This window comes from Micromonospora sp. NPDC047521 (assembly GCF_055587305.1).
In genome coordinates, this window is the sequence record NZ_JBVJGN010000012.1 from 111,217 (window position 1) to 166,356 (window position 55,140).

General features: G+C 73.0%; 56 protein-coding genes and 1 pseudogene (2 of these 57 cut by a window edge). 25 read left to right on the forward strand and 32 right to left on the reverse strand.

Annotated elements, in window-relative coordinates; all coding sequences use genetic code 11:
• Window positions 1–1,932 carry the 5' portion of an ATP-dependent Clp protease ATP-binding subunit gene (locus tag ACZ6N8_RS24325; RefSeq protein WP_387122422.1) on the reverse strand. The gene continues 624 nt to the left of window position 1, outside the view, so the window shows 1,932 of its 2,556 coding nt (coding positions 1–1,932); its start codon is at window positions 1,930–1,932; its stop codon lies off the left edge, out of view.
• A 137-nt stretch (window positions 1,933–2,069) separates the two neighbouring features.
• On the opposite strand from ACZ6N8_RS24325, the gene ACZ6N8_RS24330 reads away from it, so the two are divergent.
• The 7 genes from ACZ6N8_RS24330 (at window position 2,070) to ACZ6N8_RS24360 (ending at window position 10,337) form a co-directional block, all read left to right on the forward strand.
• A complete protein-coding gene (locus tag ACZ6N8_RS24330) occupies window positions 2,070–2,450 on the forward strand; it encodes a PIN domain-containing protein (RefSeq protein WP_466012830.1) in 381 nt (126 codons plus the stop codon).
• Between the two features lie 152 nt (window positions 2,451–2,602).
• Window positions 2,603–2,863, forward strand: coding sequence for a hypothetical protein (locus ACZ6N8_RS24335; RefSeq protein WP_139587705.1), 261 nt, complete (start codon window positions 2,603–2,605; stop codon window positions 2,861–2,863).
• Between the two features lie 6 nt (window positions 2,864–2,869).
• Window positions 2,870–3,916 carry a hypothetical protein gene (locus tag ACZ6N8_RS24340; RefSeq protein WP_466012831.1) on the forward strand — a complete coding sequence of 349 codons (1,047 nt, stop codon included), beginning with the start codon at window positions 2,870–2,872 and terminating at the stop codon, window positions 3,914–3,916.
• Entirely contained in the window at window positions 3,909–6,584 is a 2,676-nt protein-coding gene (locus ACZ6N8_RS24345; protein ID WP_466012832.1) for an FtsK/SpoIIIE domain-containing protein, read from the forward strand. Before ACZ6N8_RS24340 ends, ACZ6N8_RS24345 begins: the two co-directional genes overlap by 8 nt.
• Window positions 6,581–7,249 carry a hypothetical protein gene (locus ACZ6N8_RS24350; RefSeq protein ID WP_466012833.1) on the forward strand — a complete coding sequence of 223 codons (669 nt, stop codon included), beginning with the start codon at window positions 6,581–6,583 and terminating at the stop codon, window positions 7,247–7,249. The genes ACZ6N8_RS24345 and ACZ6N8_RS24350 overlap by 4 nt, the downstream gene beginning before the upstream one ends.
• A gap of 73 nt (window positions 7,250–7,322) precedes the next feature.
• Complete coding sequence (locus ACZ6N8_RS24355) at window positions 7,323–9,782, forward strand: CHAT domain-containing protein (RefSeq protein WP_466012834.1); 2,460 nt, start codon at window positions 7,323–7,325, stop codon at window positions 9,780–9,782.
• A 39-nt stretch (window positions 9,783–9,821) separates the two neighbouring features.
• The gene (locus tag ACZ6N8_RS24360) at window positions 9,822–10,337 is read left to right on the forward strand and encodes a trypco2 family protein (protein ID WP_466012835.1); all 516 of its coding nucleotides are present in this window, start codon (window positions 9,822–9,824) and stop codon (window positions 10,335–10,337) included.
• A 1-nt stretch (window position 10,338) separates the two neighbouring features.
• Here ACZ6N8_RS24360 and ACZ6N8_RS24365 read toward each other — a convergent pair whose 3' ends face one another.
• Window positions 10,339–11,607 (reverse strand): cupin domain-containing protein, encoded by a 1,269-nt coding sequence (locus tag ACZ6N8_RS24365; RefSeq protein WP_466012836.1) that lies wholly within the window; start codon window positions 11,605–11,607, stop codon window positions 10,339–10,341.
• A 15-nt stretch (window positions 11,608–11,622) separates the two neighbouring features.
• A pseudogene (locus ACZ6N8_RS24370) lies at window positions 11,623–11,859 on the reverse strand (hypothetical protein); the annotation flags it as partial.
• Window positions 11,860–12,015: 156 nt separating this feature from the next.
• Here ACZ6N8_RS24370 and ACZ6N8_RS24375 point away from each other — a divergent pair.
• Complete coding sequence (locus ACZ6N8_RS24375) at window positions 12,016–12,795, forward strand: DUF72 domain-containing protein (RefSeq protein WP_466012837.1); 780 nt, start codon at window positions 12,016–12,018, stop codon at window positions 12,793–12,795.
• A gap of 31 nt (window positions 12,796–12,826) precedes the next feature.
• On the opposite strand, the gene ACZ6N8_RS24380 is transcribed toward ACZ6N8_RS24375, so the two are convergent.
• From ACZ6N8_RS24380 to ACZ6N8_RS24425, 10 genes are all read right to left on the reverse strand, one after another.
• Complete coding sequence (locus tag ACZ6N8_RS24380; RefSeq protein WP_466012838.1) at window positions 12,827–13,255, reverse strand: DUF2267 domain-containing protein; 429 nt, start codon at window positions 13,253–13,255, stop codon at window positions 12,827–12,829.
• Window positions 13,248–13,433, reverse strand: a complete 186-nt coding sequence (locus ACZ6N8_RS24385; protein WP_466012839.1) for a hypothetical protein — start codon at window positions 13,431–13,433, stop codon at window positions 13,248–13,250. Before ACZ6N8_RS24385 ends, ACZ6N8_RS24380 begins: the two co-directional genes overlap by 8 nt.
• A gap of 121 nt (window positions 13,434–13,554) precedes the next feature.
• On the reverse strand, window positions 13,555–14,427 hold the full coding sequence (locus tag ACZ6N8_RS24390) for a DUF72 domain-containing protein (protein WP_466012840.1): 873 nt from the start codon (window positions 14,425–14,427) through the stop codon (window positions 13,555–13,557).
• A 48-nt stretch (window positions 14,428–14,475) separates the two neighbouring features.
• On the reverse strand, window positions 14,476–14,874 hold the full coding sequence (locus tag ACZ6N8_RS24395; protein WP_364365578.1) for a TraR/DksA family transcriptional regulator: 399 nt from the start codon (window positions 14,872–14,874) through the stop codon (window positions 14,476–14,478).
• Window positions 14,875–15,038: 164 nt separating this feature from the next.
• Window positions 15,039–15,686 (reverse strand): nucleoside/nucleotide kinase family protein, encoded by a 648-nt coding sequence (locus ACZ6N8_RS24400; RefSeq protein ID WP_466012841.1) that lies wholly within the window; start codon window positions 15,684–15,686, stop codon window positions 15,039–15,041.
• 41 nt (window positions 15,687–15,727) lie between these two features.
• Window positions 15,728–16,333, reverse strand: coding sequence for a winged helix-turn-helix domain-containing protein (locus tag ACZ6N8_RS24405; RefSeq protein ID WP_466012842.1), 606 nt, complete (start codon window positions 16,331–16,333; stop codon window positions 15,728–15,730).
• A gap of 259 nt (window positions 16,334–16,592) precedes the next feature.
• A complete protein-coding gene (locus ACZ6N8_RS24410; protein WP_466012900.1) occupies window positions 16,593–17,060 on the reverse strand; it encodes a winged helix-turn-helix domain-containing protein in 468 nt (155 codons plus the stop codon).
• 126 nt (window positions 17,061–17,186) lie between these two features.
• Window positions 17,187–17,675 (reverse strand): rhodanese-like domain-containing protein, encoded by a 489-nt coding sequence (locus ACZ6N8_RS24415; RefSeq protein ID WP_364365588.1) that lies wholly within the window; start codon window positions 17,673–17,675, stop codon window positions 17,187–17,189.
• A gap of 49 nt (window positions 17,676–17,724) precedes the next feature.
• The gene (locus ACZ6N8_RS24420) at window positions 17,725–18,180 is read right to left on the reverse strand and encodes a cysteine dioxygenase (RefSeq protein WP_364365591.1); all 456 of its coding nucleotides are present in this window, start codon (window positions 18,178–18,180) and stop codon (window positions 17,725–17,727) included.
• 104 nt (window positions 18,181–18,284) lie between these two features.
• Window positions 18,285–18,662, reverse strand: a complete 378-nt coding sequence (locus ACZ6N8_RS24425) for a signal peptidase I (protein ID WP_466012843.1) — start codon at window positions 18,660–18,662, stop codon at window positions 18,285–18,287.
• A gap of 64 nt (window positions 18,663–18,726) precedes the next feature.
• Here ACZ6N8_RS24425 and ACZ6N8_RS24430 point away from each other — a divergent pair, with 64 nt between their 5' ends.
• Both ACZ6N8_RS24430 and ACZ6N8_RS24435 read left to right on the forward strand, forming a co-directional pair.
• Window positions 18,727–19,119 carry an ankyrin repeat domain-containing protein gene (locus ACZ6N8_RS24430; RefSeq protein ID WP_364365596.1) on the forward strand — a complete coding sequence of 131 codons (393 nt, stop codon included), beginning with the start codon at window positions 18,727–18,729 and terminating at the stop codon, window positions 19,117–19,119.
• A gap of 32 nt (window positions 19,120–19,151) precedes the next feature.
• Entirely contained in the window at window positions 19,152–20,102 is a 951-nt protein-coding gene (locus ACZ6N8_RS24435; RefSeq protein ID WP_466012844.1) for a DUF3500 domain-containing protein, read from the forward strand.
• 19 nt (window positions 20,103–20,121) lie between these two features.
• Here ACZ6N8_RS24435 and ACZ6N8_RS24440 read toward each other — a convergent pair whose 3' ends face one another.
• The 7 genes from ACZ6N8_RS24440 to ACZ6N8_RS24470 all read right to left on the reverse strand — a co-directional run bounded on the left by ACZ6N8_RS24440 (window position 20,122) and on the right by ACZ6N8_RS24470 (window position 28,123).
• Complete coding sequence (locus ACZ6N8_RS24440) at window positions 20,122–20,256, reverse strand: hypothetical protein (protein WP_466012845.1); 135 nt, start codon at window positions 20,254–20,256, stop codon at window positions 20,122–20,124.
• A gap of 58 nt (window positions 20,257–20,314) precedes the next feature.
• The gene (locus tag ACZ6N8_RS24445; RefSeq protein WP_466012846.1) at window positions 20,315–20,806 is read right to left on the reverse strand and encodes a DUF2231 domain-containing protein; all 492 of its coding nucleotides are present in this window, start codon (window positions 20,804–20,806) and stop codon (window positions 20,315–20,317) included.
• Window positions 20,807–20,952: 146 nt separating this feature from the next.
• Window positions 20,953–21,693, reverse strand: coding sequence for a GAF and ANTAR domain-containing protein (locus tag ACZ6N8_RS24450; protein ID WP_466012847.1), 741 nt, complete (start codon window positions 21,691–21,693; stop codon window positions 20,953–20,955).
• Window positions 21,694–21,873: 180 nt separating this feature from the next.
• A complete protein-coding gene (gene secA2, locus ACZ6N8_RS24455) occupies window positions 21,874–24,165 on the reverse strand; it encodes an accessory Sec system translocase SecA2 (protein WP_466012848.1) in 2,292 nt (763 codons plus the stop codon).
• A 73-nt stretch (window positions 24,166–24,238) separates the two neighbouring features.
• Window positions 24,239–25,990, reverse strand: coding sequence for an ABC transporter ATP-binding protein (locus tag ACZ6N8_RS24460; protein WP_466012849.1), 1,752 nt, complete (start codon window positions 25,988–25,990; stop codon window positions 24,239–24,241).
• Between the two features lie 41 nt (window positions 25,991–26,031).
• A complete protein-coding gene (locus ACZ6N8_RS24465; protein ID WP_466012850.1) occupies window positions 26,032–27,120 on the reverse strand; it encodes a zinc-binding dehydrogenase in 1,089 nt (362 codons plus the stop codon).
• Complete coding sequence (locus ACZ6N8_RS24470) at window positions 27,113–28,123, reverse strand: Gfo/Idh/MocA family protein (protein ID WP_466012851.1); 1,011 nt, start codon at window positions 28,121–28,123, stop codon at window positions 27,113–27,115. The genes ACZ6N8_RS24465 and ACZ6N8_RS24470 overlap by 8 nt, the downstream gene beginning before the upstream one ends.
• Before the next feature lie 230 nt (window positions 28,124–28,353).
• On the opposite strand from ACZ6N8_RS24470, the gene ACZ6N8_RS24475 reads away from it, so the two are divergent.
• From ACZ6N8_RS24475 to ctaD, 5 genes are all read left to right on the forward strand, one after another.
• Window positions 28,354–29,337 carry a glucosyl-3-phosphoglycerate synthase gene (locus tag ACZ6N8_RS24475; RefSeq protein WP_387122640.1) on the forward strand — a complete coding sequence of 328 codons (984 nt, stop codon included), beginning with the start codon at window positions 28,354–28,356 and terminating at the stop codon, window positions 29,335–29,337.
• A 19-nt stretch (window positions 29,338–29,356) separates the two neighbouring features.
• On the forward strand, window positions 29,357–30,514 hold the full coding sequence (locus ACZ6N8_RS24480; RefSeq protein WP_466012852.1) for a glycosyltransferase: 1,158 nt from the start codon (window positions 29,357–29,359) through the stop codon (window positions 30,512–30,514).
• A gap of 85 nt (window positions 30,515–30,599) precedes the next feature.
• On the forward strand, window positions 30,600–31,058 hold the full coding sequence (locus ACZ6N8_RS24485) for a DUF4383 domain-containing protein (protein ID WP_466012853.1): 459 nt from the start codon (window positions 30,600–30,602) through the stop codon (window positions 31,056–31,058).
• Between the two features lie 93 nt (window positions 31,059–31,151).
• Complete coding sequence (locus ACZ6N8_RS24490; RefSeq protein WP_466012854.1) at window positions 31,152–31,880, forward strand: STAS domain-containing protein; 729 nt, start codon at window positions 31,152–31,154, stop codon at window positions 31,878–31,880.
• A 123-nt stretch (window positions 31,881–32,003) separates the two neighbouring features.
• A complete protein-coding gene (ctaD, locus tag ACZ6N8_RS24495; protein ID WP_466012855.1) occupies window positions 32,004–33,995 on the forward strand; it encodes an aa3-type cytochrome oxidase subunit I in 1,992 nt (663 codons plus the stop codon).
• A gap of 67 nt (window positions 33,996–34,062) precedes the next feature.
• Here the strand turns inward: ctaD and ACZ6N8_RS24500 are convergent, their stop codons facing one another.
• Entirely contained in the window at window positions 34,063–35,205 is a 1,143-nt protein-coding gene (locus tag ACZ6N8_RS24500; protein WP_466012856.1) for a SigB/SigF/SigG family RNA polymerase sigma factor, read from the reverse strand.
• A 223-nt stretch (window positions 35,206–35,428) separates the two neighbouring features.
• Window positions 35,429–36,832: a hypothetical protein gene (locus tag ACZ6N8_RS24505; RefSeq protein WP_466012901.1), complete on the reverse strand. Its 1,404-nt coding sequence runs from the start codon at window positions 36,830–36,832 to the stop codon at window positions 35,429–35,431.
• A 184-nt stretch (window positions 36,833–37,016) separates the two neighbouring features.
• Here ACZ6N8_RS24505 and ACZ6N8_RS24510 point away from each other — a divergent pair, with 184 nt between their 5' ends.
• Entirely contained in the window at window positions 37,017–37,247 is a 231-nt protein-coding gene (locus ACZ6N8_RS24510; RefSeq protein ID WP_112587484.1) for a CDGSH iron-sulfur domain-containing protein, read from the forward strand.
• An 89-nt stretch (window positions 37,248–37,336) separates the two neighbouring features.
• Here ACZ6N8_RS24510 and ACZ6N8_RS24515 read toward each other — a convergent pair whose 3' ends face one another.
• The 3 genes from ACZ6N8_RS24515 to ACZ6N8_RS24525 are packed head-to-tail and all read right to left on the reverse strand — an operon-like array spanning window position 37,337 to window position 41,364.
• On the reverse strand, window positions 37,337–38,443 hold the full coding sequence (locus ACZ6N8_RS24515; RefSeq protein ID WP_466012857.1) for an iron-containing redox enzyme family protein: 1,107 nt from the start codon (window positions 38,441–38,443) through the stop codon (window positions 37,337–37,339).
• A gap of 49 nt (window positions 38,444–38,492) precedes the next feature.
• On the reverse strand, window positions 38,493–40,247 hold the full coding sequence (locus tag ACZ6N8_RS24520) for a thiamine pyrophosphate-binding protein (RefSeq protein ID WP_466012858.1): 1,755 nt from the start codon (window positions 40,245–40,247) through the stop codon (window positions 38,493–38,495).
• Complete coding sequence (locus ACZ6N8_RS24525) at window positions 40,240–41,364, reverse strand: baeRF2 domain-containing protein (protein ID WP_466012859.1); 1,125 nt, start codon at window positions 41,362–41,364, stop codon at window positions 40,240–40,242. Before ACZ6N8_RS24525 ends, ACZ6N8_RS24520 begins: the two co-directional genes overlap by 8 nt.
• A gap of 142 nt (window positions 41,365–41,506) precedes the next feature.
• On the opposite strand from ACZ6N8_RS24525, the gene ACZ6N8_RS24530 reads away from it, so the two are divergent.
• Window positions 41,507–42,055 (forward strand): hypothetical protein, encoded by a 549-nt coding sequence (locus ACZ6N8_RS24530; protein ID WP_357986956.1) that lies wholly within the window; start codon window positions 41,507–41,509, stop codon window positions 42,053–42,055.
• A gap of 48 nt (window positions 42,056–42,103) precedes the next feature.
• Window positions 42,104–42,964, forward strand: coding sequence for an alpha/beta fold hydrolase (locus tag ACZ6N8_RS24535; RefSeq protein WP_466012860.1), 861 nt, complete (start codon window positions 42,104–42,106; stop codon window positions 42,962–42,964).
• Between the two features lie 39 nt (window positions 42,965–43,003).
• On the opposite strand, the gene ACZ6N8_RS24540 is transcribed toward ACZ6N8_RS24535, so the two are convergent.
• Window positions 43,004–43,342 (reverse strand): DUF3817 domain-containing protein, encoded by a 339-nt coding sequence (locus tag ACZ6N8_RS24540; RefSeq protein WP_466012902.1) that lies wholly within the window; start codon window positions 43,340–43,342, stop codon window positions 43,004–43,006.
• A 153-nt stretch (window positions 43,343–43,495) separates the two neighbouring features.
• Here ACZ6N8_RS24540 and ACZ6N8_RS24545 point away from each other — a divergent pair, with 153 nt between their 5' ends.
• A complete protein-coding gene (locus tag ACZ6N8_RS24545; RefSeq protein ID WP_466012861.1) occupies window positions 43,496–44,974 on the forward strand; it encodes a glutamate-cysteine ligase family protein in 1,479 nt (492 codons plus the stop codon).
• Window positions 44,975–45,280: 306 nt separating this feature from the next.
• On the forward strand, window positions 45,281–46,159 hold the full coding sequence (locus ACZ6N8_RS24550; RefSeq protein WP_466012903.1) for a S66 peptidase family protein: 879 nt from the start codon (window positions 45,281–45,283) through the stop codon (window positions 46,157–46,159).
• 69 nt (window positions 46,160–46,228) lie between these two features.
• On the opposite strand, the gene ACZ6N8_RS24555 is transcribed toward ACZ6N8_RS24550, so the two are convergent.
• The 5 genes from ACZ6N8_RS24555 to ACZ6N8_RS24575 form a co-directional block, all read right to left on the reverse strand.
• On the reverse strand, window positions 46,229–46,615 hold the full coding sequence (locus ACZ6N8_RS24555; protein ID WP_357986947.1) for a DUF2267 domain-containing protein: 387 nt from the start codon (window positions 46,613–46,615) through the stop codon (window positions 46,229–46,231).
• Between the two features lie 132 nt (window positions 46,616–46,747).
• Window positions 46,748–48,007, reverse strand: a complete 1,260-nt coding sequence (locus ACZ6N8_RS24560) for an alpha/beta fold hydrolase (RefSeq protein ID WP_466012862.1) — start codon at window positions 48,005–48,007, stop codon at window positions 46,748–46,750.
• Between the two features lie 70 nt (window positions 48,008–48,077).
• Window positions 48,078–48,677, reverse strand: coding sequence for a GNAT family N-acetyltransferase (locus ACZ6N8_RS24565; RefSeq protein WP_466012863.1), 600 nt, complete (start codon window positions 48,675–48,677; stop codon window positions 48,078–48,080).
• Between the two features lie 117 nt (window positions 48,678–48,794).
• Window positions 48,795–49,967: a zinc-dependent alcohol dehydrogenase gene (locus tag ACZ6N8_RS24570; RefSeq protein ID WP_466012864.1), complete on the reverse strand. Its 1,173-nt coding sequence runs from the start codon at window positions 49,965–49,967 to the stop codon at window positions 48,795–48,797.
• A gap of 28 nt (window positions 49,968–49,995) precedes the next feature.
• Window positions 49,996–50,946, reverse strand: a complete 951-nt coding sequence (locus tag ACZ6N8_RS24575) for an SRPBCC family protein (protein WP_466012865.1) — start codon at window positions 50,944–50,946, stop codon at window positions 49,996–49,998.
• A 249-nt stretch (window positions 50,947–51,195) separates the two neighbouring features.
• On the opposite strand from ACZ6N8_RS24575, the gene ACZ6N8_RS24580 reads away from it, so the two are divergent.
• Both ACZ6N8_RS24580 and ACZ6N8_RS24585 read left to right on the forward strand, forming a co-directional pair.
• Window positions 51,196–51,564, forward strand: coding sequence for an SCP2 sterol-binding domain-containing protein (locus ACZ6N8_RS24580; RefSeq protein WP_466012866.1), 369 nt, complete (start codon window positions 51,196–51,198; stop codon window positions 51,562–51,564).
• A 5-nt stretch (window positions 51,565–51,569) separates the two neighbouring features.
• Complete coding sequence (locus ACZ6N8_RS24585) at window positions 51,570–53,627, forward strand: amylo-alpha-1,6-glucosidase (protein ID WP_466012904.1); 2,058 nt, start codon at window positions 51,570–51,572, stop codon at window positions 53,625–53,627.
• Window positions 53,628–53,768: 141 nt separating this feature from the next.
• Here the strand turns inward: ACZ6N8_RS24585 and ACZ6N8_RS24590 are convergent, their stop codons facing one another.
• Window positions 53,769–53,909, reverse strand: coding sequence for a hypothetical protein (locus tag ACZ6N8_RS24590; RefSeq protein WP_466012867.1), 141 nt, complete (start codon window positions 53,907–53,909; stop codon window positions 53,769–53,771).
• A 19-nt stretch (window positions 53,910–53,928) separates the two neighbouring features.
• Here ACZ6N8_RS24590 and ACZ6N8_RS24595 point away from each other — a divergent pair, with 19 nt between their 5' ends.
• The 3 genes in view from ACZ6N8_RS24595 to ACZ6N8_RS24605 are tightly spaced (at most 27 nt apart) and all read left to right on the forward strand, a layout consistent with a single transcriptional unit that may run on beyond the window.
• On the forward strand, window positions 53,929–54,150 hold the full coding sequence (locus ACZ6N8_RS24595) for a hypothetical protein (protein ID WP_466012868.1): 222 nt from the start codon (window positions 53,929–53,931) through the stop codon (window positions 54,148–54,150).
• Between the two features lie 27 nt (window positions 54,151–54,177).
• The gene (locus ACZ6N8_RS24600; protein ID WP_466012869.1) at window positions 54,178–54,780 is read left to right on the forward strand and encodes a SigE family RNA polymerase sigma factor; all 603 of its coding nucleotides are present in this window, start codon (window positions 54,178–54,180) and stop codon (window positions 54,778–54,780) included.
• Window positions 54,777–55,140, forward strand: partial view of a hypothetical protein gene (locus ACZ6N8_RS24605; RefSeq protein ID WP_466012870.1) — the 5' portion only. 263 nt of this gene lie beyond the right edge of the window; only the first 364 of its 627 coding nucleotides appear in the window; its start codon is at window positions 54,777–54,779; its stop codon lies beyond the right edge, outside the window. The genes ACZ6N8_RS24600 and ACZ6N8_RS24605 overlap by 4 nt, the downstream gene beginning before the upstream one ends.

The following is a 55,140-nucleotide window of genomic DNA, read 5'->3' on the forward strand; positions in this document are numbered from 1 at the left end:
GTCGAGCAGCACCACCGCGTACGGGCGGCGGCGCACCGCCTCGGTGAGCTGGCCGGCCTCCTCGTAGCCGACGTATCCGGGCGGGGCGCCGACGAGCCGACTGACCGTGTGCCGTTCCTGGAACTCGCTCATGTCGACGCGCACCATCCGGTCCGCCTCGCCGAACAGCGCCTCGGCCAGCGCGCGGGCCAGCTCGGTCTTGCCGACGCCGGTCGGGCCGAGGAACAGGAAACTGCCCATCGGGCGCTCCGGGTCGGCCAGCCCGGCGCGGGAGCGGCGGACCGCCTCGGCGACAGCGGTGACCGCGTCGTCCTGGCCGACGACCTTCTCGTGCAGGTGGCCCTCCAGGCGCAGCAGCCTGTCGCGTTCCTCCTCGGTGAGCTGGCTGACCGGGATGCCGGTGGCCCGGGAGACCACCTCGGCGATCTCCTGCGGGCCCACCTCGGGCACCTGGGAGGTCGCGCCGTCGTCGCCGTTGGCGCGGCGCATCTCCTCCTCCAGCTCGGAGATCCGGTCACGCAACGCGGAGGCGCGCTCGTACTGCTCGTCGGTGACGGCCTGCTCCTTGTCCCGGCGTACCTCGTCGAGTTCCTGTTCCAGCTCCCGCACGTCGGACGCCGGGGTGCGGGTGCGCAGCCGCACCCGAGCGCCGGCCTGGTCGATCAGGTCGATGGCCTTGTCCGGTAGGAACCGGTCGGTGACGTACCTGTCGGACAGCTCGGCGGCCGCGACGAGCGCCTCGTCGGTGAAGCGCACCTGGTGGTGGGCCTCGTACCGGTCGCGCAGGCCGCGCAGGATGGCGATCGTGTCGTCGACTCCGGGCTCGGGCACCAGCACGGGCTGGAAGCGCCGGGCCAGCGCGGCGTCCTTCTCGATGCTCTTGCGGTACTCGTCGAGGGTCGTGGCGCCGATGACGCGCAGCTCGCCACGGGCGAGTGCCGGCTTGAGCATGTTCGACGCGTCCATCCCGCCCTCGCTGCCGGCGCCACCGGCGCCGACCAGGGTGTGGATCTCGTCCATGAAGATGATCAGCTCGTCCCGGTGCGCCCGGATCTCGTCGATGACCTTCTTCAGCCGCTCCTCGAAGTCGCCCCGGTAGCGGGTGCCGGCGACCAGGCCGGCCAGGTCCAGTTGGACGACACGCTTGCCGAGCAGGGTCTGCGGCACGTCCCCGTCGCAGATCCGCTCGGCCAGCCCCTCGACGATTGCGGTCTTGCCGACACCTGCCTCGCCGATCAGCACCGGGTTGTTCTTCGTACGCCGGGAGAGGATCTCCACGGCCTGCTCGATCTCGTCGGCCCGCCCGATGACGGGGTCGATCTGGTCGTTGCGGGCCAGGTCGGTGAGGTCCTGCCCGTACTGGTCGAGGGTGGGGGTGCCGCGGTCCGGCTTCGGGCCGTTCATCGGGCCGCGCTCGGCGTTGGCGGCCTGCAACGACTCGGGCTGGATCCGGCCGGCGGCGAGCATCCGGCCGGCCGGCGACTCCGGGTTGAGCGGCAGCGCCATGAGGATGTGCTCGGGGCCTATGTAGTTGGCGCCCATGGCGCGGGAGAGCTGGTGGGCGTCGAGAAGCGCCCGCTTGGCCGCCGGCGTCAACGACAGGTTGGGTGGCACCTCGCCGCGCGGCGCGCCGTCGCCCTTGCCGCCGAGCGCGTTGAGCAGCGTGTCCGGGTCGGCGCCGGCACGCCGGACCAGGTCCCGCAGGGGTTCGCGTTGCAGCGCCGCCCAGAGCAGGTGGTCGGTGTCCAGGTCGCTGCTGTGCCGTTGCGCCGCCCGGCGGGCCGCGTCGGCCAGCATCTCCCGGGCGTCGGCAGTCATCAGGCGGGTGATGTCGACCCGGTGCGGCGGTCGGCGTCCTCCCTCACCCCGGCCGAAGTACCGGGCCAGGAATTCGTCCCACGGGTCGGAGCCGAGGTCACCGGGTCCCATCATGTCTGTCCTCCGCAGTCGGGCGCGGCACGGTCGGCAGGGGCTACCCGGCGCGGGGCCCGACAAACGCCGCACCGGGCGCGCGGGCGGTTCGGGTGTGGCGTCCGGCCCGCGTCGCCCGGTGGTGGCAGGCTGGCGACATGGATGACACCCCGCTGCTGATCGTGGACGGCGCCAACGTGGTGGGCTCACGCCCGAACGGGTGGTGGCGGGACCGCGCCGGGGCCGCCGCGCGGCTGCGCGACTCCCTCGCCCCGGTGGCGACCGGCGGGCTGCCGGCCCGGCTGCCCGCGCCCGTCGAGGTGGTCCTGGTGGTCGAGGGCGCCGCGCGGGACGTGCCCGGCACGGACGGCGTACGGGTGGTCTCCGCTCCCGGCTCCGGCGACGACAGCGTGGTCGATCTGGTCGCGGGCGCTCCGCGGCGCCGGCGGCTGGTGGTGACCGCCGACCGGGAGCTGCGCGAGCGGGTCACGGCCCTGGGCGCCGAGGTGTACGGGCCGCGCTGGCTCCGCGAGAGTTGAGAGGTTCTCGCACTGGGACTCCCACAGAACGGACTCCCGGCGCTTCCGGAGTCCTTCCGGACAGGCGGGCAGGAACACCGACAGGGCGGATGTTCTTTCCGCGACGCCGATAGGCTCTAATGGAGATCTCCCCGCCCCCAGGAGGTTCCGCAGTGGCGAGCGTCGCCGAGCTGAAGGCTGCCATCGATGTCGCCCTCCAACAGATCGGGGACGGGCAGACAGCCGTGCAGGCGGCCGGCGAGAAACTGGCCGAGGCGCAGCAGACCCTGGCCGGCGCCCTGGAGGGCAGCGGGCACGAGACAGTCGAGGCGGCCCAGGCGTCGCTGACCCAGGCCAGCCAGGAGCTGGAGGACTGTCTCGCCGCGACACTCGTCGCGGTGGAGCAGGCACAGCTCTACGTCGCCACCCTGTAGGCCGCCATGTCCATCATCGAGGATGTCGGTGGGCAGGTCCGCGCCGCCAGCGAGGAGTTCCCGGTGGCCCTGCTCGGGCAGGCGCTGGAGAAGTTCGGCCTGGCCGCGGAGCGGCTGCGCTGGGTACGCCAGGAATCGGCGAATCCGATGGGGGTGCCGGAGCTGTCCGCCGCCACCGAGCACGCCGAGAGCGCCGGGTACGCGCTGCGGGTGGCCCAGGAGCAGCTCTCGGCGTACCTGGCCGCGATCGGCCTGGCCGGGGACGGCGCTCCCCCGCCCCGCCAGGAGCAGCGCGCTCCCCGACACGACACGCCGCCGGACGCCGGGCCGACCGCCGTGCCGCCGGAGTCCGCCCAGCAGGTCCGGATGCGCCGCTGGTGGTCGGTGCGGGTGGCGGAGCTGACCGGAGGGCGCGAGGGCGAGGGCGCCGACGACGAACCCGACGAGCGGTTGAACGACCCGCGGGAGCTGCTGCGCCGGGTCGTCGGCGGCGTCCGCGCGGGTGACCGGGACCGGCTGCGTACCGAGCTGCGCCGCGCCCCCGCCGACGTGGGGCTGGGGTTGGCCGCGCTGGCACCGCCGCTGCTGCGGGAACTGGCCGGCGAACTGCTGGGGCATCCGCCCCGCGCCGCCGACCTCGGCCGGCTGCGCGGCGAGCTGGACGGCCGCGTCGGCGATCTGCTGCCCGGGTTGCCTCCGCCGGTGCTGGAGACGCTGCTGACCCGGGTGTGCCGGATGCCGCCGCCGCGTGCCTCGGGAGAGCCACCACACGCCGCCGACTCGGCGGTGACCGCGGGCGTGGCGACCGGGCTGCTGCTCGCCCGACTCGGCCGTGACCTGCCCGCGCACACCGACCCACGGCCGGGCGGCGCGGGACAGCCAGGCGCCGGGCCGCAGCCGACGGGCACGGGACAGCCGGCACGCGTGGGCCAGCGCACCGGCGGCGCGGGTCAGCGGCCGGGGAGCAACGGCGCCCAGCGTTCCGGTGGGCTGCCGCCGCGAACGGGCAGCCCGTGGCGGGACGCGCCCACCCGCCGGGGTTCCGATGGCTGACCGGCGCGGCCAACTGGCCACCCGGATCCGGGAGACCCTCGGTGAGGCGCTGGGCGCGACGCGTACCCGGTTGTCGGCCGCCCAGGCCGACCTGACCGCCGGTCGCGAGCGGCTGACCCGGGTCCGGCGGGCGGCCGCCGCCGTACCGCAGCGGGTGGGCGCCCAACGCGACCGCCGGCTCGCCGAGATCGACGCCCGGCACTCCGCCCGCATCGCGCAGCTCGCCCGGCACGCCGCCGACGCCGCCCTGCGGGAGGCACCCGGCTGCGCCGGCGCCGACTGGCCGGGGTGGACACCCACCCCCACCCGCCGCGCCGAGCCGCCGGGAGCGCTGCGGATCGGCACCGTCCACATCGACGACGTCGACCCGGTGCCGGCGCTTGTGCCGCTGCTCGACGCCGGGCACGTCCACCTCTCCGGTGACGACCGCGCCGGCTGCGACGCCGTGGTGTCCGCGCTGCTGCTGCGCGCCGCCGGCCGCGCCGACCCCGGGGCGGTCCGACTGATCGGGTACGACCCGGAACACCTCGGCGGCGGCCTGGCCGGGTTCGCTCCACTGGGCACGGCCGGGCTGCTCACCTTCGTCGGCCCGGGTGGCCTCGGCGGGCTGCTCGACGACCTGGTGGAGCAGATCCGCCGGATCAACGAGACGGTGCTGGCCGGCGAACACGGCTCGCTGCGGGAACTGGCCTCGGCGACCGGCCGCCGCCCCGAACCGTGGCGGGTGGCGGTGCTGCTCGGCGGCGACGAGCTGAGCCGGCACGAACGCGGCCAGCTCGAACGCGTGGTGCGGGCCGGCGCGGCCTGCGGGGTGCACCTGGTGGTGCGGGGCATCCCGCTGCCCGACGACCCGACGGTGACCCGGGTGGTGGCCGGGGCATCCGGCGCCCTGATCGGCGGGCCGTCCGGGCTGCCGGTCCGACTGGACCCACCGCCGCCCGCGACGCTTGTCACCGAGACCTGCCGGGAGATCGCGGCCCAGGTGAACGCCGGCCCACCGCCGACGCCGTTCGCCGACCTGCTCCCGCCGCCGGAGCAGATGTGGCGGGAGGACTCGGCCAGCGGGTTGACCGCCCCGATCGGCGAGGGGCCGCAGGGCCGCCCGGTCCGCCTGACGCTTGGCGACTACCCGCCGCACGCGCTGATCGGCGGCCCGTCCGGCACCGGCAAGACCAACCTGATCTTCGCCTGGATCGGCGCGCTGGCCGCCCGCTACTCCCCCTCGGAACTGGAGTTCTACCTGCTCGACTTCAAGGAGGGGGTGTCGTTCGCCCGGTTCGCGCAGGGCCGGCGCGACCCGAGCTGGCTGCCGCACATGCGCCTGGTCGGTATCAACGTCAACACCGACCGGGAGTTCGGGTTGGCGCTGCTGCGGTTCCTCACCGAGGAGCTGCGTCGCCGCGCCGACGCGGCGAAGAAGCACGAGGTGACCAAGCTGGCCGAGCTGCGCGCGGTCGATCCCACCGGACACTGGCCCCGGATCGTCGCCGTGGTCGACGAGTTCCAGATGCTGCTGGCCGGCCGGGACGTCGTCGCCCGGGAGGCGGCCGACCTGCTGGAGGACCTGGCGCGGCGGGGCCGCTCGCAGGGCATCCACCTGGTGCTCGCCTCGCAGGACGTGCGGGGCATCGAGGCGCTGTGGGGCCGTCCCGCGCTTGTCGCCCAGTTCACGTTGCGCATCGCGCTGCCCAAGGCACTGCGGATCCTCGCCGAACGCAACGACGCCGCGCAGTCGCTGCCCCGCTGGCACGCGGTGGTCAACGCCGAGTCGGGCATGGTGGAGGGCAACGAGGTCGCCCGGATCCCGTCGGCGAGCGACTGGGAGACGTGGAACCAACTCCAGCACCGGCTGTGGCGGAAGCGTCCGGCCGACGCGGCACCGGCGCGGCTCTTCGACGGCGACGCGATCCCCCGGCTGGCCGAGGCCCCGGACTACCGCGCGCTCGAAGCCCCGGCGGACGGCAGCGCCCCGCGCAGCCCGGTGGCCCTGCTCGGCGAGATCATCGACGTGCAGTCCCGCTCGGCGGCGCTGCGGCTCCCCCGCGCCCCCGGACGCAACCTCGCGGTGCTGGGCACCAGGGTCGACGAGGCGTGCGCCGTGCTGGACGCGGCGGCCCGCTCCCTGGCCCGCCAACACCCGAGCGGCACCGCGCGCTTCTCCATCGCCTGCCTCGACGCGGACGCCGACCCGATCGCCCGCGCCCTCTACGAGGACCTGGCCGACGACGCCAACTGGTACGACGAGGAGACAGTCGGCGAGCTGATGGCCGAGACGGCCGACGGCCTCGGCGGCGCGGGCAGTCCGCACTACCTGCTGCTGTTCGCCGTCGACGCGGCGGCCGGCACCCTCGCCGCGCAGGCCGGTCAGCGTACCGGCCTGGAACAGCTGCGCCGGATCCTGCACGACGGGCCGGAACGCCGCACCCACGTGCTGGCCTGGTGGCGGGGAGTGGCCCGGATGCGTGCCGACCTGGGCGGCCCGGCCGCCCGCACCGACCAGATCGGCGCGTGGGTGGCACTCGACGCGCACGGCGGCGAGCTGGGCGCCTCGCTCTACCCGGGCACCGGCGGCCCGGACTGGTATCCCCGCCCGTGGCGGGGGCTCTACTTCGACCGGGCGGTGCACCGCACCGGACAGGTGATCATCCCGTATGGACCGTCGCGATGAACCAACCGGTGACCAGTGAGACCTACGCCGCGCAGCTGCGGCGACTGGCCGAGCTGACCGCCCGCGTCCGCGAGCAGCGCGCAGAGGCGCACACCTGGTACGAGCGGCAGTGCGCGGCCGCCGACCAGGCCGTCGCCGACGCCACCGACCAGGTACGCGCCGCTGAGCAGGAACTGGTCGCGGCACGCGAGCAGCAGGAACGCGTCGACGCGGAGGTCGCGCACCTGTGGCAGCAGGTACGGACCCGGCTCGGGGCGAGCGCGCGGCGCGTCGGCGGCCCGCCCGCGCCGGCCAACGGCGGCACGACGGCCGACCCGGTGCTGCTGCTCACCCGTGCCCGGGACCTGCTCGACCGGGCCGGCCAGCCCGGCGAGCTGCCCGGTTCGGTGAACCCGCTGCTCGCGCTCTGCGGCGCCGCCGGCGCGGTGCTGGCGTACGCCCTGGGCACCGGCGCCCGGGCGCTCGGCGTCGGGTACGGGGGCGACCTGGCCGTCGGGATGCCGGTGCTGGCGCTTGTGGTGACCCTGCTCGGGCCACTGATCGGCCTGGTGCCGGCGCGGGTGCTGGCCGACCGCCGGCACGCGGTGCTCGGGCCACGCCCGATCACCGTGGTGCTCGGCGCGGGCGCGGTGGCCACCGCGCTGCTGCTGATCCTCGGAAGCTGACCCGGTGTCGGGTGTCGAATAGCCGACGGCCGGCGCGACCAATCCGCTCCCGATCTCCGCTACGGTACGCGAAATGGTCAGCTTCTATCTGAGCTACCGCGCCGACGACGGGAGCATCGCCGGGCGCCTGATCGACGACGCGCTGACCGACCGGTTCGGCGTCGACAACGTCATCCATGCCTTCGCCGGCGGCTTCGGGCGCCAGCTGCCCGACGTCGATGCGCTGATCGTCGTGATCGGACCGGGTCCGCGCGCCGCAGAGGGTCTGCGCGATCCGTCCGATGAGCGGCGTCGCCAGCTTGAGGTCGCCCTGGGAAGGCTGATCCCGGTCGTTCCCGTTGTGGTGGGTGATGCCGTCCTGCCACACGAGAACGACCTTCCCGGACCTCTGCGGCGGCTCGCCCACCACCAGATCCGGCACATCGGTCCGCGCACGATCGGGGCGGACATCAGCCAGCTCGTCGACGGGCTCGCCTCCTCGTACGGGACGAACGTCGAGGGCGTCCGGCCGGTGGTCCCGCTGATCCTCAGCGAAGAGCCGGTGCGGCTGCCCCACTCGGCATCCCGGCCCGGCACGGTGTTCGTCTACGAGGACAGCGGCGGGCGACTGGCCGTCGCCGACAGCGGCCAGTCGATGCCCGACGGCGTGTTCACCACACGCTACGAGGTCGACATCAGCGAACGAACGGTGCTCCTCGAGGGCCTGCTGCCGACAAGCGCCCAGCGGCACCACGTCAGGGCGTCGTTCACCGTCCGCTTCCGGGTCACCGACCCGGTGGAGGTCGTCCGTGCCGCGCTCACCGGCGACAGGGCTTCGCTCCTGGACGTCGTGCTGGACCGGAGCCGGCCGGTCACCAGGCAGTTCGGCGTCGACGAGACGACGTACGCCGCGGCGGCCGTCGACAGGCGGTTCGCCAGCGAGACCGCCGTGTCCGGTGGCGTCACCCTGCTCTCCGTACGCACACGACTGGACCTGGACGAGGAGAGCCGCCACCGGTTGGACCAGCGGCGGAGTGACTGGCTGCTCGACGACTTCCGCTTTCCGCTGCTGTCGCGCTCCGTGTGCCCCCCGGACCTGTCGACTCCGGATGCCGTAAGGCAACCGGAGCGGCTGCTGGTGGCGCGGGCGCCCGCCCGGGTCCCGGTGGGCCGCGAGCTGAGCGTCGAGGTCCGGATCGTCACCGAGGGCCGGCCAACTCCTTCGTACGGTTTGAGCGCACCGATGCCGCGTCTCCTCGTCGCCGACGACGGCACTCCGGTCACCGTGACCGTCCACGCGCCCCCCGGCCTGCACGCCGACGGACCGCTTCAGCAGACCGTGCTGGTCAAGCCGCGCGAGGACCCGCCGCCGATCCGGTTCGGGTTCGGGGCTGGTACCGCCGGACGGCACCGCATCGACGTGACAGCCTGGGCCGGCGGCACCTTTCTCGCCGAGGTGTCCGTCGAGGTGTCCGTGGCGGACGGTGGGTCGTTCCGCGACGGTCCGGAGAGGACCGTGTCGATGGTCGACCCGGAGGCACGGCTGGGTGAGGTGACGATGGAGGTGCGGTTCGATGGCAGCCGCTACACCTTCCAGGTGCGCTCCCACGCGAAGATGTTCACTCCGGTCGTCGAGTCAGTCACGAACAGCCCGAGCGCCGCCGTGGAGAACGCGATCCGGGAGCTTCAGCAGGTGGCCGGGGGCGGTTCGCGCGACAGCCCGGCGATGACCCGCGCGATCATCCGCTCGGCCGGCATCCAGCTGTGGTCGGAGCTGGTGCCGGCGGACGTCCGGGACCAGTTCTGGGAGGTCGGCGCGGACATGCGCGCGTTCACGATCGCCACCGACTACGACGTGGTGCCGTGGGAGCTGCTGTATCCCCTGAGCGCCCAGCGCGACGACGGCTTCCTCGTTGAGCGGGTCCCGGTCGTGCGTCGCACGTACGGGCAGCGTCGGACGTCGACGATCGGCCTGCGCAACCCCCGCTTCGTGGTGCCGACGAGGGCGCCCACCGGGGCGCGTGAGGAGGTCGCCGCGATCCGGGCGATCCTCGGGGCGGGCGACGGCGAACCGATCACCAGAGCGGACGAACTCCTCGCTCTGATCAACTCCGGGGCGCTGGGAGCCACCCACTTCGCCTGCCACAACACGTTCTCGTCGGACGGCTCGTTCATCGACATGGACGGCGGACGCTTCAAGCCGGCCCTGCTCGCCGAGGCAAGCATCCGCAAGGTGCTGGCGGACGCCGGCCCGCTGGTGTTCATCAACGCCTGCCGGAGCGCGGGCGTGGCACCGACGTACACCAGGATGCTCGGTTGGGCGCAGCAGTTCATGTCGTCCGGCGCTGGCGCGTTCGTCGGCACGCTGTGGGCGGTGCGCTCGGAGAGTTCGGTACGATTCGCGACCGCGTTCTACAGGTCCCTCGCCGAGGGCGCCACGCTCGGCGCGGCGGCCCTCGCCGCGCGGACCGACCAACAGGACGACAGGCTCGACCCGACCTGGCTGGCCTACACCGTCTACGGCGACCCGTTCGCCACCACCGCCGCCGTCTGACGGCCGGCACCCGATCGCGCAGAAGGGCAGGGGCGGGGCATGGACGTGAGCGACGGCAGCGTGCCGGTCGACGAGCTGGTGTCGGCAGTGAAGAACGCGGTGCAGCAGGCCGGCATCTCGACGACCGACGCCGGACGGGATCTGCGGGTCAGCTCGGTCCAGCTGATCCTGAGCGCGGTCGTCACCACGAAACATGGCGGCGGCCTGGATCTGCGGGTGCCTGTCATCGGCTGGAAGGTCACGGTGGGCGGCAGTCAGTCCCACCAGAGGACCCACACCATCGACATCACACTCGTCGCCGAGGATCTCCACGAACGGCACGAGCTGCGTCACAGCGCAATCGAGGCGACCCTCGTGGACGCCATCACCACGATCCGCGCGGTGGTCGCCGCCGGTGCCGGGGGCGACGACCCGCTGGTCCTCAAGGCCGGCGCGGTGGAACTCGTCTTCGGCGTCACCGACCAGGGCACGATCTCGTTCGGGGCACAGGGCGAGCTGACCGACGAGGTCACCAACACCCTCCGCATCGAGCTGATCGCGGCCCCGGTCGGCTAGCTCACGCCGGGACCAGGACGGCCTCGCGTAGCAGGCGGCGGGCCAGCGTGACCCGGTCGGCGGCGTCGGGCAGGCCGGGCAGGTCGCCGACGCGGGTGACAGTGCCGGTGAGCACGGCACGGACCGCCGGCTCGCAGGAGGCGGGCAGGGTGATGGTGCGGTCGAACAGCCGCAACGCCACCGTGTCCGTTCCGTGCGGCACGAGCTGCCAGCGCAGGCCCGGGCGCGGGGTGAGCCGGGAGTCCGCGTCCAGCGCGGCAAGCGCGCCGGCCTGGGCGAGCGGTCGGATCGGCGCCGGTCGGGCGGCCGGCCAGGCACGCTGACGCAGTCGGGCGGCGACGGCGGCCGGGTCGGCGCGCAGCAGCCAGTCCCGCAGGGCTTCCACCGTCTCGGTCAGCTCCGGCTCGATGGCGTCGGGGTCGGCGACGTCGGTGCCGAACGGCAGGCTCGCGCGCAGCCGCTGGTCCTCCGCGGCCAGGGCGAGCAGCTCCTCGACAAGCGCGTACCTGGTGAGGGCGCGGATGCCCACGGTCAGGTGCAGCGAGCTGGCGTCCTGTGCCTGCGCGCTGTGCAGCCAGCCACGCGGCAGGTAGAGGGCGTCGCCGGGGGCGAGCACCACGTCCAGTGCGGCGGGGCCCTGCGCGGTGGCCGACACCTCGTCGGCGCGGCCACCCCACGGCTGCTTCTCCAGCGGGTCGGGCAGCACCGGAGGGTGGATCCGCCAGTGCTTGCGGCCGTCGACCTGGAGCACGAACACGTCGTGGGTGTCGTAGTGGGTGGCGAAGCCCTGGCTGCCCGCGGGCGTCAGGTAGGCGTTGATCTGCAAGGGCTGGTTGAGGGCGAGCCCCAGGTCGCGGGCGAAGTCGACGAGAGGGGGCCAGATCCGGTGCAGCCCCTGCAACACGAGTGTGGCCCCGGCGGCGTACTGCTCCAGGACCCGCTCGTCGAGCACCTGGTCGCCGATCTCCGCGCCGGCGCCGCCGCCGCCGGTCCAGCGGGCCGCCGGCACGAGCTGGCCGTCCTTCGCGACACGCAGGAACGGGGTACGCAGACCGCGCCGGCTGAGCAACTCGTCGGCGTCGGCGGGGCTGAACAGGTCGGTGAAGCCGGCCGGGTCGGGCAGCTCGGCGGCGCGGGACAGCAGCGGCGTGTGTCCCCAGTGCGCCGCGGCGAACTTGGCCGGCTCGACCGACACGCAGCGGGCCAGCGCCTCGGCGGCGGACGAAACCGCCGGGCGGCCGTGGCCGCCCGGCGGGTCGAGATGCGTCATGACGGGCCGTTACCGGGCGCTGCCGTCGGCGCCGCCGTCCTGCTGGCCGGGGGTCGCGCCACCATCGGCCGGACCCTCCGCGCCACCGTCAGCGCCACCATCCTGCTGGCCCGGGGTCGCGCCACCATCGGCCGGACCCTCCGCGCCACCGTCAGCGCCACCATCCTGGTGACCCGGGGTCGCGCCACCATCGGCCGGACCCTCCAGGCCGCCGCCGCCCGTGGTCTGCATGTCATCGTCGTTGAGTGCCATCGGTACTCCCTCGGGTGTGCCGCCCCGCCATACGTCGGGGTCCGTCGTGCTGCGGGTGGTACCCCACGCGCGATCTTCTCTAACCCTCACCGTAGACGCCGAACCGGGGCGACACGGGCAGTTCACCTGCGGCGGGGGCGATGCCAGGATGGTGGGGTGATTCTGGTGGGCACGTCCGGCTGGCAGTACCGGGACTGGCGGGGCCGCTTCTACCCGCAGGCGCTGCCGCAGCGGCTGTGGTTGGAGCACTTCGCGGACCGGTTCGCCACCGTCGAGGTCAACAACGCGTTCTACCGGCTGCCGGAGCGGGAGACCTTCGCCGCCTGGCGGGCGCGGACCCCTGCGGACTTCTGCGTGGCGGTGAAGATGAGCCGCTACCTGACACACATCAAGCGGCTGCGGGAGCCGGCCGAACCGGTGGCCCGGTTCCTCGGCCGAGCAACGGCGCTCGGTGACCGGCTCGGCCCGGTGCTGCTGCAACTGCCACCCAACCTGCGGGCGGACGTCGACGCGCTCGACGCGACGCTGAAGCTGTTCCCGGCCGACGTACGCGTCGCGGTGGAGCCCCGGCACCCGTCGTGGTGGACCGCCGCCACCCGGTCGGTGCTGGAACGCCGCAGGGCGGCGCTGGTCTGGGCGGACCGGCTGGGTCGGCCGGTCGCCCCGCGCTGGCGGACCACCGACTTCGGCTACCTGCGGCTGCACGAGGGGCGGGCCCGTCCGTGGCCGCACTACGGGCGTACCGCCCTGAGCTCCTGGGCAGGCCGGCTGACCGACGCCTTCGGTGCGGACGAGCCGGCGTACGTCTACTTCAACAACGACCCCGGCGGCGCCGCCGTCACCGACGCGGTCACCTTCGCCGGCCTGGCCCGGCGGGCCGGGCACCCGGTGTCCCGGGTGCCGTCGCCCGCCGAGGCGGACACCTCGGACGGCTGAGTGCGCCCGAGGCGTCCCACGACCTCTCGACTCACGGGAAGAACGTGGCGAGATCCTTGGGCATGGTCTCCTTCACGTCCTGCCACTCACCCTGGGTGATGTGCCGGCGCAGGGTGTCCAGCACCACCTGCGTCACACGTTCCGGGCCGCCGTCGACGTCGTACGGGAAGCCCTGGCGGACCTCGTAGAGGAAGTCGTCGCGGTTGAGCTTGATCGGGACGTCCGACGGGTTCCACCCGTCGAAGTAGATCCCTCGGACCAGCACCGGCAACTGCTGGGCGAACTCGACGCTCTCGTTCACCGGCAACCGGTCGCGCAGCAGGTGCAGCACCGTACGCAGGGCCGCGTACGACTGGTTGCGCCGATCCTTCGGCCAGCCGTAGGCGGTCTCGATGTCCTTGAGGATCAGGTTCGTCTTGTCCAGCGAGGACTCGAACGCCGAGATCATGTTGTCAGCCATCGGTCGACCTCCGTTCCGTGGTCTCCCACCGCCGGTCGTCGTCGCGGCGGGGCGGCCCCACCGGGCCACGACGGGCCCGCACCGGGCTGCGCTGCGGCGCGCGCCGGGCGTCGTCGGCCGCGCCGACCACGTGCAGGACGGCACCGCGCCGTCGATCCGTCACCACTCGAACCGTCATCCCCCGTCACCTCCGTGTCGTCTCCGGCGTGGGCCCACCCGAGGGGCGTCCGCACGCACCGTGTCCACACTGCCGCGGGGGTGGGTGAGCCGACCTCACCCCGGTCGGGTGAGATGGGAGGTCAGTCGGCGTCGAGGAGCCCGATGAGCGTCCTGGCGTTCGTCTGCGCGTAGTCCCGGTAGCAGTTGTTCATCAGCACGTGGGTCCGTCCGGCGTCGTCGGCCAGCTCGCGCAGCTTCGGTGCCCAGTCGGCCAGCTCCCGCTTGGAGTAGTGGTAGCCGAACTTCTCGTGGATGTCCTTGCTTGTCCACTTGTCGCTGTGGCCGTGAAAGCGCACCACCGCGAGGTCCGCGGTGGCGGCCAGCACCGGCGGCACCGACGAGCGGTGACCCTGCGGCATGTCCACGCAGACGTACGGGAGGTGGTGCTCGCGCAGGAACGCCAGGGTCTCGTCGGCGTTGTCGCCGTCGAACCAGGAGGCGTGCCGGAACTCGTAGACCGGCCGCAGTGGCGCGCAGCGCTTCGCCACCTCCAGCAGGTACTGCTTGTTGGCCCGCTTGATGGTGAACCAGGGCGGGAACTGGAACAGCACCGCGCCCAGCTTTCCCGCCTCGACGAGCGGGTCCAGCGCGGACAGGAAGCGCGTCCACACCTCCTCGTACGACTGCGCCGGCAGGTCGTCGGGGTAGACGTTCTTCTTCTCGGTGTCGGGCCGCAGGTCCTTGTAGAGCGCGCTGACCCGGGTGGGATGCCCGGTCAGCAGGCTGAACGCCTTGATGTTGAAGGTGAAGCCGTCCGGGGTGCGTTCGGCCCACAGCCGGGCGGTCGCCTCGGCGGGCGGCGAGTAGTAGGTGGCGTCCACCTCGACCAGCGGGAACTGCCTGGCGTAGTAGGCCAGCCGCTTCTCCGGGTTGTCCGCGGTCTGCGGATACCAGCCCGAGTCCAGCAGTGTGCGGTCGGTCCAGGACGCGGTGCCCACGAGGATGTCACCCATGGGTGGAGTCCATCGTGTCGCGGACCGACCGGCAACCGCTGGCCTCGCTCAGGCGGCCCGCCGCTCGCGGGTCTGCTTGCACGTCACGCAGGTGGTGGCGGCCGGGAAGATCTCCAGCCGCTCCACCGGGATCGCCGCCGAGCAGCCCTCGCACCAGCCGTACGTGCCCTCGGCGAGCCGGCCCAGGGCGTGCTCGTACTGGGCGCGCCGGTCGAGGATGGTGCGCAGGAGGGACTGCGCGGTGTCCCGTTCGGCGGTCTTGGTGCCGCTGTCGGCCTGGTCGTCGCCTGCGGTGTCCCCGACCTCCACCAGCCGCAGCACCTGGCTCTGCAGGACGGCCTGCTCGTACTCGGCGGTCAGCTCGTCGTAGCGAGCCTGCAGGGACTGCCGGATCTGGTCGATCTCCGTCTGGGATCGGCCCGTACCGACCGTGTCGTGGACGAGCATCGCTGCCTGCCTTTCCTGGGCCAGTGGCTCAAGGTGAACCGGGTGCCGGCGGCGCGGGGCCCCGGTCACGGTCGCATCCGGTACGCGGGCTGTCACCCGCGCTCTGTGAGCCGGGCGAGTACCCGCCGGACGAGTCGATCAAACCGGCCAGTTTTCGGCGGTTGTCAGGCGTCCCCGCCGTGCTCCACGAGGGCCGGGTGGCGGGGGTCGTCGGCCCGTACGACCACGTCGGCGAAACTGGCCGGGACGACCTCCTCGGCGTACCTGTCGAAGGCCTGCAGGGTCCAGTGCCCGGCCGCCTCGGTGCGGCGCCGCAGCGCGGCGGGCGACAGCGCCAGGTGGACGGTGACGTCGAAGGGCAGGCCGCCGCCGAGCAGCAGCGCGCCGCTGACCAGGACCACGCCGCCGGGTGGCAGGTCGACGTAGCGGGCCCGGCTGGCCCGGTCGGCGTCGGCGTCCCACAGGGACGGGAGCAGTCGGCCGGTGCCACCGGGGCCGGCCGGGTCGAGGACCTCGCGGCGCAGTCCGGTCTCGTCGACCCAGCTCTCGTAGTAGGCGTCCGGGTTGGTCCGACCGAGTTCGAAGCGCAGCGAGGCGGGTCGCAGGAAGTCGGTGGCGCGTACGTGCAGCACCGGGCGGCCGCGGGCGCGCAGCGGGTCGACAAGCGCGGCGGCCAGCTCGTCCGGGCCGGCGGCGGGGGCGCCGTCGACGCCCACCCGCAGCCGGGCGGGCTCGGCGGTGGCCGCGGCGTCGACGAGACGGCCGGTCAGCTCGTCGACGAGCAGCTCGGGCGAGATGGGACGGATGCGCACCGGACCATCCTGCCCCGAGCGGGGCGCGGCGGTGGCGGCGGTCAACCGGTGCGGTCGATGGTGACCCGGGCGTCGTCGGCCAGCCGGTAGCCGACGCCGTACACGGTGGTGACCAGGGGCACGTCCACGCCGACCTTGCCGCGCAGTCGGCGGACGTGCACGTCGACCGTACGGACACCGGCGTGCTCGTAGCCCCAGACGGCGTTGAGCAGTTGCAGCCGGGTGAACACCCGCCGGGGGTGGGCGACCAGATGCAGCAACAGGTCGAACTCCAGGCGGGTCAGTGGCAGCGGCTCGTCGTCGCGCAGCACCGAGCGGGATGAGGCGAGGATGTGCAGGGCGGGGATGGTCGGGCTGATCGCCCGGGCCGGCGCCCGGTTGGCCGGCACGCTGTCGGGGCGGCGGTCGACAGGCACCGAACTGGTGATGACGGCCTCGCCCCGCTCCAGCATCTCGCGGGCCGCCTCCAGCAGGCGGCGCGCCGGCGGGGTCAGCGACTCCTCACAGGCCAGGGGGATGGACAGCGTCACGGTGAGCATCGGCGCGGCGGTGTTCGCCGGGCGGCGCTGACCGCCGGGAGGTCGACCGGGCACCGTGGGTTGGGACGTATGCCATCCGGCGCGCGACGAGGCGGGGCTGACCGACATGGTCCTCCTTGGGCTTGTCCGGGTATCTCCCCACGGCCCGGGACGCCGCTTCATCGATGCTTCCCGGCGTCCGGGCGAGGGTCAAGAGGCGGCTGCGTTGCATGAATGTGACAATTGACGAACACATCGGAGCCGGGTGCTCGCTCTGCGTACGAAGCCAGATGATTACAGCAGAGCCTGCGAGATGCCCCGTTACGGGGGTCCCCGCCCGGTTCACCGGGGCCGGTCACGTCACGTCCGGCCGCCACCCGGCAGGTGCTCAGCGCGCGTGGTCCACGCTGATCCGCGCCTCGTCGGCCAGCCGGTAACCGACCCCGTAGACGGTGGTGACCAGCTCGGTGCCGTCCAACTTGGCGCGCAGTCGCCGGACGTGCACGTCCACCGTCCGGGCCACCGCGTGCTCGTAGCCCCAGACGCTCGACAGCAGTTGCAGGCGGGTGAACACCCGTCGGGGCCGCTCGGCCAGGAACAGCAGCAGCTCGTACTCGATGCGGGTCAGCGCGACGACCTGCTCGCCCCGCAGGACCATCCGCGAGCCGGCCAGGATGTGCACGTGGTCCGCGTCGCCGGCCTGCTCGACGGTGCTCGGCGCGGTGCGCGGCCGGGGCACGTCCTCGACGGCGCGCAGCTGGCCCTCACCGGATTCGGCCAGCTCCCCGATGAGCTGCACCAGCCGGGCCAGCCGCGGGGTCAGCGGCCCGGCCGCGAGGTCGAGGGTGATGGTCAGGGTCGGGCCGGTGCGCGGCCGGACGGCGCGGGCCGCCGGGTGGTGGGGGCGGGTGGGGATGGCGACGACGGACATGGTGCCTCCTGAGATGGCGGTACGACCGCCACGCCCGGTGCGGCGTGGCGGTCAGTGGCGCGCCGACCCGGCGGTGACCGGGGACGCGAGAGGGAACGCGCGGTGCAGCGGGGTCGGACCGAGAGCCGGCAGGCCGGCGATCCGCCAGGCCGCGAACCCGCCGACCACGTCGGTGGCGCGGCGCAGGCCGATGTCCTGCAACGCGGCGGCGGCCAGTGACGAGGTGTAGCCCTCCTGGCAGAGGATCACCACAGGTACGTCGTAGTCGACCGCCTCGGGCAGGCGGGCCGGGCAGCGCGGGTCGAAGCGCCACTCCAGCACGTTGCGCTCGACGGCGAGCGAACCCGGCACCACGCCGTGCGCGGCCCGCTGGGCGGCCGGCCGGATGTCGACCAGGAGCGCGCCGCTCCGGTACGCCAGGTGCGCGCGTTCCGGGTCGAGCCGGTCGAGCCGGGCGCGGGCGGCGGCCAGGATCTCGTCGATGCCCTGGGAGCCCGGCGGCGGTACGGGGGCCGGACAGTGCTCGGCGGTCGTCAGCATCATCGGTTCCTTCCGGTGCGTGGGTGGTTGGTTCGGGGCTGGGCGGCGCTCACCAGGAGCGTCCGGCCTCGGCGACCTCGGCGACCCGCAGCCGTCCGTCGAGCAGGTGGTAGCGGGTCATCCGGCGCAGCGCCGGCCGGTAGACGTGCACGCTGACCGCAGGCGTCGTACCCCTGTTGGTCACCTGGTGGACGTGGCGGGCGCCGAAGCGCCGGCCGGCGCCGGCGGGCAGCAGCCGTGGACGCAGCCGGCCGGCGGCGACGGTCTCCTCGGTGAGGGCGCCGGCGACGACCCGGAACGCCCCGGCGGAGCCGCCGTGGTCGTGCAGGTCGGTGCCCTGGCCGGGCAGCCAGCTCAGTGCCCACACCTCGTGGTCGTCGTCGGCGGCGAGGCGCGCGTACCAGCGCTCGGCGGCGTCGAACCGCAGCGGCACCGGCCAGCCGGTCGGGTCGGCCCACCGGGCGGCGACGGCGAGCAGGTCACGCTCCGGGCTGTGGTGGATCATGGCGGTCCTCGCGGGGTCGTTCGGTGGGGTGCCTCCGTACTCTAGCCGGCAAAGCCTATAGGTTTAGTAGGTAATTCCGTCTGGTGGGACGGCGTCCGTCGGCCTCAGCGCAGCACCGGAGGGTCCACCCGGTAGCCGGGCACCGACGGCCACCGGACGGTAAGCACCACCGACGCGCGTTCGGCGTACCACGAGTGGTCCACCCCGCGGCCCCACACCACGTAGTCACCCGGCTCGGCCAACCGCACCGTCCGGTCCGGCAACTCCACCCGGAAACACCCCTCGACGAGCACGAGCAGAGTGGTACGCCGCTCCCCCGTCGCCCACCGCGACCGGGCCTGCCCCGGCGGGTGCACACCCCACTTCACCTCGACGTCGGTGCTGTGCCGCACCTCCCCGGGTGGCGCGAAGTGCCCCAGCAGCCAGCCTGCGTCCGCGGCGCCGTCGACACCCGCGTTGCCCACGTACACCGTCTCACCCATCGGACCCCTCTCCCCGCACGCCGGCCGAGCAACGTATCAGGGCGCCAGGGCCTAACCTGGAGCAGTGACCGACGACCTCGACGCCGCGACGCTGGCGTTCGCCCACCGGATGTTCGACCTGGCCCGCTCGGGCTCCACCGAGGAGCTGGCCGCGCAGCTCGACGCCGGCCTGCCGGTCAACCTCACCAACGACAAGGGAGACACGCTGCTGATCCTGGCCGCGTACCACTCCCACCCGGACACGGTGGCCGCCCTGCTCAGCCGCGGCGCCGACCACAGCCGGGTCAACGACCGGGGCCAGACGGCCCTGGCCGCCGCCGTCTTCCGCAGCAGCACCGACGCCGTCCGCGCGCTGCTCGCGGCCGGAGCCGACCCGGCGCACGGCAGCCCGTCCGCTGCGGAGACCGCCCAGTTCTTCGACCTGCCGGAGATGACCGAACTGCTGCGCGCCGGCTGACGCCGACCCCGGCCGACAGGTATACAGGGTCGGTGGAAGATCCTCTGCCCGAGCAGATGCGCACCGCCGGCACGGCTCTGCTGGCCGCGCTCGATCCGGCGGCCCGCGACCAGGCGGTTCACCAGTTCGACGACGAGCCCGCCCGACGCTGGCTGGAGTACCGGCCCCGACCCCGACCCGGGGTCAGCCTCGCCGAGCTGGACGTCGTCGGGCGCAAGGCCGCACACCGGCTGCTCGCCACGGCGCTCAGCCCGTCCGCGTACGCGCAGGCGATGGCGATCATCGCGCTGGAGGAGGTCCTCGACCGCGCCGAGGGATGGCGTCGCGGGCGACACAGCGGCGACTACTGGGTCGCCGTGTTCGGTGATCCGGCGCGTGACGACCGCTGGTCGTGGCGGCTGGAGGGACACCACCTGTCGGTGACCATGACCGTCGTGGACGACCAGGTCTCCCCCGCGCCGATCTTCTTCGGCGCCAACCCGGCGGCCGTGCGGTACGCCGGCCGCCCGGTCTCCCGGCCACTCGGTGTCGAGGAGGACCTCGCCCGCGCCCTGCTCGACGCGCTCGACCCGGCCGGGCGATCCGCCGCGATCATCGCCGACGAGGCGCCCGCGGACATCATCAGCGCCACCCGCGCCCACGTCGACACTCCGCTGGAGCCGCTGGGCGTGCCGGCCGGCCGACTGGGACCGACCGGCCGGGCACTGCTGGACCAGGTGGTCGCGCTCTACCTGGACCGGCTGCCACCGGAGCTGGCCGTCCGCGAGGCGAGGCGTCTCGACGGGGGCGAGCTGCACTTCGCCTGGGCCGGCCCGACCCGTCCGGGGCGGCGCCACTACTACCGGATCCAGGGCGACGACCTGTTGATCGAGTACGACAACACCACCGAGGACGGCAACCACGCGCACACCGTCCTGCGCCGCCCCGCCAGCGACTTCGGTGCCGACGTCCTGGCGGACCACCACGAGTCCCACCCCCACTGACGGCCGTCCCGGGAGGCGATCAGGGGTGGACGGCGTCGATGAGGAAGCGGGTGGACCGGGCCTCGAACGGGCCGTACGTGCTGATCCGCTGGTGCAGGGCGTGCAGTTGGGGGCGGTAGCGGTCCACCGTGAAGCCGGGCACAGTCCAGATCACTTTGCAGGAACCAGACCACCGCGCCGGGGGCAACACATTTGCCGCCGTACGCGCCCGGTCAGGGACGCGGGCGGGCGACCTCGACTGTGGAGCCGGCGAGCGCGTCGAGGCTGCCGGTCTCGGCGCGGCTGGTGTCGAACTGGCGCATGAGCCGGGCGCCCAGGCGTACGCCGACCCCACCGGCGACAAGCGCGACAAGCTCGGTGAGCAGGATCGCGACCGTCGCGCCGCGCTGCGGCGACTGCGCGCGCACCAGGCAGGTGACCAGGAACAGGCCGGCCATCGCCGCATTCACCAGGTTGAAGGCGACGGCGGTGCGGCGGGTGCGGTCGACAGGCACGTCCCACAGGTCGACCATGCCGGCGACCGCGGTCATCGCGGCGGCGAACAGGGCGGCGACGCCGGTCCAGTAGCCGACCTCGCCCAGGAACGCCGGCCCGCCGATGACATCGCTCAGGTCGAAGACGGTGGCGCTGACGAACAGCCCGAGCGGAAACGTCACGAGCATCGGTTGGATGGGGTGCCCCTGCACCCGCAGCCGGCTCTGCATTCGTCCTCCCCAGGGTCGGCGCAGCTCACCAGTACCAGAGTGCTACCCGTGCCCCGTCTTCACGAAACGACGCCGCCCGAATCGCCGCCGCGCGCCAGAGCGGGCGGTGGTGCCCTGTCGGGTACGGCGAGGAGTGGCCCGTCCGGTCAGCTCTCGCGCTGGCGGGAGACCGTCCGCACCAGACGCTCGGCCACCTCGCGCAGCGGGATGTCCAGCGAGGACGCGGCGGTGCGCAGCACGTCCAGGGCCTCGGCCGGCGGGCAGCCCCGCTGCGTCATGATCACGCCGACGGCCTGGCCGACCACGCCGTCGAGCAGCAGCTCGGCGTCGCGCTCGCCGGCCATCTCGGCCTGCCGGCCCCGGTCCCGCACGGCGGCCAGCAGCAGGCCGGCGTGTTCGGCGAGCAGCATCGCGGTCAGTTGGTGTTGCGGGGTGAGCAGGTTCGGTCCGGCGGCGTACAGGTTGATGGCCCCGATCACCTGGTCGTCGATGTCCACCGGGGCGGAGATCACCCCGCGCACGCCGAGGTCGCGGGCGCGCGCCGTCCAGGCGGGCCAGCGCGGTTCACCGGCGAGGTCCACGGCGAGGATCATCTCGCGGCGCCGGATCGCGCTCATCGCCGGCGAGTCCGGGCCGTGGCGCAGATCGTCAAGGCCTGCCAGCCGCTCGTCGGAGGCGGCCACACCGGCCGGCTCGCCGGCGCGCAGCGCCGTGAATCCGCACCAGCGCACCCCGGCCACCGCGTCGCGGGTGACCCGGACCAGCGCCAGCAGCGCCTCATCGAAATCGGTCAGCGCGATCAGGCCGGCGGTCAACTCCCGCAGCAGCGCAGCGGTCTCCAGTACGCCCAGGTTGTGCACCACGGGCTCCCGCGTGTCCAGGTTCACTGGTCCGCAGCTCCCGTACGCCTCGGTGGCCGCCCAGCCGGCATCGTCACCTGTGTCATCGTCTGCTCTCTTCCGACTTGACCGACCCGCCGTACTACCCTGCGAAACCCGGGTCGAAACGGCGTAAAACGGGGCTCCTGCCGCATCGGGTGGCGCGCCGGCAGGAGCCCCGCGAAAGCGTCAGCGCGAGGCGCCGCTGAGCCGCCGGCCGATCGACGCGATCAGGCGGTCGAGCTCGGAGCCGAAGGGGTTGTCGTGCACCAGGTACGTCCAGGTGGCGGTCGGGCGTACCAGGGTGCTGTCGTCGGGCTCCCAGTCCTCGTCGAATTCGGTCTCGGTGAACGTGGCGATGGTGCGGGCCTCGATCTCCGGGATCAGGTTGTTGAAGGCCGGCACGGCGGCCCGGTGGAACTCGTCGAGCGGGTCGAGCCGGCCCAGCGCCCGCAGGTGCACGCCCTCGCGGACCTCCGACAGCTCGGACAGGTGCTCGGCCCAGAGCCGGTCCAGGTGGTAGAGGGCGATCGACCGGGCCGCCCGGGCGAGCAGGTCCTCGTCCATCTCGCCGGCCTTCTCGGGCACCTTGTCCAGCAGCATGAGCGCTGCCACGTCACTGGTCAGCAGCCGCTCCCGGCGCTGGGCCAGGGCCTTGCGCTGCTGCTCGATCACCACGCTGTAGCGCCAGGTGTTGCGGTGGATCTCGTGGTTGACGCCCTCGGCGACCCGCTGGGCGTGCTCCACCGCGTAGTCGACCTGCTCGTCGGTGACCAGGCCGTCGGCGTTCATCCGCGGCGACGCGGGCACCGAGTCGGCGGCGTGGCGGACGACGAGGTCGTCCTCCAGGCTCACGAAGAAGACCGAGCCACCGGGGTCGCCCTGCCGGCCGGCCCGGCCGCGCAGCTGGTCGTCGACCCGCCGGCTGTCGTGCCGGCCGCTGCCGATCACGTAGAGCCCACCCAGCTCGGCCACCCGATCCTGGTCGGCCTGGTCGCTGCCGCCGAGCCGGATGTCCACGCCCCGGCCGGCCATCTGGGTGGAGACGGTCACCGCGCCGTACGCGCCAGCCTCGGCGATGATCGCCGCTTCCTCGTCGTCGTTCTTGGCGTTGAGGACCACGCAGGGCACCCCGGCCGCGTTGAGGCCGGCGGCCAGCGCCTCGGACTCCTTGACGTCGAGCGTGCCGACAAGCACCGGCCGCCCCTTGGCGTGCCAGCGCTGGATCTCGTCGATCAGCGCCTCGTCCTTCTCCGCCCGGGTGGCGTAGATGCGGTCCGGCTCGTCCTCGCGCACGCACGGCGTGTTCGGTGGGATCACCGCCACCTCGAGGCCGAAGAACTCCCGCAGCTGGTCCCCGACCAGCACCGCGGTGGCGGTCATGCCGCACACCTTCGGGTAGAGGGCGATGAACGCCTGCACGGCGATGGTGCCCAGCACCTCGCCCTCGGCGGTGGCGTCCAGGCCCTCCTTGGCCTCGACCGCCGCCTGGAGCCCGTCGGGCCAACGGCGGCGCTGGGCCACCCGACCGCGCATCTCGTCGATCAGCTCGACCGAGCCGTCGCGGACGATGTAGTCCACGTCGCGGTGCAGCAGGGCGTGCGCGTGCAACGCCACGTTGACGGCGGAGAGCTGCGCGACGTGTTCCTCGTCGTACAGGTCGATGCCCAGCTTGGCCTCGATGGCGGCCAGGCCGGCGGAGGTGAACGCCACGCTGCGCCCGTCCTCGGCGACTGTGAAGTGCCGGTCCTTGCGCAGCCCGCGCACCAGCGCGGCGGCGGCGTGCACCGGGTCCTGCTCGCCCGGCACCGCGCCGGCGAGGACCATCGGCACCCGGGCCTCGTCGATCATGATCGAGTCGGCCTCGTCGACGATGGCGGTGGTCAGCGGCGGCTGCACCCGGTCGGCGATGTCGGTGACCAGCTGGTCGCGCAGGTAGTCGAAGCCCGCCTCGCTGACCGACACGTAGGTGACGTCGCAGGCGTACGCGTCGCGCCGCTCCTGCGGGCTGGAGGCCTCGTTGACCCAGCCCACGGTCAGGCCGAGCAGGGTGTAGACCGGCTCCATCCACTGGGCGTCGCGGCGGGCCAGGTAGTCGTTCACCGTGAGCACGTGCACCGGCCCGTTTCCGAGCCGAACGTGCCCGTACGCGGCGATCGCGGCGGTCAGGGTCTTGCCCTCACCGGTGGCCATCTCGGCGACCTTGCCGGACAGCAGCGCCATCGCGCCGAGCAGCTGCACGTCGTACGGCCGCTGGTCGAGGCCCCGACGGGCGGCCTCGCGGCCGACGGCGCAGATCTCCTCGTAACCGGTGGCGGCGCCGGCGGCCTCGGTCAGCTCGGCGTCGTCGAGCGCGGCGAGGTCGGCCTCGCGCGCCTCGATCGCCGGCAGCATCTTCTCCAGAGGAGCGAGTTCGACGGTCGAGCCCGGGCGCTGGAGGAACCGCCGGAACTTGCTCTTGAACCGTTGCGAGACACCCATGAGCGGCAACGGTACGCGATCCGCGGCCGCTTGCGCGGCCCGGCCGCCGGCATGTCCGCCCCGGGCCGGCGGCTCAGGCGACCAGTAGCTGGTGGGCGGCCAACTCCCGGTAGAGCGGGTCGGTGGCACTCAGCTCGGCGTGGGTGCCCACGGCCACCACCCGGCCGCCGTCGAGGACGACGATCTGGTCGGCGTCGACGACTGTGGCGAGCCGGTGCGCCACGATCAACAACGTCCGGCGGACGGCCACCGCGTCGATGGCGCGGCGCAGGGCGGCCTCGTTGCGCGAGTCGAGGTTGCTTGTCGGTTCGTCGAGCAGCAGCACCGGCGGGCCGGCCAGGAGCGCCCGGGCGATGGCCAGGCGCTGCCGTTCGCCACCGGAGAGCAGCACGCCTCCCTCGCCGACCTGGACGTCCAGGCCCTGCGGGGTGCGGTCGGCGAGGTGCGCGAGGTTGACCTCGTCGAGGACTGTGCGCAACCGGTCGTCGGAGGCGTCCGGGGTGGTGATCAGGAGGTTCTCGCGCAGCGTGCCGGCGAGTACGGGGGCCTCCTGCTCGACGTAGCCCAGCCGGGCGCGCAGCGCGTCGCGGGGCAGGTCCCGCACGTCGGTGCCGTCCAGGCAGACCGCGCCGCCGCTCACCTCGTAGAAGCGTTCGACAAGGGCCAGCAGTGTCGACTTGCCGGCGCCCGACGGGCCGACCAGGGCGGTCCGGGTGCCGGCCGGCACCGCGAAGCTCACCTCGTGCAGCACCGGCGCCCCGCCGGGGTAGCCGAACCCCACCCGGTCGAACTCGATCATCGGGGCGGGTCGGCGCGGGGTCGCCGTGGCGCCCCCGGCCGCCGGCCGGTCCGCCGCGCCCTCCGCCGGCACGGTCAGGATCTCCTCGATCCGCTGCAACGCGCCCAGGCCGGACTGCAACTGGGTGTACGCGCGCAGCACCTGACCCAGCGGCAGGGCCAGGAAGAACAGGTACATGACGAAGGCGACCAGATCGCCGACGGTGATCGCGCCGGCGGCCACCCGGGCGCCGCCGACGCCCAGCACCAGCAGGAAGGCACCCTGCACGGTGACCGAGCCCACGGGTCCGACCACCGCCTGCACCCGGGCCACCCGCAGTCCCGCCGCGTACGCCTCGCGGGCGCTGCCGGTGACCGTCTCGGCCTCCCGGGCCTCGGCGCGGCTGGCCCGGATGGTCCGGGCCGCGGAGATGGCCCGCTCGACCGCGGAGGTCATCTCGCCGATCCGTTCCTGGGCGGCGCGGGCGAGAGCGCGGACCCGGCGGGCGAACGTGAGCGCGAAGCCCAGACCGAGGCCCACCCCGAGCAGGGTGACACCGAACAGCAGCGGGTCGAGCAGCACCATCGCGGTGCCGGCCCCGAGCACCATCACCGCCCCGGTGACCGTCTCGAACAGGCCGGAGGTGACGACCGCGCGCAGCAGGGTGGTGTCGGAGCCGAGCCGGGAGAGCAGGTCGCCGGTGCGCCGGCTGTCGTACTCGGCGATGGGCAGCCGCAGCAGGTGCCCGGCCAGCCGCCGCCGGGTGCCCAGCACGAGCCCCTCGGCGGTGCGTTGCAGCAGGTAGTCGCGCAGACCGCCGATCGCCGCGCCGAGCAGCACGAGGGCCACCAGCGCCGCGACGAGGTCGGACACCCCGAGACCGCCGCTGACCCGGTCGAGCACCGACCGGGTCAGCAGCGGCTGGGCGAGGGACGCCGCCGCGCCGACGAGCGACAGCGCGCCCACCACGGCGAGGGTGCCGCGGTGGTCCCGCAGGTACGGCAGCAGCGCGGCCAGGCCGGGAGGCCGGCGCTCGGAAGCGGTCATGCCGGGAACGGTAGTCCGCCCGGTCCCGCCCGGACGCCGGGTCAGGCGGCCAGTACCACCTGCAGTTCCTGCCGTCGACGTTCGGCCAGGTCGGTGAGCAGCGTGGCCGCCTCGTCGAACGGCACCACCGCCGAGACCAGGTGCTTGCGGATCCCGTCGCCGTACGCCCGCAGCAGCTCGATCGTCTCGGCGGACAGCCGTTCCCGGTCCCAGGTGGGGGCGAGCCCGCGCGGCACCCGGCCGATCTGGGCGCAGCGCAGCGCCAGCCCGTTGTGGTGGAACTCCTCGCCGAGGCGGACGGCGTCCGCGCCGCCCTGGTAGAAGGCGAGGTCGATGACCGTGCCCTGCGGTCGGAGCAGCCGCAGGGCGAGCTGCAACGCCCACGCCTGCCCCCGGCACTGGAACACCACGTCGGCGCCCCGGTCGCCGGCGGTGTGCGCCCACCGGGTCTTGAGCACGGCCGCCGGGTCGTCCGCCTCGGGGTCGAGGGTCTCCAGGCCGAGCGCCTCGGCGACCTGCCGGCGCTGTGGGGTCGGGTCGAGCACCACCACGGAGGCGGCGCCGTGCCGCCTGGCGAACAGGGCGGTCAGCAGGGCCACCACACCGGCGCCGACCACCGCGACGCGCCTGCCGCGGACGCCGTCGCCGAGCGAGCGCACGTCCGTGCCGTGCAGGTCGGCGGCGGCGTGCAGCAGACCGTTGGCGCAGATCGGCCCCATGTGCGCGACGTAGACGCCGAGCAGCGGGTCCAGGTCGTCGGGCAGCGGCACGAACCGTTCGGCGACCGGGTCGGCCAGCCAGCCGGTGCGGTGCCCGTACGTCATCGCGCCGACCGTGCCCACCGCGACGGCCGGGGTGTCGCTCTCCACCACCCGGCCCACCTGCATGTAGCCCAGCCGGTTCACCGGGTACGGGGTGCTCGCCTCGCCCGGCTGGAACAGCCCCAGGTCGGCGTTCCAGGTGACGTTCAGGTACGGGTTCGTGCCCTTGACGTAGCTCAACTCGGTGCCTGCGGAGACGCCGCTGAACAGCGTCTCGACCCGGAAGGTGCCGGGGCGCAGCGGCGCGGCGTCCTGCTCCACCACCTCGACGCGGCCCGGCCCGGTGACCACCACCACCTTGTCACGCATCGACTGTCACCCCGGAAGTGAGCACCGCGGGGCTGCCGGCGGTGGTGAGCCGCACGGTCGCGCCGGTGCGGGCCGAGTCGGAGACCGCGAGGGCCAGTCGCTGGGTGGCAAGCGCCTCGGCGTACGGGACGCGTACGTCGTCGCCGACACCGCGCACCGCGTCGACGAAGGCGCGGTCGACGGCCACCCGCGCGGCCTCGGGGTCGGCCGGGACGTGCCGTTCGCCGTCGGCGTCGCGGATGGTCAGGCCCTCCTCGGTGAGCGACAGCGCCAACCCGTCGGCGAGGATCTCCAGCCCCGCGCGGTGCTTCCAACCGAGCACGCAGGCGGCGCTGAGGGTGCCGACCGCGCCGTTGGTGAAGCGCAGCACGGCGGTGGTCACCGAGTCGATGTCCGCGCCGTCGACAGGCGGGGGCGTTCCGTTGCCGTACGCGGTGACCTCGCTCACCTCGCCGACCAGTACCCTGACCAGGTCCAGCACGTGGGCGGCCTGTTCGACCACCGGGCCGCCGGAGCGGTCGCGCCGCGCCCACCACGCCACCGGTGGGACCTTGTCCAGCCAGGCGCCGCTGACCATCCGCACCGGACGGTCGGCGAGCAGCTCGCGGGCCTCGTCCAGGACGCTCAGGTAACGCCAGTGGTGGCCGACGGCGGTCAGCAGCCCCCGGCGGTTCACCTCGGTGGCGACGCGTTCGGCGGTGGCCAGGTCGACCGCCACCGGCTTCTCCACGAACATCGGCAGCCCGGCGTCGAGGACCGCCTGCTCGGCCGGGCCGTGCGCGAACGGCGGCACACACACGTACACCGCGTCCAAGCCGGCGGCCAGCAGCTCGGCCACGTCGGCGTAGGCGCGCGTCCCGTGCTCGGCGGCCAGCGCGGCCGCGGCGTCGGGCACCACGTCGGTCACCCCGACCAGCTCGACGTCATCGAACCCGCCCAGCACCCGGGCGTGGCGTTGTGCCACTCCCCCGGCGCCGATCAGACCCACCCGGCATGCACGCATTCGACAACCCCTTCGAGAATTTTTCATGAGAGCTGTGAGCAGTCCCCTGGACTGTGCGCAATCAAACGTTCATCCCCCGGGAACGCGACGTCGTCACCCGCGTGATCAAGCTGTTGCCCTGGAAGCGGTTAGCGCGCGGTGGGGAATGGGAACTACCGAACCCGGTTCTTTCCGCCCACGATTCTTAAGGGGTGCCAGTGCGGGATACGACATCGAGCGTGTCACCGGTGGTGGAGGCGTGGGCCACGTACCGGACCACTTCGGCGGCGGACTGGCCGGCACGCCGGCTGCTGCGCGCCAAGGGCGACAGCCGGGTCAGCGTGGTGCTGCCGGCACGCAACGAGGAGGCCACAGTCGGCGCCATCGTGTCGACCATCCGGGAACACCTGATGGACCGGGTGGCCCTGGTCGACGAGCTGATCGTGGTGGATTCCCGGTCGACCGACCGCACCGCGCAGGTGGCCCGGGCGGCCGGCGCGGAGGTGGTCAGCCAGGACGACATGACCCGGGGTCTGCCCCGGCTCACCGGCAAGGGCGACGCGCTCTGGGCCGGCCTGGCCGCGGCCGAGGGCGACGTGGTCGCGTTCATCGACGCCGACCTGCGCGAGTTCCGGCCGCACTTCGTCAGCGGGCTGCTCGGCCCGCTGCTGACCGACCCGTCCGTCGACTTCGTGAAGGGCTTCTACCACCGACCCCTGGTCGGTACGGCGACCGTCGAGCAGGACGGCGGCGGCCGGGTGACCGAACTCATGGCCCGGCCGCTGCTGAACCTGTTCTGGCCGGAGCTGGCCGGCTTCGTGCAGCCGCTCGCCGGCGAGTACGCCGCCCGGCGGGACGTGCTCTCCCGGGTGCCGTTCGTCTCCGGGTACGGCGTGGAGACGGCGATGCTCATCGACCTGCTGGAGCTGGTCGGTCTGGACGCGTTGGCGCAGGTCGACCTCGGTGAGCGCAAGCACCGCCACCAGGACACGGCGGCGCTCGGGCGGATGTCCGCGCAGATCATGTTGACGGCATGGTCCCGGTTGCAGCGGCGCGGCTGGGCGAGCCCCGGAATGTCGCCGGAGGCGCTGCTGACCCAGTTCCGTAGGGGCGGCTCGGACGCGCTGCCGAACCTCGACCGGGAGATCGTGGTCAGCGACGTGTCCGTCGAGGAGCGTCCGCCGCTGGCCGAGCTGCGTCACCGGGTTCCCCGCCGACGGGTGGCCGCGGCATGAGTGGCCGGGAGGTCCTCCGATGAGTCTCACCGTCCTGATGAACGCCGGTCCGTGGCTGTCCGTGCCACCCCCCGGCTACGGCGGCATCGAGAACGTGATCGCCACGTTGGTGCCGGAGCTGCGGCGACTCGGCGTACGGGTGGTGCTCGCCTCGGTGGGCAGCAGCACCCTGCCGGTGGACGACCGGATGTCGGTCTTCGACGACGGGCAGTTCGCCGCGTTGCAGCGCCCGTACAACCAGGTCTGCGGGATCGCCCAGGCGCACCTCGCCGGGGTGGTCCGCGAGCTGCACTCCCGCGACGACATCGACCTGGTGCACGACCACGTGGAGGCCGTCGGGCTGGCCACCCTGGCGGCGATGGGCCCGTCCGGGCCGCCGACCCTGCACACCCTGCACTGGGACCTGGCCAAGCACCCGGCGCTGTACGGCAGCCTGGACGGCGGCGACCGGGTCCGGGTCAACGGCGTCTCCGCGTCCCAGCTGGCCCGGGCGCCGCTGGCGCTGCGGGAGCACTCGGTGGGGCACGTTCACCTGTCCACCCCGCTGGCCGTGGACGCCGACCGCCGGCCCCGCCCGGACAAGGGTGAGCATCTGCTGATCCTCGGCCGGATCAACCCGGGCAAGGGGCAGGACGTCGGCGCGCGGCTGGCGCACCGGGTCGGGATCCCGCTGGTGCTGGCCGGTCCGGTCGGCCCGTACCACCGTCCGGCCGACCTGGCGGCGGCGGGCGACGAGGCCCGGCAGAACCCGGACGTGCGGTTCTTCCTCGACGAGGTGGCGCCGCACGTCGACGGTGACCTGGTCCGCTGGATCGGGACGGTGGCCGGTCAGGAGCGCGACGACCTGCTGGCCAGCGCCCGTGCCTCGCTGTTCCCGCTGCGGTGGGAGGAGCCCGGGGGTACGGCGGTGGTCGAGTCGCTGGCCCTGGGCACGCCTGTGGTGGCGACCGCCCGGGGCTGTCTGCCGGAGCTGATCGAGCACGGCCGCACCGGACTGTTGACGGCAGACGAGGACGAGCTGGCCGACCTCGTGCTGGGCGCCGACCTGCTCGACCCGGACGAGTGCCGGCGGGTGGCCGCGCGTCGGTTCACCCCGGAGGTGATGGCTCAGCGTTACGTCGAGCTGTACCAGCGGGTCCGCGAGCTGGCCGGTACGACCCGGCTGCAACCGGTCTGACCTGCCCCGGTGCCGCCGTCGGTTTGCCGGCGGCGGCACCGGGTATGCGCGACGCCCACGCCCGCCGCGCAGCGAGGAGCCGGTGATGGTCGGACCGATGGCGCACTCCCGGGCCCGGGCCAACCCGGCCGAGGGCAAGCCGCCGGTACGCCGCGCGGCGGCCACTGTGGCGGTGGTGTTCCTGCTGGTCGGGGTGCTCGGTTTCGTGCCGGGGATCACCAGCGGCACGGGTGACCTGCGCTTCGCCGGGCACGGCTCGGGCGCGTTCCTGTTCGGCGCCTTCCAGGTGTCGGTGCTGCACAACCTCGTCCACCTGCTGTTCGGGGTGGCCGGCCTGGCGCTGGCGCGGACGGTCGGCGGGGCGCGGACGTTCCTGATCGGCGGCGGTGCCGTCTACCTGGTGCTCTGGCTGTACGGGCTGGCGGTGGACCACGACACCGGCGCGAACGTGCTGCCGGTCAACGACGCCGACGGCTGGCTGCACCTCGGCCTGGGCGTCGGCATGATCGCCCTGGGCCTGCTGACCGGGAGAGCCCGACGGTGACCTGCGCCTGTGATCCGGTTGGTCCGGTTTGACGCCGGGTGGCCCCGGGTAGTTGGCAGATCCCGACCCACAAAGCGAATCGAGGGAGCCCGGATGCCCAGCCGGATCACCTGCGAGGTGCGCGAAACGGCACCGGTGACGGTCGTCCAGCTCACCGGGGCCCTCGACCTTGGCACCATGCGCTCGGTGCACCAGGCCCTCGACGGGGCGTTGGCCGCCCAGCCGGACGCGCTGGTGATCGATCTCACCGACGTCACCGTGAAAGACCGGCTGGCGCTGTCGGTCTTCGCGGCCACGGCCCGGCGGGCCGAGGAGTGGCCGGCCGTTCCTGTGGTGCTCTGCGCTCCCCCGCCGGCCGCCGCGCGCTGGCTGGCGGAGTCGACGACGTGCCGGGTGGTCCCGGTGTCGCCGGACTGCGCGGAGGCGACCCGAGTGGCCGGCGAAGCCAGTTCGCCCCGGCTGCGGGCCCGGCTGGAGCCGGTGGCCGGGGCCTGCCGGCGGGCGCGGGAGCTGGTCGGGGACGCGTGCACCCGCTGGAACCTGCCCGACGCGGCCGGTCCGGCCGCGCTGGTGCTCAGCGAACTGGTCGGCAACGTGGTCCGCCACGCGGGCACGCCGATGCAGGTGACGCTGACCCTGCGCCGGCCGTACCTGCACGTGGCAGTGGTGGACGGCAGCCGGGCGGCGGCCGAGCCGGCAGGGCTGGACCTGCGCGCCGAGGGTGGCCGAGGCCTGCTTCTGGTGCGGGAGTTGGCGCAGCGGTGGGGCAGCGTGCCGACCGGTCCGGGCAAGGCCGTCTGGGCGCTGGTGCCGGTCGGCTGAGCGTTCACGGTGGTTCCGCCGGTACTGGCGATCTGACCGAAATTACCCCTCTGGCCTGGTTTCATGGTGAGAGGGCAGGGTAGGCACGCCCGTCCTTTTGCCGTCACGACGGGGTGAGCAGCCATGCCCAAGCGGGTAACCACCGAACCCGGTCGCGACCGGGGCCCGGCGATCCTGGCACCGGCACGCTTCGGGGGCTTCCCCGGACCGGTACGGTCGCCGGTCCCCGGCAACTCGTTGATCAAATTCCTGGCCACGACCGACCACAAGCAGATCGGCATCCTGTACCTGCTGACCTCCTTCGGGTTCTTCCTGGTGGCGGGCCTGGAGGCGATGCTGATCCGAGCGGAGCTGGCCCGCCCGGGCATGCAGTTCCTCTCCTCCGAGCAGTACAACCAGCTCTTCACCTCGCACGGCGCGGCGATGCTGCTGCTGTTCGCCACCCCCGCCGCCTTCGGGTTCGGCAACTTCATCGTGCCTATCCAGATCGGCGCCCCGGACGTGTCGTTCCCCCGGCTCAACGCGCTGGCGTACTGGCTGTACCTGTTCGGCGGCCTCATGGTGATCGGCGGGTTCCTCACCCCACAGGGGTCCGCCGACTTCGGCTGGACGGCGTACACCCCGCTGAGCAGTGTGGAGAACAGCCCCGGCGTGGGCGCGAACATGTGGGTGGTCGGCCTGGTCGTCTCCGGCCTCGGCACCATCCTCGGCGCGGTCAACCTGATCACCACGATCCTGACCCTGCGCGCCCCCGGGATGACCATGTTCCGGATGCCGATCTTCACCTGGAACATGCTGTTCACCAGCGTGCTGGTGATCCTGGTGTTCCCGCTGCTGGCCGCGGCCCTGCTGGCGCTCTCGGCCGACCGGCTGCTCAACGCGCACGTCTTCGACGCGGCCACCGGCGGGCCGATGCTCTGGCAGCACCTCTTCTGGTTCTTCGGCCACCCCGAGGTGTACATCATCGCGTTGCCGTTCTTCGGCATCATCACCGAGATCATCCCGGTCTTCTCCCGCAAGCCGCTGTTCGGCTACACAGGCATGGTGCTGGCCACCGTCGCGATCACCGTGCTGTCGATGACGGTGTGGGCGCACCACATGTTCGCCACCGGTCAGGTGCTGCTGCCGTTCTTCAGCATCCTGAGCTACCTGATCGCGGTGCCCACCGGCGTGAAGTTCTTCAACTGGATCGGCACCATGTGGAAGGGGCAGTTGACCTTCGAGACACCGATGCTCTTCTCCATCGGGTTCCTGGTCACCTTCCTGCTCGGTGGGCTCACCGGGGTGCTGCTGGCCAGCCCGCCCGCGGACTGGCACACCCACGACAGCTACTTCGTCGTGGCGCACTTCCACTACGTGGTCTTCGGCACCGTGGTCTTCGCCCTCTTCGCCGGCTACTACTTCTGGTGGCCGAAGATGACCGGTCGGCTGCTCGACGAGCGGCTCGGCAAGGCCCACTTCTGGACCATGTTCATCGGCTTCCACGGCACGTTCCTGGTGCACCACTGGCTGGGCAACGAGGGCATGCCCCGGCGGTACGCCGACTACCTGCCCAGCGACGGCTTCACCACGCTGAACATGATCTCCAGCATCTTCGCCTTCATCCTCGGCCTGTCCACGCTGTTCTTCATCTACAACGCCTGGAAGTCCTGGCGGTACGGGGCGATGGTGACTGTGGACGACCCGTGGGGCTTCGGCAACTCGCTGGAGTGGGCCACGAGCTGCCCACCGCCGCTGCGCAACTTCGACCAGATGCCCCGGATCCGCTCCGAACGGCCCGCGTTCGACCTCAAGTACGGCCCGCTCGTCTCCGACCTCGGCCGGGACCTGCCGCAGCGCACCACCAAGCCGCCGCAGCAGTTCGCCGAGGAGCTGCACATGGAACACCACGTTCCGGAGTCGCCGGCCGCCGAGGGCGCACACGGCGCCCGCGACGCCGCCGAGTACCAGCCGGCGCCCCGCTCCGGCGCGCGCCCGGTGGACGTGCCGGAACCCGAGGGGATAAGGCGTCCGAGCTTCGAGCAGAGCGACCCGCCCCAGGACGCCGAGGACGCGCCCAAGCCGCACGAGCGGTGGCGGCACCCGCACAGCGACGGCAACCCCGAGGACCGCTGACCGCGTACGACGCACGAGGGCCGACACCCACGGGGTGTCGGCCCTCTCGTCGCCTGTCGGCGCTGGGTCAGTCCCGGGGCGGCGCCAGGCCGGCGGCGGTGAGCGAACGGCGTACCGCAGGCTGGACCCGGGTGAGCCGCAGCGGCACACCGGTACGCTCCGCGGCGTCCCGTCCGGCCATCAGCGCGGCGATCCCGCCGGCGTCGAAGCCGCCCGCGCCGACCAGGTCGACGACCACCTCGCTGGGCTGGCCGGTGACCGCCTCCAGCATGGCCCGGCGCAGCTGGTCCGCGCCGTCGCGGTCGACCTCGCCGCCGACCTCCACCACCACCCGGTCGCCGTTCTGCTTCACCGAGATCCGGGTCTTGCCCGGGTCCGGTTCGGCGGCGCCGTTCTGCCACGGCGGCGGCGCGTCGGCGAGCATCGCCTGACGCAGCCAGGTCAGCGCCCGCGACAGCAGCCGGGACACGTGCATCTGCGAGATGCCGAACCGGGCGGCGATCTCCGCCTGGGTCTGGTTGCCGTAGAAGCGCATGGCCAGGATGCGCCGTTCCCGCCAGGGCAGCCGGTGCAGCAGACCACTGACCGTCACCCGGTCGTCGACCGATTCCAGCGCGTTGTCGGACTCCCCGACCAGGTCGCCGAACTCGGCGGAACTCTCCCCGCCGACCGGCGCGTTGAGCGACGCCGGGCTGTAGCCGGCCGCCGACTCCAGCGCGGCGAGGATCTCCTCCTCCGGCGTCTCCAGCCGGGCCGACAGCTCGGCCACCGTGGGCGCCCGGGACAGCTCACTCGTCAGCGCGGCGGTCGCCTGACCGACCTCGAGGATCAGGTCGCGCAGCCGCCGGGGCACGTGCACACCCCAGGTGCGGTCCCGGAAGTGCCGCTTGATCTCGCCGACGATGGTGATCGCGGCGTACGCGGTGAAGGAGCCCCGTTCCGGGTCGTACCTGTCGACCGCGTTGACCAGCCCCAGGCGGGCCACCTGCTCCAGATCCTCCAGCGGCTCTCCGCGCCCCCGGTAGCGGCGGGCCAGCCGGCCGGCGAACGGCAGCGCGAAGCGGACCAGGTCGTCCCGTGCCTCCTGCCGGCGCTCCGGCGGCAGCCCCTCGATCCGGGCCGCGTACGCCAGCGCCGCCGCGTCGAGGTCTTCCAGACCCCGCTCGGTGGGTGGTGGTGTGGTCGTGGTCGTGCTGGTCTGTCCGAACATCCGCGCCTCCCTCAGGAAGGTCCCCCGCCCGGATCGGGAAACCGGTCGTGCGCGTGGTCGAGCCACGCACCGGGCCGGAAAGTGGGTAAGTGACTGGGATGCCAGCGGGCGACAACGCCGTGCACGCAACGCGATGAAGGCGTCGCAGTCAGCGATGTTCCCGCTCCGTAGGTACTCAATCACGGGACCCCGGGTTCGCGAGGATGTTTCGGCGTCCTCCGTCTCAGGAGACCAGCAACCCCTGGTGGCGGCCGCTGTCGCGGAGCGTGGACAGGGCCTCGGCGGCCCCCAGAGGGGGCGGCGCGGGCAGGTCGTACGGCTGGGAGCGGAGCACCTCGGTGGCCCGGCGGGTGGGCACCGACGTGACCGGGTAGCCCCGGGCGGCGGTGCGGTCCAACGCCCGACGGCGGCGACCGAACCCGGCGACCGCCAGCCACTGCGGCAGGCCGGCCAGGGCGGGCGAACGCACGCCTGGCGGCTCGGGCAGCACGTCCACCGAGGTGAACGCCTCACTGCCGGCCAGCCACCACTCGGCCTCGTCGACGCTGCGCCGGGTGGCGTTCTCGCACCAGTACGGCACCAGCCCCGCCCGCACCACCTGCCACGGATCGAGCAGCCGGCCGCACTCCACCACCAACCGGTCACCGGTCTTGCCGGCGCCCCGCAGCCACCGCCGGTACAGGTCGGCAACCCCCGCGCTGAGCGCCGCCGGACGTGGTACGAGCACCCGGTGCAGCGGGTGCTCGCGGCGGGCCGCCCAGTCCCGCGCGGACAGCTCGAAGCCCGACTCGACGCCGTGCTCGGCGTAACCGGACGGCGCGGACACCTGCGGCGGTTCCCACCGGGTGGCGTCGCCGCCGACGGAGCGCAGCACCTGGCGCAGGGCGTGGCTGTCCGGGTGGAAGTCGACCGGGTCCAGCCCACTGGCCGGGCAGCCGACCTGGAAGCTGTGCCGGGGGCCGTGCTCCAGCACCGGCCAGGTCCGCACGTCACGGACCAGCACGACCGGGGCGCCCGGGGCGAGCCGGTCGGTCAGGAACTGCCCGTACGCGGCCGGTAGGGCCTGCCAGGCGGCGGTCAGCGACACGGTCGCCCCGGTCAGGGATCCCCGGCTGGCCGGACAGTGCACCTGGCGCAGGTGCAGGTCGGGGTTCGCGGCGAGCAGCCGGCTGGCCAGTGCCGCGCCGTGCTCCAGCGCGTCCGCCGGGCGGTCCACCGCGCCGTCGGACCAGTGCGCGGTCATCTCGAAACCGGCCGGGAGCCACGGAACGCCGAGGGCCACCGCGAGGTGTGCCACCGCGCCGTGCGGCGAGCCGATCAGCACGCCGGGGTAGCGCCGCCGGGGGTACTGGTCGACGAACCAGCGGGCCACCCTGGCGGCGTCCACCTCGTCGACCTGGGTGGCGGTGAGGGCGACCCGACCCGCCGCCCGGCTGACGGCGGCCCTGCGGACCGGCTCGGGTGTGCCGGGGAACCGCGACATCGGCCCGGGGTGGCCCAGGTCGGCGCAGTCCGTGCCGTTCAGCGCGCGGGCGGTGGCGGCGACCAGCACCCGGGCGGCGCTGCCCACGGCCACGACCCGGTCGCCGGCCAGACCGGCGCCGTCGGCCGTGAGCCCCTTGCGCACCTTGTGCACCGGCCCCACCTTGCCTCGTTCGCTCACCACGCGGCCCGGCTTCCCGTCCCGATGGGGTTCAAACGGGGCATCACCCTCCCGGCGGCACAATCCGCTGGTCGGTGGGGTGCGCCGGTCATCACCGGCGTTCGGCCCCTCGGGTTTCGGGCCGGCCAGGGCGGGCACTTCCGGGGCCATGCGCACCGACGACACCAGCGAGCCCGCCGCCGCCACGATCACCCCGTACGAGGACGGACCGCTTCTGGTCCGCGGCGACTTCGCCCTCGTCACGCCCGACGGCGAGCGGATCGACGCGCGCCGGGGCACGGTTGCGCTGTGCCGCTGCGGCAAGTCGGCGCTCAAGCCGTTCTGCGACGGCACCCACAAGGCGATCAACTTCCGGGCGGGCACCACCCGCGAGGGGTGACCGTTGGTCGTCGCCGCCGGGTCACACCGCGCAGGGGCGGGGCAGCCCGCACCTGACACGGCGAACCCAGCGTGGTGCGCGCCCCGGGTTCAGACGAGCGCGGTAGGGGCCGGCGGAGCCATCGGGGTCGCCGCCACCAGCGGGACGGTCGGCGGCAGGGTGGGCGGGGTGGACGGCACGGTGGGGCGCAGGGAGCTGCGGCCGGCGGCCCAGCTGTCCAGCAGGTGCGCGGCGAACAGCCGGTCCACCGCGAGACCGGCGGCCGCGCCGAACAGCACGTCCGGCCCCAGGGCCGGTTCGGCGCGGACCAGGCCACCGCACATGTCGTGCGCGGCGATCTGCTCGTGCACCGCGTCGGCCTCGACGTGTTCGTCGTAGAAGCGGGTGGCCACCTCGTCGAAGCCGAGCCGGCGCAACCCGTTGCCGTAGCGGCGGTTGGGCAGCGAAGAGGTCATCTCGAAGGCCGCCAGGTGCCCGAGCACCGCGCCGCGCAGGCGCCGGTGCAGCCCGAACAGCGACATGAGGTTGTTCGTCGCCAACGTCACCGCGGGCACCGCGTCCACGTGGGCGCCGTACCCGGTGTCCAGGCCCAGCCGGTCCAGGGTGCGCCGGAACAGCTCGGAGTGCATCCGGTCCAGCCGGCCGTTGCCGTACTCGTCGGTCTGGATCTCCACGAGGGCGGCCTTGGCCTCGCCACCGAGGCGGGGCAGGGCCCAGCTGTGCGGGTCCGCCTCGCGCAGGTGGTAGACGGAACGGTGCACGACGAACTCGCGGAACTGTGCGAGGTCGGCGCGCCGTTGGAGCGTCGCGGCCAGCGACGGCCCGTCGTCGGCTGCGACCAGCTCGGCCAGCCCGGCGGCCACTCCGGCGGCCGGCACCCGCGGGGAGCCGACCAGCCGGCGCAGCGCCGCCTCGAAGGGCCGTTCGGCGCGGGCACGCAGGCCCAGCAGTGTCGGCTGCCACTCCCAGTCGTCGTCCACGCCCCGCCAGCCCCGGTAGTGCAGCTCGTAGCAGAGGAACAGGGTCAGTTGCAGATCCTCGTCCGTGAGCGGGTCCTCGGGGTCGAGGTCGGCGCCGAGGCTGGCCGGCAGGTCGTGCGGGGCACGCCGCAGGGCATCGGTCACCGCCGCGGACAGCGGACCGCGCGGCTGCGGTAGTGGTGCGGGACCGTAGCGGCGGTCGGCGGGCTCCGGCATGGGACCTCCAGCGTCGTCGGGCCGCTTCTGATGCCCCTGAGCAGGGCCGCTAAACGACATCCTGCGCAGCGACAGTGCGTTCGGTCTGTTCCCGTACCTTCCGCGCCGCCGCCCCGTCGGCGTACAGGCCGCGCAGGTCGGCGAACGCCGGGTCCGGCGGCGCCAGCGACACCGCCGGGTCCACGACCGCCTCCAGTACGCAGGGACGGTCCGCGGCGAGGGCCTCGTCCCAGGCCGCGCCGACCAGTTCGGGCCGGTCCACCCGGACGCCGTGCATCCCGAGCAGCCGGGCCCAGCCGGCGTACGGCACGTCGGGTCGACGTCGGGTCGGATCGTTCGACGGCTGCCGCCCGCCGCCCATGCCGTTCTGGTCCCGGTTGTTGAGCACCAGCACCACAAGTCGAGGGTCGTGCCACCGCTGCCAGTGGTGCGACACGGTGATCAGCTCGGCGAGCCCGTTGAGCTGCATGGCGCCGTCGCCGACAAGCGCGACCACCGGCTGGTCGGGTGCGGCCAGTTTGGCGGCCACCGCGTACGGCAGGGCGCAGCCCATCGAGCCGAGGGTGCCGCACAGTTGCGCGTTGACACCGGGCGGCAGGACGAGGTGCCGGGCGTACCAGTAGAGGACCGAGCCGACGTCGACGGCGACCGCGCCGACGCCCGGCAACCGGCTGGACAGCTCCTGGAGCACCAGTTGCGGGTTGATCGGTTCGGCCGGCGCGGCGGCCCGCTCGGCGGCGTCGGCCCGCCAGCGGTCCACCGAGTTCTCCACTGTGGCGCGCCACTGCGGGTTGGGTCGGTCGGGCACCCGGGCCAGCAACGCCCGCAGGGTCTCGGCGGCGTCGCCGACGAGCGGCACGTCGGCCGGGTAGCGGGTGCCTATGCGCCGCCCGTCGATGTCGATCTGCACCGTACGGGCCTGTCCCGGCATCGGGAGGTAGTCGGTCCACGGGTCGTTGGTGCCGACCAGCAGCAGTGTGTCGCAGCCGCCCATCAGTTCGGCAGCGGCCGGGGTGCCGACCTCCCCCAGCACGCCGGCGTGGAACGGCAGCCGTTCGTCGAGGACCGGCTTGCCCAGCAGCGAGGTGGCCACCCCGGCGCCGAGCCGGTCGGCCAGCTCGACGATCTCCGCGGCCGCGCCCCGTCCGCCCTGGCCCACCAGGATCGCGGTGCGCCGGCCACCGCCGAGCAGCTGCGCGGCGGCCTCCAGATCCACCTCGTGCGGCAGGACCCGGGCCAGCGGTTCACCTGGCGTCGCCGAGATCACCCCGACGGCGCTGGTGTGCAGGTCGGGCACCAGGGCCTCCTGCAACTGCCGGGGCAGCACCACGCAGGTCGGGCTGCGGGTCGCCGCCGCCGTACGGAACGCCTGGTCCAGCAGCCCCGGCACCTCCTGCGGGCTGCGACCGTAGCGGACGAACTGGTTGCACACGTCCGCGAAGAGCCGACTCAGCCCGATCTCCTGGTGGGCGCCACCGAGCGGTCCGGAGATGTCCTCGCCGACGATCGCGACCACCGGTTTGCTGTCCAGCTTGGCGTCGTACAGGCCGTTGAGCAGTTGGACCGCGCTGGGCCCCTGGGTGGCCAGGCACACGCCGATGCCGCCGGTGAACTTGGCGTGCCCGGTCGCCATGAACGAGGCGGTCTCCTCGTGCCGGGCAGGAATGAACGCCGGGTCACCGCCGGTCCGCTCCAACGCCTCCACGAGGGGGGCGATCGCCTCGCCCGGATAGCCGAAAACGCGGGGCACCCGCCAGGCCAGCAGCCGCTGCACCACGAGGTCGGCCACGAACCGCTCAGCCATTGCCGCGCCCGGGAGTGCCGGGGTCGACGTAGCGCAGGACCGCCCCGACGCCGTCGGCGAGTTCGGGCGCCTCGTCCGGGCCCAGCACGGTCAGCGCCGCGTCGGTGCCGACGAGGGCCCGGACCAGCGCCGCGTCGGCGCGTACCCGCTGCGGGTCGGTCACCGACATGGCGGCCAACTGCCCCGGGTCGACGGCGATCTCGGTGGGTTCCGGACCGATCCACAGCTCACCGTTCGCCGACGGGTCGTCCACGATGAGCATGGTGTCCACCTGGTTGCGTTGCAGCGCCGAGACGACCGCGTCGAGGCCGCCGCCGACGTCCTCCTGCACACCGAACTTGTCGAGCGTGGCGGCGATGCGCTGGTCGGCGACCTCCGCGATGGTCTGCACGGTGAGGTCGTCCAGCAGCGTCTGGTCGGCGCCGCCGGCGCGGGAGCCCGCGTCGGTACGCACCATCAGGTCCTGCCAGCGCTCGGGCATCTGCGCGGCGATCACCCCGGTGGCCCGGACGTCGCCGGCCACCACCACGACCTCCGCGCCGACCTTCTCGGCCAGCTCCACGGTCGCCGCGGTGACGTCGCCGGCGTTGTGGTGCCACGCCTCCATGGCGGCCTTCTGGTGGTGCGACTGGGACCAGCCGCCGGGCTGCACCCGCCGCAGCGGGAAGGTCTCCCGGCCGACGACGTGCGCCCGTCGGGGCACTCCGCCGGCGCTGATGGCGACCGCGTCCGCGCCGGTGCGGTCGGCGAGCACCCGGACCCAGGCCACCTGCTCGCCGCGCTGGGCGAGCAGCGGCATCACGTGCGGCAGCGGCCCGTAGTGGGCCAGATCGCGAAGTGGCGGCGCGGACAGGTACTCGGAGAGCACCACCCGGCCGTGACTGGCGAAGACCGCGATTCCGTAGTCCCCGACCATCGGGTCGTGGCCACGGACCACCCGGTCCAACGCGGCGATGCTCGCCTCGTCGGCGCCCTGGTCGGTCAGGCTGCGCTCGAGGGCACGCCAGCGCAGGGCCAGCGCCTCGTGGGCGTCCTCCGTGTCGGCGGAGGCGTCCACGTACACCGAGCACCACGGCCCGGGACGGTCGTAGAGCGGGCGCAGGAAGGACAGCTGCATGCTCGACCCCTTTCCAGCTCGGCCCCCCGCTTACCCTGCTCGCCCGGGATGTCACCTCGCCGCCGTGAGCCCGTGACCAGGTTTCATTCACGTCGTTCAACCGAGGACATCGATACGATAAGTGAACGGACGCGGACTCTCGGTGGTGGAAATGGACAGCGGACTCGATACCCGACGCATCGTGCACCCGACGGAGCGGATCGTCACCGGACGGTTGATCCGCCTGCTGGACGGCTACACCCGGGAGATACGCGTCGGGCAACCGGTGCTGGTGGCCGTACTCGCCGCGGCGGCGATCGCCAGGCTGCCCGCCCTGCTGCTGCGCACGCTGTTCTCCTTCGGCGGGGGCGGCACCCGGCGGCGGTGGAAGGAGCTGAAGCAGGGCCCGGAATACCTGGTGACTCCCGTGCGGCTGCGCAACACCGCAGGTCAGCTGTGCGAGGTGGAGCTGCACGGCCACCTGCCGCAGAGCGCGCTGCACCCGGCGGACCACGTCCAGCTCACCCTGCGCCCGCAACGCGACCCGGATCTGCCGCCGCGCATCGAGCGGATCGTCAACCTCACCACCGGGCAGCTGCTGACCCCGCGTACCGCGACGCTCTGGTCGCACCTCGGCCCGCCGCTGCTGTTGCAGGCGGTGCTGGGCGCGCTGCTGCTCACCGGCATCGTGGCGTGTTCGGCGCTGACCTGACCGGCCCACCGGGTTTCCGGGCCCGCCCCGGCGGGCACCGGCCTCGGCATGTTCCCCGGTTTCACGCTTGAGGAGATCGACGTCGGTCCGGTGCGCCTGCGGGTGCGCCACGGCGGGTCCGGCTCACCGGTCGTGCTGTTGCACGGCCATCCCCGTACCCACGCCACCTGGCACCGTGTCGCGCCGCTGCTCGCCGAGCGGCATACCGTGATCTGCCCGGACCTGCGCGGCTACGGGGGTTCGACGAAGCCGGCGGAGACCGCCGACCATTCCGGGTACGCCAAGCGGGCGATGGCGCGCGACGTGGTCGCGCTGCTCGACAAGCTCGGCCACGAACGGGCCGCGGTGGTCGGTCACGACCGCGGCTCGTACGCGGCGATGCGCACCGCGCTGGACCACCCGGACCGGGTCAGCCGGCTGGGTGTGCTCGACGGGATCCCGATCGGCGTCGCGCTGGACACCTGCGACGCCCGGTTCGCCGCCCGATGGTGGCACTGGTTCTTTCTGGGCCAGACCGACAAGCCGGCGGAACGGGTGATCAACGCGGACCCGGACGCCTGGTACGGCGGCTCCCCCGCGGAGATGGGCGAGGAGGCGTACGCGGACTACTCGCGGGCCATCCACGACCCCGCGACGGTGCACGCCATGTGCGAGGACTACCGCGCCGGCCTGGGGCCGGACCGGGCCGCCGACGACGCGGACCGGGCCGCCGGGCGGAAGATCGGCTGCCCGGTGCTGTTCGTGTGGTCCGAACGCGACGACATGGTGGAGCTGCACGGCGACCCGGTGGCCATCTGGCGGGAGTGGGCCGACGACGTGCGGGCCGCCTCGGTCGACTCGGGTCACCACATGGCCGAGGAGGCGCCGGAGGCCCTCGCCGCCGTACTCGCCGACTTCCTGAGCGACTGAGCGTTCAGCGCGACCGACCGCTCCGCTCAGGCGCGCCGCTCAGCCGACCGGGGCGGGCTCGCGCTCCGGCACACGCTCGGTGCCGAGCATTCCCCGGCGGCGGGCCCAGCGTTCGAAGATCACTGTGGCGAACGGCGGCACCGCGCTGGCCAGCGCCACGAACGTGACCGGCAGGCTCCACCGGCGCAGCCGGGCCACGGCCAGCACCAGCAGGGCGTACGCGACGAACAGGCCGCCGTGGATCGGGCCGAAGATCTTGACGCCCAGCTCGTTGTCCGGCGGGCCGTACTTGACCGCCATCCCGACCAGCAGGGCCAGCCAGGAGCACGCCTCGGCGATCGCCGCCGCGACGAACAGTCGGGTCACCTTCTCGCGCATCCCCACGCCACCACCTCTCGGCCCGCAATGCTATCGGGGCGCTCCGGCTGGGCTATCGGGGCGGGCAGCTGGGTAGGAAGAGACCATCGGGTCTTCCCCCACCCGCCGGGCCGTGCGAGGTTGGGAGGAACCAGCGGTGACAGGGTGGTGACCATGGGCGAGGACGTCGGCGTACGAACCTTCAGTCGGGAGGACCGGGCCCGCTACCGCGAGAAGGTCCGCGTCTGCCTCGACGTCTTCGCCGAGATGCTGCGCGAGTCGCGCTTCGACATCGAGCGGCCGATGACCGGGCTGGAGATCGAGCTGAACCTGGTCGACGACGCCTCGATGCCGGCGATGCGCAACGCGGACGTCCTGGCCGCCGTGTCCGACCCGCTGTTCCAGACCGAGCTGGGCCAGTTCAACGTCGAGATCAACGTGCCGCCGAGGCGGTTGACCGGCACCGGCACCGCGGCCTTCGAGCAGGACGTGCGGGCGAGCCTCAACGCCGCCGAGGAGAAGGCCCGGTCGATCGGCGCGCACATGGTGATGATCGGCATCCTTCCGACGCTGCGCCCGGAGCACCTGACCGCCGAGACGCTCTCCGCGAACCCCAGGTACGCGCTGCTCAACGAGCAGATCTTCGCGGCCCGTGGCGAGGATCTGCCGATCGCGATCAGCGGGGTGGAGCGGCTGGCGGTGACGGCCGACACGATCACCCCGGAGGCGGCCTGCACCAGCACCCAGTTCCACCTCCAGGTCAGCCCGGCGCAGTTCGCCGACTACTGGAACGCCGCCCAGACGATCGCCGGCATCCAGGTCGCGGTCGGCGCGAACTCGCCGCTGCTCTTCGGCCGCGAGCTGTGGCGCGAGACCCGCATCCCGCTGTTCCAGCAGGCCACCGACACCCGGTCGGAAGAGATCAAGGCCCAGGGGGTACGCCCCAGAGTCTGGTTCGGCGAACGGTGGATCACCAACGTGTTCGACCTGTTCGAGGAGAACGTCCGCTACTTCCCGGCGCTGCTGCCGGTCTGCGACCCGGAGGACCCGGCGCAGGCCCTCGCCGCCGGTGAGGTGCCGAACCTCGCGGAACTGCGGCTGCACAACGGCACTGTGTACCGGTGGAACCGCCCGGTGTACGACGTGTCGCGGGGCCGGCCGCACCTGCGGGTGGAGAACCGGGTGCTTCCGGCCGGACCCACAGTGCTGGACACCATCGCCAACGGCGCCTTCTACTTCGGACTGGTGCGCGCCCTTGCCGAGTCGGACCGGCCACTGTGGTCGCAGATGTCGTTCAGCGCCGCGGAGGAGAACTTCACCAGCTGCGCCCGGTACGGCATCGACGCGCAGGTGTTCTGGCCCGGCCTCGGCTACCTGCCGGTGACCGAGCTGGTGCTGCGTCGGCTGCTGCCGATGGCGCATCACGGCCTGGACCGGTGGGGGCTCGACCCGGGTGAACGGGACCGGCTGCTCGGCATCGTCGAGCAGCGCTGCCTGACCGGCCGCAACGGCGCGACCTGGCAGGTGGAGACCCTGCACCGGCTGGAGTCCGCCGACCACCTGGACCGTCCGGCGGCGCTGCGCGAGGTGGTCCGGCACTACGTGGACCTGATGCACAGCAACCGGCCGGTGCACGAGTGGCCGATCCCCTAGGCGCCCGGCGTCCTCTGTGGACCCCCTGACGAATCGAACATCGTCGTAGGCTGTGGCAACTCGGACATCGCTCTGCTGACGATGAAAGGGACGCCTGTGGCCACTTCCGGAACAGACCCCACCCCGACAGATGTTCCCGCGCGAGCACCCCTGTCCCGTCGACACATGCTGCGGATGGGAGCTGCGGCCGGCGGCGCCGCCGTACTCGTCGGCAGCGCCCGGGCCGCGCCCGCCCAGGCCGCTCCCCGTGGCGCGAGGCGCGTCCTGCGGGCACCGGCGCTGGCCCCCGGCGACCGGGTGCGGGTCATGTCGCCCGGCAGCACCCCCGACCCCACCAACATGGCCCGCGGCATCGAGATCCTGCGCAGTTGGGGCCTGAAGGTCGAGCTGGGCAGGCACGTCTTCACCAGGTACGGCTACCTGGCCGGCACCGACGCGGAGCGGCTCGCCGACCTGAACGCCGCGCTCAACGACCCGGGGATCCGTGCCGTCTTCGCCGCTCGGGGCGGTTACGGCACCCAGCGGATCGTGGATCGGATCGACGTCTCCGGTCTCCGCCGGGATCCCCGGGTGGTCGTCGGCTTCAGCGACATCACCAGCATCCACGGCAAGCTGTGGCGTGAGACCGGGCTGGCCACCTTCTACGGTCCGATGGTCAACTGGAACGACAGTCGCACCGGCCCCGAGTCGGCCGAGGCGCTGCGCAGGGCGGTGATGACCACCGCACCCGTCACGATCACCAGGGATCCGGCCGAGACCGCCGCCTCCGTCGTGGTGCCGGGACGGGCGTCGGGGCCGCTGCTCGGCGGCTGCCTGACGTTGATCTCCACGTCGCTCGGTGCGGGAGACGCGCCGGACTTCGACGACGCGATCCTGTTCTTCGAGGACGTGGACGAGGCTCCGTACAGCATCGACATGATGCTCACCGAGTTGCGCCGGGTGGGCGTGCTGCGCAGGGTCGCCGGGGTGGTCATCGGGCAGATCACCAACAGCGTCGGTGAACCAGGCGAATGGGACGCGGCGTCGGTGCTGAAGGACCGCCTGTACGACCTTGGTGTGCCGGTCCTGGGCGGGCTACGGCTGGGGCACGGCGACGGGCAGCTCACCGTTCCCCTCGGCGCGAGGGCCACGATCGACGCCGAAGCCGGGACCCTGACGGTGGAGGCCGGCGTCCGCCCCCGCTGACCGTGCGGCTCGACCGGCGCGCCAGCGGGGACCGACCCGTCATGCGCGCCGGTCGTGGCGTGGCGGTGCTCAGCCGCGTGGGGTAGGCACGCCGAAGAGGTCGATGATGCCGGCGGGCAGCTGGGCGAGCAGGTCGTGCCGCTCGTCGTCGTCGAGCGCCTCGGCGACGGTCCGCAGCACCGCCTGGGCGTGCTGGCGCACCTGGTCCGCGTTCGCGACCTGCTCGCGGTCGCCGACGTGTTTGAGGAACTCGCCGACGTCCCACCGGCGGCCCTGCGGGTTGCGGGTGACGGATCCGTCCAGCGGATCCGGCAGCTGTGCCGCCAGGTGGTCGGCCTCCTGTCCGGCGAGTCGTTCGCCGAGCACCGACAGGACGGCCTGCACGGACCGCACGGCCTCGTTCTCCCCCAGGCCGGCGCGCTGCCGGACCGTGGCGATCATCTGCTCGTACTCCATGATCCGCTCCCTTCCGTCTCCGCGACCGGCGGTCGGCCTGCCAGCGGACGAACAGGACGGGTTCCCCGGCTCCCTGAGCACAAACGGGGTCCCGCGCCGACCCGGACGGCCCGGCCGGGAGCCGGCGGGGCGTCAGATCTCGTCGCGTACCAGTCGGATCAGCCGGTCGAGGACGCGGCCCCCGCTGACCCGCAGACCGTCATGTTCGTACTCGTTGGTGATCCAGGGGCGCAGGCCGCGCACCGCCCGGGCGGTGGTCTGCGAGTCGGCGGTGTCGACGTACATGTCGTCGTGGTAGATCGCGGCGGCGACCGGGACCTCGTTGCGGGCCAACTGGTCCGGGTCGTACAGGTCCGGCCAGTCGGTACGGCGGGCCAGCAGCTCCGCCGTCTCGCCCAGCGGGGCCAGCGCCGGGTCGGTGGCGACGGTCCACGGGTAGATCATTTCGCCGGTCAGCAGCACCGGCCGGTCCGCCGCCAACGCCCGGTCGGCGTCGAACTGCGGGAACTCGGCCCGCACCGTCTCGGCCGCCCAGCCGGTGGCGCGCGGCGTCACCGAACGCTGGCCGTAGATCGACTCGTGCAGCAGGGCGTAGAGCGGGCGGCTCGCGTACGACAGGTGGCCCTGGATCTCGGCGAGGAAACCGTCGGAGAGCTGCCGGCCGGGCATCCCGGGCAGGAAGGCGTCTTCGAGGAGGTAGTGCAGGGTGTGCGAGCCGTTGCCGGTGCCCAGCAGGATGCCGATGGCCTGGAACGCCTCGACGCTCAGCAGTCCACCGCCGGGCAGGCGCACCTCCCGCTCCCGCAGGTGCCGCGCGACGTCCCGGACGATCTCGACGTCCTGCGGGTAGCGGGCGTAGTGCGCCTCGACCTTGCGCCGCACCCGCGGGTAGGCGGCCCGGTAGACGTCTTCGGCGGTGCTGCGCAGACCGGGCAGGCCGCCGGTCACGAAGGCCTCGCGGACGCCGTGCGGCGCGTACGACAGGTAGGTGAGGGTGCAGAAGCCGCCGTAGCTCTGGCCGAGCAGACTCCACCGACCGTCGTCGCCGAGAAGGTCCCGCCGGATCAGTTCGCAGTCCCGCACGATCGAGTCGGCTCGAAAGTGCGCCAGGTACCGGGCCTGGGCGGCCGCGTCGCCGCGCGGCGGCAGGGTGTTCCGGTCGGCGGGGGTCGAGCGTCCGGTGCCCCGCTGGTCCAGCAGCAGCACCCGGTAGTCGTCCAACGCCCGGTCCAGCCAGCCGTCGCGACCCACCGGACGGGGTGAGCGGCCACCGGGGCCGCCCTGCAGGAAGAGCAGCCACGGCAGCGACTCGTGTTGCTTCGCGGTGGCCACGACCTCGCGGGCGTACACCTCGATCCGCTCTCCGGCCGGGTCGCCGTGGTCGAGCGGCACCGGGAAACGGTGGTCGGTGATGACGGTGCCTGGGTGGCGGTAGACCGGCACTGGTGTCCCTTCCCGGGGATCACGTCCCGGCGAGCGCTTCGGGCGGCGGATCGTCGCGCAGCCGGCTGTAAAGATACCCGTCGCGCCACCGGCCGGCCCGGAACTCGCAGGCCCGCACCACACCTTCGAACTGGAAGCCGGCCCTCTCCAGCGACCGCTGCTCGGCGACGTTCTCCGGATGGGTTCCGGCCTGAACGCGTTGCGCCGGGGTGTGGGTGAACAGGTAGTCACAGAGCAGTGCCTGGGCCCGCCAGCCGACCCCCCTGCCCCGCCACTCGGGGAGCAACACGATCCCGATCTCCCAGTACGACGCCAACCCGCCGTACCGCCCGGACGCGTAGCTGACGAAGCCGGCGGCCTGATCCTGCTCCACCTCGACGACGAGCCGCCCGTCGTCGACGCCAAGCCAGCCGTCGACGGCGAAACGCCGCGCCGGCGCGCCGGGGTCGCGGAAGCCGGCCCAGTCGAGGCCGACCAGCCCAGGTTCGACGCAGAACCGCCGGAACATCGCCAGGTCCGCCTCGCCCACCGGTCGAAGCCGCACGATGTCCCCGATGGACGGCGCCGGGTCCGCACGGACGTCGGCCCGGACCTGAGGTCGGTGAATGTCGTTCGGCATGACGCGAGGCTACCCACGCCGGGCAGGGTCGGAGTCCCTCCCGCGCCGGCAGACAGTGGCAGGGCCGGGCACTGGTGGCGAGTGCCCGGTGGAGCTACGCGCCGCACCGCACACCGCTCAGACCGAGAGCAGCACCTTCGTACAGTCGTCCTGCTTCTTCTGGAAGATCTTGTAGCCCTTCGGGGCGTCGCGCAGCGGCATCCGGTGGCTGACGATGAAGCTCGGGTCGATCTCGCCGCGCCGGATCCGGTCCAGCAGCGGCCGGGTGTAGCGCTGCACGTGGCACTGACCGGTCCGCATGATCAGGGACCTGTTCATGAAGGCGCCCATCGGGAACTTGTCGACGAAGCCGCCGTACGCGCCGACGACCGAGACCACCCCTCCGGATCGGCAGGCCAGGATCGCCTGACGCAGCGCGAACGGCCGCTCGGTCTCGGTCCGGGTGGCCTGCTTGGCCCGGTCGTACGCGTACATCGCGGCGTTGCCGTGGTGACCCTCCAGACCGACGGCGTCGATGCAGGCGTCCGGCCCCCGGCAGGCGGTCAGCTCGTTGAGCGTGTCGAGCACGTCGGCCTGTTCGTAGTTGATCGTCTCGGCGCCGGCGTGCTGTTCGGCCAGCCGCAGCCGGTACGGGTACCGGTCGATGACGATCACCCGCTCGGCGCCGAGCAGCCGGGCGCTGGCGGCGGCGAGCAGCCCGACCGGCCCGGCGCCCCACACGGCGATCACCTGACCGGGTTTGATGTCGCACATCTCGGCGCCCATGTAGCCGGTCGGGAACACGTCGGCGAGCATGACCGCCTGCTCGTCGGGGACCTCGTCGGGCACCTTGAGCGGGCCGACGTCGGCGAACGGCACCCGCGCGTACTCGGCCTGGCCGCCGGCGTACCCGCCGAGCAGGTGGGAGTAGCCGAAGATGCCGGCCGGCGAGTGGCCCATGATCTTCTCGGCGATGCCGGCGTTGGGGTTCGAGTTCTCGCAGACCGAGTAGAGGCCACGCTGACACGAGGAGCAGTGCCCGCAGGCGATCGGGAAGGGTACGACCACCCGGTCGCCGGGTTTGAGGTTGCGCACCTGCGGGCCGACCTCCACCACCTCGCCCATGAACTCGTGGCCGAGGATGTCGCCCTTGCGCATGGCGGGGATGTACCCGTGGTACAGGTGCAGGTCGGAGCCGCAGATCGCGGTGGTGCTGATCCGGACGATGGCGTCCCGCGCGTTCATGATCGTCGGGTCGGGCACGTCGATCACCTTGACGCTGTCGGTGCCCATCCAGGCGGTGGCCTTCATTGTCGGTCCCTTTCGGAGCTCGGGTGCGTCAGCGACGGGACGCCGGCAACGGCTGCGCGGGACGCTGCATGGCCTGCTGGCGTACGGAGATGCCGTTGGGGCTGCCCTCGGAGCGGACCACCTCGCCGGCCTCCAGGACCTGCTTGAACCGGCGCAGGTCGTCGCGGACCTGCTGCGCGGGCTCCTCGCCGAACATCTTCGCCACAGTCCGACCGAGCGCCCCGGCGGGCGGCGCGTAGCGCAGGTGCACCCGCACCTCGGTGCCCCGGTCGCCGGGGGCGGGCACGAACGCGACCCGTCCGGCGTTGGGCACCCGGCTGCCCGGCAGCGAACGCCAGGTGATCGACTTGTTCGGTTGGTCGTCGATGATCTCGGCGTCCCACTCGACGCGGTGACCGGCCGGGCCTCGGGCGATCCAGTGCGAGCGACGCAGGTCGTCGGCGTGCACCGACTCCAGGTGTGCCATGAACCGGGGCAGGTTCTCCATGTCACGCCAGAACCGGTACGCCTCGGCGGGCGACCGGTTCACCGTCACCGCGATCTCCACCCGGATCATCCGGGACCGGGCCCGCAGGACCCGCCCGAGGCGTACGGCCGCCAGCATGTCGACGGCGGTGATGCCGGCGATGGCGACGGTGGTCAGCGCGACCCGGCGCCGACGTTCACCACCGCGGTCGGCGAGTGCTCGTCCGAGCAGGGTGAGGTCCATGGCGTCACCGGCCACCCTGCTCCAGGCCCAGCCGGCGGGGCGACGGCCGCTGAGCAGGCCGGCGGCGCTGCCCAGTTCACGCAGGCCGACGGCCGGGAGCACGGCCCGCGCGGCCGGGGAGTCGTCCACCCCGGTCAGGCGCGCGAGGGGGCCGGGGGCGACCAGGGCGCCCACGCCCAGGGCCAGGCTCAGCAGGCCGAGCGTCCTGGGCAGTGTCGACGACACCGGCCCGTCCAGCTCCGGCAGGAGAACAGTGTCGGTACGGCTCATGCCCGGTCCCTCCCGGTGGACGTGGCCCGCCGGCCAACCGGCGGAGCGGCGGCGGTCCGCCGCCCCCGTGACGCTATGTCCTACACGGGAAGTATGTGCCCGGTTCGGGGCAGAACGGCCGATGCGGGCAGTTCCGCAGGTTGATCCGCACCTTCGGCGAGGGCCGGGAGGCGCCGGTCGCCGGGACGAGTTAACAGTGACCGCCGCCGGGTAGCCGACAGGCGCTTCTGCCGCCGTCGGGAGGTCGGGATGACTGCGACAAGCATGTTCTTCGAGCGGCTGACCGATGCCGGCCAGGATCCGCGCTTCAGCAAGGTGTGTGGAAGCGTCCGCTTCGACATCCGGGACGGAGACCACCTGGACCAGTGGTTCCTGAGTATTGATCACGGCCGGATGCGGGTGACGAGGAGCCCGGATCCCGCCACCACCGTCATCCGGGTGTCCGCGCAGGTCGCCGACGCGATGGCCCGCGGCGAGGTGAACGGCCTGGCGGCGATCACCCGGGGGGAGATCTTGGTCGACGGCGACCTCGGCCTGGCGTTGCGGATCGGGCGGCTGTTCCCGCGAGCGCCGGAGGCGCCGGCGCCGAGCGGTCCCGATCCGGGAAGACCACGATGAGGGACATCCCGGGCACGGTGCAGTGCATCGACGGGAACACGTTCATCGTGTCCGACGCCAGTGGGGACGTGGAGGCGTCGTCCTCCGCCCCGGTCGGGCTGTTCGCCGCCGACACGCGCTTCCTGTCCCGCTGGGTCCTCACCGTCAACGGGGAACGGTTGACCGCGCTGTCGGTGGACGACAGCCAGTACTACGAGGTCACGTTCTTCGTCGTGCCGGGCGGCGCGGTCGACTACGTGCAGGCCGACGTGTCGGCGATCCGGCGGCGACGCATCGGTCCGGACCTGACCGAGTCCCTGACGATCTTCAACTACGGGGACCACGACCTGGATCTCGACGTACGCCTCGAGGTGATGGCCGACTTCGCCGACATCTTCGAGATCAAGTTCGACATCCCGGACAAGGTCGGCAGCCACTACACCGAGGTCGAGTCGAACGAGTTGCGGCTGGGCTACCGGCGCGGCACGTACCGGCGCGAGGTCTCCGTGACGGCGAGCCAGCCGGCCACCTTCGACCCGAAGGGTCTGCGGTTCACGACCCGGCTGGGGTCCGGCCAGCAGTGGTCGACCCGGCTGCAGGTGGTCATGCGGGCACTCCGACCGGACGGCGTGGACCTCCGGTCCGCCCTGCGGGCGCTCCGCCCGGACGACTCCACCCTGCCCGAGAGCGTCCGCGAGTGGGTTGCCGAGGCGCCGAAGCTGGACACCGACTCCATCACGCTCCAGCAGGTGTACCAGCGCAGCCTGGTGGACCTGGCAGCGCTGCGCTTCGCCCCGCTCTCGCTCAGCGGCGCCGCCGTACCCGCGGCCGGCCTGCCCTGGTTCATGACCCTGTTCGGCCGCGACAGCCTGCTGACCTGCCTGCAGACCCTCGCCGTCACACCGTCGCTGACCCCGCCGACGCTGCGGATCCTCGCCTCGCTCCAGGGCGCCCGCCGGGACGACGTGCTGGAGGAGGACCCGGGTCGGATCCTGCACGAGCTGCGCTACGGGGAGTCGGCCGCGTTCGAGGAGCAGCCGCACTCCCCCTACTACGGCACCGTCGACGCCTCACCGCTGTTCGTGGTGCTGCTCGACGAGTACGAACGCTGGAGCGGCGACCGGGCCCTGGTGATCGAGTTGGAGCAGGAGGCCCGCGCGGCCCTGGAGTGGATCGACAGGTACGCGGACCTCAACGCGACAGGCTACATCTGGTACGAGCGGCGCAACCGCGACACAGGCCTGGAGAACCAGTGCTGGAAGGACTCCTGGGACAGCATCTCGTACGCCGACGGGCGACTGCCGGGCTTCCCGAGGGCCACCTGCGAAACCCAGGGGTACGCCTACGACGCCAAGATCCGAGGGGCGCGGCTGGCCCGTACCGTCTGGGGTGACCCCGACTACGCCAACCGGCTGGAACGTGAGGCGGCGGCCCTGTACGAGCGCTTCAACAAGGACTTCTGGCTCGACGACCGGGGCTACTACGCGTTGGCCCTCGACCACGACGGCACTCCCGTCGACAGCCTGTCGTCAAACATCGGGCACCTGTTGTGGAGCGGCATCGTGCCCCGGGAACGGGCCGCGCAGGTCGTCGAACACCTGATGGGTCCGGCACTGTTCTCCGGCTGGGGCGTACGGACCTTCGCCGAGGGGCAGGGCAGGTACAACCCGCTCGGCTACCACAACGGCACGGTCTGGCCGTTCGACAACTCGTTCATCGCGTGGGGCCTTCGCCGGTACGGGTTCGGCGCCGAGGCGGCCCGCATCGCCGAGGGCATCCTCTCCGCCGCCACCTACTTCCAGGGTCGGTTGCCTGAGGCGTTCGGCGGATTCGACCGCCGCACCACCAGATATCCCGTGCGGTATCCGACCGCAGGCAGTCCGCAGGCCTGGTCCAGTGGAGCGTCGATGCTGCTGATCCGCACGATGCTCGGCATCAATCCGCACGAGGACCACCTCGCCGTGAATCCCGCGCTGCCGCCCGCCTTCGGCCGGGTCGCTCTCCTGGACATCCCGGGCCGCTGGGGCCTCACGGACGCCTTCGCCCGTCAACGCCCCGACCAGCCCGGCCGTCGGACGACGTAGGCAGGCCCATAAACTTTTCCGGTCGGACGGCAACGTTTCCGGTCCGGGAGGCCTGTCACCAGGTATGAACCTCTCCTTCGGACACCGCGTTCTCGTACCCGCCGCCCTCGTCGCGGTCACCGCCGCCGGCTGCGCCACCGGTCAACCCGCCGCCGGATCATCCCCGGCGTCGCCCGGCACGGTCGCCGCCCCGACCACCGTCAGCTCACCGCCGGCCACCGTGACCTCCCGACCACCGGCACTGGCGGCGACGACACCCTCGGCGACAGGCTGCCCGGTCACGGCCGCGACGCTGAACCGGGTGCCCGGCCTGCCCGAGGGCTACCGCATCAACCCCGACCGGGTGCAGTGCTGGAAAGGCTGGGCCGCCGGATGGGACCCCACCCAGCAGAGCGACGGCGCCTACCTCTTCCGCCACACCCCCACCCACGGCTGGCGCATCCACAGCCAGGGCAGCTCCTTCTCCTGCACCGACCTCGGCATCACCATCGACCCGAACGACCCACCCGGCATCTGCTCCTGACCCCTGTCGATTACACGTACTGTGTCGATGACGAGAAGCGGAGCGGTGGTGGCCGATCCAGTCGCCAGTCGGGCTGTCCCGAGAATCAACACCCGAATCCGGACGGGAGAACCGGCGGAGACCGAGTTCTGCGAGTTCGTCCGGGCGCGTACGCCGGCGTTGCAGCGCAGCGCCTTTCTCCTGACCGGCGACCGGCACCTGGCCGAGGACCTGGTGCAGGACGCGCTCGCGCGTACCCATCGGTCACTGGGCCGGCTCACCGACACCGGCCATTTCGAGGCGTACACCCGCACCGTGATGTACCACCTGCACATCCGCCGCTGGCGGCGGACCCGCGTCGCGGAAAGCCTGCCCGGTGACCTGGTCGACGTGGCGCATCCGGACAGCGACCACTCCGGGCACACCGACCTGAAGCTGTCGCTGGCGCGGGCGCTCGGGCAGCTCACGCGCCGTCAGCGCGCGGTGCTGGTGCTGCGCTTCTTCGAGGACCGCAGCGAAGCCGAAGCGGCCGAACTGCTGGGGTGTTCGGTCGGCACCGTCAAGAGTCAGACCAGCAAGGCGCTGGCGCGGCTGCGTCAGGTCGCGCCCGAACTGCTGTCGGCGACGCAAGAGAAGAGGATGTCCCGTTGACCGACGACCTCAACCGGCTGCGCGCCGCCATGACCGATCTGGCCGAGCACGGGGGAAGCCCTGACCTCTACGAACGCGCGATGCACCGCTCCCGCCAACTGCGTCGCCGTACCGTGCTCACCACCGGCACCGCCGCCGCGACAAGCGTGGTGGCGGTCGTCGCTGCCGTGACACTCGCCGCCGGCCGCACCCCCGGTCCGCCGGCACCACCGGCGACCCTGCCACCATCGACCGCCCCCAGTGCCTCGCCGTCACCCGCGCCGACATCCGGGTCACCGACACCGTCATCACCCGCGCCCCCCTCGTCGACGTCGGCTTCACCGAACCGACCGTCGGCCGGAGCGAGCACGAAACGCCCCG

Bases quoted from the DNA above. Each gene is read 5' to 3' on its own strand.
- ACZ6N8_RS24330 (WP_466012830.1), top strand. From the start codon at position 2,070: ATGGATGACACCCCGCTGCTGATCGTGGACGGCGCCAACGTGGTGGGC.
- ACZ6N8_RS24340 (WP_466012831.1), top strand. From the start codon at position 2,870: ATGTCCATCATCGAGGATGTCGGTGGGCAGGTCCGCGCCGCCAGCGAG.
- ACZ6N8_RS24345 (WP_466012832.1), top strand. From the start codon at position 3,909: ATGGCTGACCGGCGCGGCCAACTGGCCACCCGGATCCGGGAGACCCTC.
- ACZ6N8_RS24350 (WP_466012833.1), top strand. From the start codon at position 6,581: ATGAACCAACCGGTGACCAGTGAGACCTACGCCGCGCAGCTGCGGCGA.
- ACZ6N8_RS24355 (WP_466012834.1), top strand. From the start codon at position 7,323: ATGGTCAGCTTCTATCTGAGCTACCGCGCCGACGACGGGAGCATCGCC.
- ACZ6N8_RS24360 (WP_466012835.1), top strand. From the start codon at position 9,822: ATGGACGTGAGCGACGGCAGCGTGCCGGTCGACGAGCTGGTGTCGGCA.
- ACZ6N8_RS24365 (WP_466012836.1), bottom strand. From the start codon at position 11,607: ATGACGCATCTCGACCCGCCGGGCGGCCACGGCCGCCCGGCGGTTTCG.
- ACZ6N8_RS24380 (WP_466012838.1), bottom strand. From the start codon at position 13,255: ATGGCTGACAACATGATCTCGGCGTTCGAGTCCTCGCTGGACAAGACG.
- ACZ6N8_RS24385 (WP_466012839.1), bottom strand. From the start codon at position 13,433: ATGACGGTTCGAGTGGTGACGGATCGACGGCGCGGTGCCGTCCTGCAC.
- ACZ6N8_RS24390 (WP_466012840.1), bottom strand. From the start codon at position 14,427: ATGGGTGACATCCTCGTGGGCACCGCGTCCTGGACCGACCGCACACTG.
- ACZ6N8_RS24395 (WP_364365578.1), bottom strand. From the start codon at position 14,874: ATGCTCGTCCACGACACGGTCGGTACGGGCCGATCCCAGACGGAGATC.
- ACZ6N8_RS24405 (WP_466012842.1), bottom strand. From the start codon at position 16,333: ATGTCGGTCAGCCCCGCCTCGTCGCGCGCCGGATGGCATACGTCCCAA.
- ACZ6N8_RS24415 (WP_364365588.1), bottom strand. From the start codon at position 17,675: ATGCTGACGACCGCCGAGCACTGTCCGGCCCCCGTACCGCCGCCGGGC.
- ACZ6N8_RS24420 (WP_364365591.1), bottom strand. From the start codon at position 18,180: ATGATCCACCACAGCCCGGAGCGTGACCTGCTCGCCGTCGCCGCCCGG.
- ACZ6N8_RS24425 (WP_466012843.1), bottom strand. From the start codon at position 18,662: ATGGGTGAGACGGTGTACGTGGGCAACGCGGGTGTCGACGGCGCCGCG.
- ACZ6N8_RS24445 (WP_466012846.1), bottom strand. From the start codon at position 20,806: ATGCAGAGCCGGCTGCGGGTGCAGGGGCACCCCATCCAACCGATGCTC.
- secA2 (WP_466012848.1), bottom strand. From the start codon at position 24,165: ATGGGTGTCTCGCAACGGTTCAAGAGCAAGTTCCGGCGGTTCCTCCAG.
- ACZ6N8_RS24460 (WP_466012849.1), bottom strand. From the start codon at position 25,990: ATGACCGCTTCCGAGCGCCGGCCTCCCGGCCTGGCCGCGCTGCTGCCG.
- ACZ6N8_RS24465 (WP_466012850.1), bottom strand. From the start codon at position 27,120: ATGCGTGACAAGGTGGTGGTGGTCACCGGGCCGGGCCGCGTCGAGGTG.
- ACZ6N8_RS24470 (WP_466012851.1), bottom strand. From the start codon at position 28,123: ATGCGTGCATGCCGGGTGGGTCTGATCGGCGCCGGGGGAGTGGCACAA.
- ACZ6N8_RS24480 (WP_466012852.1), top strand. From the start codon at position 29,357: ATGAGTCTCACCGTCCTGATGAACGCCGGTCCGTGGCTGTCCGTGCCA.
- ACZ6N8_RS24485 (WP_466012853.1), top strand. From the start codon at position 30,600: ATGGTCGGACCGATGGCGCACTCCCGGGCCCGGGCCAACCCGGCCGAG.
- ACZ6N8_RS24490 (WP_466012854.1), top strand. From the start codon at position 31,152: ATGCCCAGCCGGATCACCTGCGAGGTGCGCGAAACGGCACCGGTGACG.
- ctaD (WP_466012855.1), top strand. From the start codon at position 32,004: ATGCCCAAGCGGGTAACCACCGAACCCGGTCGCGACCGGGGCCCGGCG.
- ACZ6N8_RS24500 (WP_466012856.1), bottom strand. From the start codon at position 35,205: ATGTTCGGACAGACCAGCACGACCACGACCACACCACCACCCACCGAG.
- ACZ6N8_RS24510 (WP_112587484.1), top strand. From the start codon at position 37,017: ATGCGCACCGACGACACCAGCGAGCCCGCCGCCGCCACGATCACCCCG.
- ACZ6N8_RS24515 (WP_466012857.1), bottom strand. From the start codon at position 38,443: ATGCCGGAGCCCGCCGACCGCCGCTACGGTCCCGCACCACTACCGCAG.
- ACZ6N8_RS24520 (WP_466012858.1), bottom strand. From the start codon at position 40,247: ATGGCTGAGCGGTTCGTGGCCGACCTCGTGGTGCAGCGGCTGCTGGCC.
- ACZ6N8_RS24525 (WP_466012859.1), bottom strand. From the start codon at position 41,364: ATGCAGCTGTCCTTCCTGCGCCCGCTCTACGACCGTCCCGGGCCGTGG.
- ACZ6N8_RS24535 (WP_466012860.1), top strand. From the start codon at position 42,104: ATGTTCCCCGGTTTCACGCTTGAGGAGATCGACGTCGGTCCGGTGCGC.
- ACZ6N8_RS24540 (WP_466012902.1), bottom strand. From the start codon at position 43,342: ATGCGCGAGAAGGTGACCCGACTGTTCGTCGCGGCGGCGATCGCCGAG.
- ACZ6N8_RS24545 (WP_466012861.1), top strand. From the start codon at position 43,496: ATGGGCGAGGACGTCGGCGTACGAACCTTCAGTCGGGAGGACCGGGCC.
- ACZ6N8_RS24550 (WP_466012903.1), top strand. From the start codon at position 45,281: ATGTCGCCCGGCAGCACCCCCGACCCCACCAACATGGCCCGCGGCATC.
- ACZ6N8_RS24555 (WP_357986947.1), bottom strand. From the start codon at position 46,615: ATGGAGTACGAGCAGATGATCGCCACGGTCCGGCAGCGCGCCGGCCTG.
- ACZ6N8_RS24565 (WP_466012863.1), bottom strand. From the start codon at position 48,677: ATGCCGAACGACATTCACCGACCTCAGGTCCGGGCCGACGTCCGTGCG.
- ACZ6N8_RS24570 (WP_466012864.1), bottom strand. From the start codon at position 49,967: ATGAAGGCCACCGCCTGGATGGGCACCGACAGCGTCAAGGTGATCGAC.
- ACZ6N8_RS24575 (WP_466012865.1), bottom strand. From the start codon at position 50,946: ATGAGCCGTACCGACACTGTTCTCCTGCCGGAGCTGGACGGGCCGGTG.
- ACZ6N8_RS24580 (WP_466012866.1), top strand. From the start codon at position 51,196: ATGACTGCGACAAGCATGTTCTTCGAGCGGCTGACCGATGCCGGCCAG.
- ACZ6N8_RS24600 (WP_466012869.1), top strand. From the start codon at position 54,178: ATGACGAGAAGCGGAGCGGTGGTGGCCGATCCAGTCGCCAGTCGGGCT.